Here is a 57671-nt window from a genome sequence, read left to right on the forward strand (position 1 = left end):
GGGCCAAAGTAGCGCCCGATCAGGTAATTGCACTGGTCACCCAGAATGGCCGCCACCAGCAACACAGCGATGGCTAGCGGCAAATTCATCAAGCCCGCGCCGCACAAGGTGCCGACGACAAAGAGAAGCGAATCGCCAGGCAAAAAGGGCATCACCACCAGCCCGGTCTCGACGAAGACGATCAGAAACAGCAGGGCGTACACCCACATGCCGTAGGCCTGAACAAAATCGGCAATATGCCGATCGACGTGGACGATGAAGTCAATGAGAAAGCTGATGAGTTCCATGGGCGGGCATTATGGGGGCAGGTGATTGCAAGCCGATGCTTGTGCGGCGCGTTGCGCGAACAGCGCATGAAAAAGCCCCCGCAGCGATTGGGCTGCAGGGGCTTGGCAATACAGGCGCAAGGCGCCAGCTGATTAGTTTGCCTTGCGCTTACGGGCCAAAGCCAGGCCCATCAAGGCGGCACCCACCAGGGCCAAGGAGGCGGGTTCAGGCACATTGCTGCTCTGCGCTGCATTGCCAACCAGCAAGACCTTTTCCCAGCCGTTGTCGCTATTCAAGTTGGTAAAGCTGCCAGCGCGCCATCCGCCCGAACCAGAACCGGTATGCCAGCACAAGCGATCACGTTCTTGCGTACCGGTTGTGTCACAACTATTGCGCGAAACGGTATCCGTGGCGCTCGCAAAGCCCCAGGAATAGTTGGTGCTGAAGTACCAGCCCACGCCATTGGCCTTATGGGTGGTATTGCTGGTGCCCGTGTTGAAGATCACGTCAGCGTAATTGGCCGCGGCCAGGACTTCAAAAACGTTGCTGCCGGTGCGGCGTGCGCCCATCATCAAGTAATCGCCTTTGCAGTTCGACAGCATGCCCGCGGTGCTCAGGCCATTGCTGCCGTATGTGGCGCTGAAGCACTGTGTGAAGCCCCAGGTATCGGTCACGGTAGCCGCAGCTACGTCGTTCTTAACGCCGAAGGGAACGATGGAAGCCTGAGCGGCGGAAGCGCCGAACAAAGAGCTGGCAACAAGGGAGGCGGCGATCAGGGCCTTAGCAAAAGTCATTTCTATTCTCAGTGGCAAATTGGTGACAGATTTTCATAAAGCACTATTCATGCCTGATCATGTAATCCCTTGATTTCAAGGTGATTTTCATCCATAAGAATATGGATCAAAGAACGTTTGTAAAGAATTCCGACACATTTCTCTGGAACAAGCTAGGCACCCGTTGGCTGCAAAAAACGATTTGCCGCTGTGCCCTTCTACAATCGGCCCCATGAATTCCTCCTGCGCTCCCGAAAGGGCGCCCGCCGCCGCCGCTGAGCCGCGCCGCGCCATCCGCGAACTTCCCGATGAACTGATCAGCCAAATCGCCGCCGGCGAGGTGGTGGAGCGCCCGGCTTCGGTGGTGCGCGAGTTGGTGGACAACGCGCTGGATGCCGGTGGCTCGCAGATTCAGGTCAAGCTGATGGCCGGTGGCGTGCGCAGCGTGGTGGTGGAAGACGACGGCCTGGGCATTCCTTTCGAGGAGCTGCCGCTGGCGCTCAAGCGTCATGCCACCAGCAAGATCCGCTCGCTGGACGAGTTGGAGTCGGTTGCCACCATGGGTTTCCGGGGTGAGGCCCTGGCCGCCATTTCCTCGGTGGCCGAAATGGCGGTGTCGAGCCGCTTCGAAGGTGCGCCACACGCCCACCGCCTGGATGCCCGCTCGGGCGAGTTGCAGCCGGCCGCGCGTGCCCGAGGCACCAGCGTTGAGGTGCGCGAACTCTTCTTCAGCACGCCGGCGCGACGTAAGTTTTTGAAGACGGATGCCACCGAGCTGGCGCATTGCGTGGAGTCGGTACGCCGCCACGCCCTGGCCCGGCCGGATGTCGGCTTCACGGTCTGGCATGAGGGCAAGCTGGTCGAGCAGTGGCGCGCCGGTAGCTCCGAAGCTCGCCTGCGCGATGTACTGGGCGAAGAATTCATGGCCGAGAGCCGCGCCGTGTTCGCCGAGACAGGCCCGCTGCGCATCTATGGCCGCGCCGGTCTGCCCGAAGCCGCGCGTAGCCGGGCCGACATGCAATACGTCTATGTGAACGGCCGCTATGTGCGCGACAAGCTGATCGCGCACGGCATCCGTTCCGCCTACGAAGATGTGCTGCACGGCCATCGCCAGCCCTGCTATGTGCTGTTCATCGACGTCGCGCCCGACCGGGTGGATGTCAACGTGCACCCAACCAAAATCGAAGTGCGCTTTCGCGATGGCCGCGAGATCCACCAAAGAGTGCGCTACGCGGTGCAAGACGCCCTGGCCTTGTCGCGCAGCAGTGAGCCTGTGGCAGCCACACCATCGGCCGCCGATCTGCAAGCCGCCCAACTGGCTGCCGCCACCGCGCCAGGCCAGCGCCCCAGCCCCGGCAACCCGCCTGCCTGGTTCGCGGCCAATGCCCCGCAGGTGCAGGTGCAGGAGCCGGCTGCGCCCGCCTACGGCGCGCCTGTGCAGAACCAGGCCCCGAGCGACTGGCGCGCACCGATTCACAACTCACAGCAAACCGGTTTGGCCCTGGCCGAAGCGGCCACCTTGTTTGGCGGCCGCGATTTCAGCGGCAGTTTGAACACGCAGTCGCTGAGCACCAGCACCGCGCCCGCGGCCAACGCCGCAGCAGCCGCCCTGCCCGACCATGCCTGGCCTTTGGGCCGCGCCATTGCGCAAATTCAGGGCGTTTACGTGCTGGCTGAAAACGCACAAGGCTTGGTAATCGTTGATATGCACGCCGCCCATGAGCGGGTGGTGTATGAGCGACTCAAAGCCAGCCTGGGCGTGGCGGCCATCGATTCGCAGCCCCTGCTGATTCCGGTGACTTTTGCCGCCACCGCGACCGAGATCGCCACGGCCGAAGCCCATGCGTCCACGCTGGAGCGTTTGGGCTTGGATGTGGCCCCGCTGTCGGCCAAGATGCTGGCCGTGCGCGCACGCCCGGCCGCGCTGAGCGGCGGTGATGTGGTTGACCTGGTGCGCAATGTGTTGGCCGAACTGAGCCAGTTCGATGCCAGCCATGCGATTGAGCGCGCCCAGCATGAAATTTTGGCCACCATGGCCTGCCATGGCGCCGTGCGTGCCAACCGGCAATTGAATTTGGATGAAATGAATGCCTTGCTGCGCGATATGGAGCGCACCGAGCGGGCCGACCAATGCAACCATGGTCGACCCACCTGGCGCCAACTGAGCATGCGCGAATTGGATGCCCTGTTTTTGCGCGGACGTTGAACCCTTTCATTCAGCTGTTTTGCGTATGTTGTTCTTTGTGATGATGGAAACCCCGGAGGCGTGATGGCCACTTTGAAACTCAATAAGAAAAATGCAGGCCCGCCCGGTTCCAGCAGATCCCGAAATGCCGATGGCGAGAAACGCGCGCCGATTCGCGGCAAGGGCTTGTCGCGTCCGCGCCAAAGCCTGGAGCGTGCCCAGTCCGAACGCCAGGAGCGCCAGGCGCAGTACGAGCAGCAGCGCCCCCACGGCGGCCCGCGCAGCGATGGCCCCCGTGGTTCTCACGGCCCTCACGGTCCGCTCGGATCACATGGCGGTGATCGCCCTGCCCGCCCCGGGCGTGATGAGGGCCCGCGTTTTGAAGAGCGCCGCCCCGCCCGTCGCGATGATGCTCCATCCGGCCCCTACGCCCAGCGTGGCCCCCAGGGCGGCGCCGGTGGTGGCAACTTCGGCCGCCCGAACGAGCGTGACGCACGTGGCCCGCGCGGCCCGCAGTCGCATGGCGGCCCGCGTGAGCAATACCCGCAGCGAGACGGACGTCCTTCCGGCGGTGGCTACCCCTCCCGCGATGAGGGCCCGCGCTTTGAGGATCGCCGCCCCGGCGGCTACCAAGGCCAGCGCCAGGACAGGCCTTACTCACAAGGGCCCCATGGCCCCGCGCAAGGCATGGGCCACGGCGGCCCACGCGGCCCCGGTGGCTATGGCCAGCGGGACGAGCGTCCGCGCTTTGACGAGCGCCGACCGCAAGGCCAGCAAGGTGGCTATCAAGGCCAGGGCTCGGGCAACTACGGCCGCCCACCGGCTGATCCGCGGGACAACCGTGGGCATTGGGATTCGCGCGATTCACGTGAAGCCCGTGAATCACGCGACTATCGTGACAATCGTGGCCCGGCCGATCAAGGCGGCCAACGCCGCGACGGCAATAGCTTCAACCCCGGCCCGCGCGGTGACGCGCGCCCGGCATTTGACCCCCGCCGCGACGGCAATCGCGACCAACGCCAGGACCAGCGCCGCGCCAGCGGCCCGCGCCCGGACGACAACTTCCGCCGTGACGGTGGCGGCGGTTTCAACCAAGGCGGCCAACGCTTTGAGCAACGCCCGGCCTACGGCCAGCAACGCGCCAACCCGACGCCGCGTGGCCCAAGCGCCGCTGAGCGCGCCGGCCAGAACCTGCCCGAGCATCTGCGTGAAGCAGCGGCCAAGCTGCGCCGCCAACTCGGCGACAGTGCCGATGATGACGAAGACGATGGCGACGACGAGCGCATCTTGCGCAGCGACGCCAATAGCGAAGGCCTGCGCCTGTCCAAGCAAATGGGCTTGCTGGGCATGGCCTCGCGCCGCGAAGCGGACGAGTGGATTGCGGCCGGTTGGGTGCGTGTGGATGGCAAGTTAGCCGTTTTGGGTCAGCGCGTCAGTCCCGACGCCAAGATCGAGATCGACCAACTCGCCAACAAAGAGCAAGCCAAGCGCGTCACCATCCTGATCAACAAGCCCATCGGCTATGTCTCCGGCCAGGCCGAAGACGGCTACGAGAACGCGGCGACCCTGATCAAGTCCGACAACCACTGGGCCGAAGATCCTTCGGGCATCAAGTACCACATCGGCCACAGCCGTGGCTTGGCACCCGCCGGCCGGCTGGACATCGACTCCACCGGCCTGCTGGTGCTGACGCAAGACGGCCGCATCGCCAAGCTGCTGATCGGTGAAGACTCGATCATCGAGAAAGAGTATCTGGTGCGGGTGGAATACCAGGGCCGTGACGGCCAGTCCGCGCCTGCCGCACCGGCCGAAGGTGCGCCCAAGATCGACACCAGCAGCCTGCTGCCCGCAGCCGATCTGGCCCTGCTTCAGCATGGGCTGGAGTTGGACGGCGTGAAGCTCAAGCCGGCCAAGGTCAGCTGGCAGAACGAAGACCAGCTGCGCTTTGTGCTGCGCGAAGGGCGCAAGCGCCAAATCCGCCGCATGTGTGAGCAGGTTGGTCTGAAGGTAGTTGGCCTCAAGCGCGTGCGCATCGGCCGCATCAATCTCGGCAACTTGCCGGTGGGCCAATGGCGCTTCCTGACGCCTTGGGAGAAGTTTGATTAAATGACTCTGACCCCAATTAGAGGGCCGGTGTGTCTGGCCGGGCCGACGGGTAGCGGCAAAACGGCGGCAGCGTTGGCGATTGCCGAAGTCTTGCCGGTGGAGATCATCAGCGTCGATTCGGCGCTGGTCTACCGCGGCATGGACATCGGCACCGCCAAGCCCTCCGCCGCCGAGCAGGCCTTGGTGCCGCATCATCTAATCGACATCATCGAGCCCACCGAGGCCTATTCGGCCGCGCAGTTCGTCGCTTCGGCGCGCAGCTTGGCGGACGAGATCCTGGCCCGCGGGCGCCTGCCCTTGCTGGTGGGCGGCACCATGCTTTACTTCAAAGCCTTGTTCGAGGGCTTGAGCGATATGCCGCAGGCCGATGAGGCCCTGCGTGCCGAGCTGGACGCGCGCGCCGCGCAGCAGGGCTGGCCGGCCATGCACGCCGAACTGGCAAGACTTGACCCCATCACGGCAGCACGCCTTGCGCCCGCTGATTCGCAACGCATCCAGCGCGCGCTGGAGGTCTGCATTTTGAGCGGCCGGCCCATGAGCGAGCTGCACCAAAGCCGCAGCGAAGGCGTCAACTGGCCTTTGCTATCGCTGGAGCCGCAAGACCGCGCCTGGCTGCACAAGCGCCTGGATCAGCGCTTCGCGCAAATGCTGGATGCCGGCCTGGTGGACGAAGTGAAAACGCTACGCGCCCGCGGTGATCTGACGGCTGATTTGCCCTCCATGCGCTGCGTGGGCTACCGGCAAACCTGGGAGTCTTTGGATAGCGGTGATTTCTCTACCCTTGTGGAGCGCGGCACCGCCGCCACCCGTCAACTGGCCAAGCGTCAGCTGACCTGGCTGCGCAGCATGCCGCAACGCCAGGTAATTGCCTGTGATGATGCGCATGCCCAGCTCCATGTGCTGGCGGCCTTGCAACGCTTGCTGCGCGCATGATTCTGCAGGCCCAAGGCTTGGCCAAGGCCTATGGCGACACGCCGGTTTTCAGCGGCGTGGACCTGCAAATCCGCAGCGGTGAATTGCTGGCCCTGGTGGGCGAATCGGGCAGCGGTAAATCCACGCTCCTGAATTGCCTGGCCGGCCTGGATGAACCCAGCCAGGGTCGGGTCTTGATCGAAGGCGCGGATCTGAGCGCCATGAACGAAGCGCAGCGCGCCCTGCTGCGCCGCGCCAAACTCGGTTTTGTATTCCAGGCCTTTCATGTGCTGCCGCATCTCAGCGTGGCGGACAACGTAGGCCTGCCGCTTTTGCTCTTGAAGCAGCCCGACCCGGCGCGCGTGCACGCCATGCTCGAAGCGGTGGGCTTGGGCTCGCTGGCGCAGCGCATGCCGCGCCAGCTTTCCGGCGGGCAATTGCAGCGCGTGGCCATCGCCCGCGCCCTGGTGCACCGCCCTGCCCTGATCTTGGCCGATGAGCCCACCGGTAATCTGGATGCGCGCCACGCCCGCGAGGTGCTGGACCTGCTGCTGGCCCAGGTGCGCGAGCAAGGCACAGCCTGCTTGCTGGTAACCCATTCCGAAGTGGCCGCCGCGCGCGCCGATCGCAGCTTGCGCCTGAACGAAACCGGTTTGCAGCCTTGCTGACCTGGCTACTCAAGCTCTCCTGGCCGGCCTTGCGGCATCAAGCCGGCCGCCAACTTTTGGCTTTGTTGGCCATCTGTCTGGGCGTGGCCCTGAGCTTTGCGGTTCACCTGCTCAATAGCAGCGCGCTGGACGAATTTGGCCGGGCAAGCGCCAGCTTGAATGGTCAGCCCGACCTGGTGCTGCGGGCCGCGGACGGCGGCGGCTTGCCCGAATCTCTTTTTGCCCGCGTCGCGCAAGACCCGGCCATCAGCCTGGCCGCTCCTGTCATCGAAGGGCAGGCGCAGCTGCGTGATGCCAAGGGCCAGCCCTTCAATCTGCGCCTGATCGGCTGGGATGCCTTGGCAGCTGCGGTCATGAATCCGCAGCTGCTGCCAAACTCCGGCGCCAAAACCTCGGGCGGACTCACCGCTTTGATCGACCCGCAGCAGGTCTGGCTCAATGCCGCAGCCCTACAGCGCCTGGCACCAGCCGCGCGCGAGCGAGGCCAAGCGCTGACACTGAGAGCCGCCTCGGCCGACAACGGCCAGGCCCTCAGCCTGGACTTGAATCTGGCCGGCTCCGTCTCTGCGCCCGGCTCACCCCTGGCGGTGATGGACATCGCTGCCGCGCAACTCCTGCTGAGCCGCCTGGGCCGCATCGACCGCATCGATCTGCGTCTGCATAACACCGGCATCAGCCCACAAGCTTGGTTGGCGCAGCAAAGTTGGCCGGCCGGCATCAGCGCCGCGCCGCCGCCCGACGAAGGAGCGCGCTTGAGCGAGTTGACGCGCGCCTACCGCGTCAATTTGAGTGTGCTCTCGCTGATGGCCTTGTTCACCGGCAGCTTGTTGCTGTTTTCGGTGATGTCGCTGTCGGTGGCGCAGCGCTTGCCGCAGTGGGCCTTGCTGGGCGTCTTGGGCATGACGGCGCGCGAGCGTGCGACCATGCTGCTGAGCGAGGCGCTGCTGCTCGGGCTGATCGGCTCCGCGCTGGGCTTGCTGCTGGGCTGGGGCATGGCGCAGCTGGGCTTGCAGGTCTTGGGCAGTCAGCTGGGTTTGAGTCGCAGCCATGCCACCTTGGCGTTTGAGCAACTACCGTGGGGCGCCGCCGCGGCCTTTGGTGCCTTGGGCGTGCTAGTCAGCCTGCTCAGCGCAGCCTTGCCCGCCCTGGAGCTGCGCCGCTTGCCGGTGGCGCAGGTGCTCAAAGGCCTGGGCAGCCAAAGCGCGCTCGGGCTGCCGGCGTGGCTAGGCCCCAGCCTGCTCACGCTTGGTTTGGGGCTGGCGATGTTGCCGCCCTTGCCGCGATCTTCCGGCTGGGCCGAGGTGCCGCTGGGGGCTTATGCCGCCATGCTGAGCCTCTTGCTTGGCGGCATTGCCTGCGTGCCGCAATTGCTGCGCCTGAGCATGCGTGCGCTAGCGCATTGGCCGGGCGCAAGCCGCTCCGCCTTGCTGCTCTTGGTGCGTGAACGCGCGCGTGATCAGGCCGGTGAGGCCAGCCGGGCTTTGGCCGGCGTGCTGGTGAGCCTGAGCTTGTCGGTGTCCATGCTGGTGATGGTGGGCAGCTTCCGCCTTTCGCTGGACGATTGGCTATCGCGCATGTTGCCGGCCGACCTCTATGTGCGCGCCAGCTTGGCGACAGGGCTAGACGGCCAAACCGCGCCGCTGCCGACCGAGTTCGTCGAGGCGGTGTCTGCCAGTGGGCTCAGCGAGCACCTGCAGCCGCAACGCAGCGACCGAATACAGCTGCAAGGCAACAGCGAGCGCTTTGCCCTCATGGCCCGCCGGATTGACGAAGCCCGACTGCCCTTGCAGGGCGACTTGGCCCGCCCTGAGCCGCAGGGCACGGGCAAGCTCGGCAAGATCGCAGAGCAAGACCTGACCCCCATCTACATCAGCGAAGCCTTGCGCGACACCCTGGCCCTGCGCCCGGGTCAGCGCTTGATGCTGCTGCAGCCGGGTGGGCTGAATGAGAACGCCGCAGCCAGCACGCCAGGGGCCGAACAAAAACCAGGCCTGCCCGCCTATGTGCGCGGCGTCTGGCGCGACTATGCACGCCAGTCCGGCGCGGTGCTGATGCCTTTGGACGCCTACCAGCGCTGGCGCGGCGACACCCGCATCACCGAGTTGCTGATCTGGCTGCCCGAGGGCCAAACGGCCGGGCCGGCAATTCGGCGCCTGCGCGCAATAGCGGCGCAGCCGCAAGACATCGAGATTGCCGAGAGTGCGGACCTGCGTGAGATGTCGATGAAGATCTTCGACCGCAGCTTTGCCGTCACCGTGTGGCTGCAAGCGGTCACGCTGGCGATTGGTTTGTTTGGCATCGCTGCGGCGCAGTCGGCCCAGATGTTGGCGCGCAAACGCGAATTCGGCCTCTTATTGCACCTGGGCTTTTGCCGCGCCGATGTGTTGCGCCTGCTCTTGCTGGAGGCTGGCCTGCTGTGTGCGGTCGGCGCGCTGGCGGGCCTGAGCCTGGGCCTGGGCTTATCGGCCGTGTTGGTTTGGGTGCTCAATCCGCAGAGTTTTCACTGGAGCATGGACATGCATATCCCCGTCGCCCGCTTGGCTGCGCTGGCCGGCGCCATGTGGCTGGCGGGTGTGGCGGCAGCCTGGTTGGCGGGCCGCCGCGCCGCGAGTGATGCGGCAGTCCATGCGGTGAAGGAGGATTGGTGATGCGGCGCCGGCAAGTTCTGCAGGGTTTGTCTGCCAGTTGGCTGGCGGGGCAAGCGCCGCTGTCTCTGGCTACGGCACCAAGTTCCACTGCCCTCAGCTTCCCGCGCGACTTCGGCGCTCACCCCGGCCACAGCCTCGAATGGTGGTACCTGACCGGGCTGCTGGCGCCCCAAGCGCAAGAGCGCCCTGCCTTCGGATTTCAGCTGACTTTCTTTCGCCTCAAAGGCCCAGCCCCAGCCAATCATCCGAGCGCCTTGGCCGCAAAGCAGCTGTTGATCGGGCATATCGCGCTGAGTGATCTGCGCAGCGGCAAGACCTGGCACGCGCAGCGCAGCGCCCGCGCCGGCCTTGGCATCGCCGAAGCCAGCGAAAGCGACTGCGCCGTGCATCTGCGTGATTGGCAGCTGCGGCGCCAGGACTTGAGCCCAGGGCGCAGCCGCTACCAAGCTCGTTTTGGCGGTGGAGATAGCAAGAACGAACAAGGTTTTGCCCTGGACCTGCAGCTGCAATCCACACAAGCCTTGCTGCTGCAAGGCGAGCAAGGCATCTCACGCAAGGGCCCACAAGCCGCGCAGTTCAGCCAGTACTACAGCCAGGTGCAATTGCTGACTCACGCACAGCTGCGCTTGGGCAGCCAGCGCCTGGACTTGCAAGGCCGCTCCTGGCTAGACCATGAGTGGAGCCATAGCTTTTTGGGCGAGGCGGGGGCCGACCGCGCCGTGGGCTGGGACTGGTGCGGCATCAATTTGCTGGACGGTGGCGCGCTGACCTTGTTCCGCTTGCGCCGCGCCGACGGCTCGGTGCTGTGGAGCGGCGGCAGCTGGCGCCGGCCCGATGGCAGCACGTTCAACTTCCCCAACGGCGTGCTGCAAATGCAAGCCCTGCGGCATTGGGACAGCCCGCAGGGCGGCGCCCGCTATCCGGTGGAATGGCAACTCAGCACACCGGTGGGCCAATGGCGGCTCAAGGCCATCAGCCAAGCCCAGGAAATCGATGCCCGGCTCAGCACCGGCATGCGCTACTGGGAAGGGCCGGCTGAACTGCTGCCAGCCCAGGGCGGCCCAGCGCTGGGCTATGGCTACCTGGAGATGACCGGTTATGCGGGCGGCATGAATCTGCCTTGAGGCCCCCAGGCAAGCACGCCAGCACGCCAGCACGCTCAGTGGGCGCCTCCGGCATCCACTGTTGTGGCACCAGTCAGCTTGGGCGGGCGGTTGGTCAGCCAGATGGTGGAGATCAGCAGCACAAAGATCATTGCCGAGGCCAAAAAGATGTCGTCGGCCGCGCGGGTGAAGGCTTGCTGATCGATCAGCCGATTGATCTGAGCCAGCGCCTGGGTTTCACTCAAGCCCCCTGCCATCAACTTGCCCAGCGTCTCGCCAGCAATCGGGTTGGCCAGGCTCAGTTGTTCCACCATGTGATGGTGATGCAAGGTGGCACGGCTCTCCCACAAGGTGGTGGCGATCGACGTGCCCATGGCGCCGGCGGTGATGCGCACAAAGTTAGATAGGCCGGCGGCAGCTGGCAAGCGGTCCGGCGTGATGCCGCTGAGCGTCAAGGTGGTGAGCGGGATGAAGAAGAAGGCCAGCGCCGCACCTTGCAGAATCGTCGGGATCATGATGGTCGCGAAGTCGGTCTGCGTGGTGAAGTTGGAGCGCATACCGAGCACCACCGCGAACATCACGAAGGCAAAGCTGGCCATCCAACGCGGGTCAAAGCGGGCCACGTTTTTACCTGCCACGGGCGACAGCAAAATCGCCAGCACGCCCACCGGCGCCAAGGCCATTCCTGCATCAGTCGCCGTGTAGCCCATGTACTGCTGCAACCACAGCGGCAACAGCACCACATTGCCGAAGAACAGGCCATAAGCCACCGACAGCGTGGCCGCACCGAAGACGAAATTGCGCCGGGCGAACAAGCGCAGATCCACCACCGGGTGCTTATCCGTCAACTCCCACACCACGAAGAAGGCAAAGCCCACTGCGGCGGCCACGGCCAGGATTTGAATCTCGCCGCTGGCGAACCAGTCCAGCTCCTTGCCCTTGTCGAGCATGATTTGTAGCGCGCCGACCCAGATCACCAGCAAGGCCAGGCCCACCCCGTCGATCGGCAGCTTCTTGATCGCCGTCTCACGTTCGCGGTAGATGCTCCAGGTCAGGAAAGCGGCGAACAAGCCCACCGGCACATTGATGTAGAAGATCCAGGGCCAAGAGACGTTGTCTGTGATCCAGCCACCCAGCAAAGGCCCCACCACGGGTGCGACCAGCGTGGTCATGCCCCATAAGGCCAAGGCCGTGCCGGCGCGCGCCCGCGAATAGCTGGCCAGCAGCAAGGTTTGCGAAAGCGGAATCATCGGCCCAGCCACCAGGCCTTGCAGCACCCGGCAGGCCACCAGCATTTCCAGCGAATGCGCGAAGCCGCACAGCCAGGAAGCCAGCACGAAGAGCAGCACGCTGGTGGTGAACAGGCGCACGGCGCCAAAGCGCTGGGTCAGCCAGCCGGTCAGCGGCACCGAGATCGCGTTGGCGACGCCAAAGCTGGTGATGACCCAAGTGCCCTGCACCGGGCTGACGCCCAGGTCACCAGAGATCGCCGGCAGCGAGACATTGGCGATGCTGGAATCCAGCACATTCATGAATGTGGCCAGGGACAGCGCGATGGTGCCCAGCACCAGGGCCGAGCCCTTCAGCGGCTCAGGCAATGCGTGCGGTGCGCTCATGGCTTAGGCGTGCACCTTGGCGACGGACTTGGCAGCAGGCTTAGCGGCCGGCTGGCCCAGATTGGCCTTGATGATGCGGGCCACATCGGCCTCGGCCGCGGCGTCCGCCTGGTCAAAGATGGCGGTCTGGCTAGCCGGCGCGCTGCGGGGCGCGTCCACCAGGCTCTTGCCGCTTTGGTCTTGCACATCCACCGTCACCATCATCGACAGGCCGACGCGCAGCGGGTGCTCCGCCAATTGCTTGGGGTCCAGCGCAATGCGCACCGGAACGCGCTGCACCACCTTGATCCAATTGCCGGTGGCGTTTTGCGCCGGCAGCAAAGCAAAGGCGGCGCCGGTGCCGGCCGACAGGCCGACGATCTTGCCCTGGAACTCCACCTTATTGCCGTAAACATCGGCCACCAGCTTGGCGCTTTGGCCGATGTGCAGGCGAGCCACTTGGCCTTCCTTGAAGTTGGCATCCACCCAGGCCTGCTGCAGGCCGACCACCGCCATCAGCGGCGCGCCAGCAGCGACCCGTTGGCCTAACTGCACAGAGCGACGGGCCACCCAGCCATCCACCGGCGCTTGCAAGCTGGTGCGTTGCTGGGCCAAAAAGGCCTCGCGCAGCTTGGCCGCGGCACGCTGCACATTGGGGTGCTGGGCCACGCTGGTGCCATCGGTCAGCACCTGATTGCTGCTGAGTTGTTCCTGCGCGGCTTGCTGCGCCGATTGCGCGGCGGCCAGCGTGGACTTGGCAGCGGCCACTTGGGCCAGGGCATGATCCAGTTCTTCACGGCCAATGGCGCCGCTGCTCAGCAGGGGCTGGCGGCGTTGCACATCGGCGCTGAGGCGGGCCAGCTCGCTTTGAGCGCGTTGCACATCGGCGTCGCGGGCGCGGATTTGCGCTTGCAGCGTGCCGTTATTGGCATACAGGGTGCGCACTTCACGCACGGTTTGCGCCAGTGCGCTTTGGGCTTGCTCCAGCGCCACGCGGGTGTCGGCGGGGTCCAGGCTCACCAGGGTTTGGCCGGCCTTGACGAAGTCGGTGTCGTCGACATGGACCGCACGCACCGTGCCGGCCACCAGGGGCGTGATCTGCACCACATCGGCGTTGACATAGGCGTTGTCGGTCACTTCGACCCGGCTGCCCACAAACCATTGATAGCCCATATAGGCCATCAGCCCGACCAGCACGGTCAAGCCAACGATGCTGAGGCCGCGTTTGCGGGTGGAGGACTTAGGCATAGCCGCCAAGGCCGGGGCGGAAATGGGGGAAGCCGAGTTGGCAGAGTCGCTCATGAATGTGGCTCTAGGTTGGCGTAAGTAGGTGTGGTTGGCACGCGCTGGGCCTGGCTGGCCGGCGTGCCATCTCAATGTTTGGTGTGTCTGGCTTGCGTCAGTGCGTCAGCGTTTGGGCAGGTCCTGCCAATCGCCGCCCAGGGCGCGCACGAGGCTGACCTGCGTATCCAGCTGCTGCGCATACAAGTCCAGCATCTGGCGCTGTTGCTGCAAGGCATTGCCGCGCGCGCTCAGCAGGGCCAACTTGTTGCCCAGGCCGGCTTCAAAGCGCTGGGTCTGCAATTGCCGCGAGGCCTCGGCATTGAGCAGCGCGGTTTGCTGGGCCTGCTGCTGGCTCTGCACCGACTGCAGGGCGCGAAGCTGATCGCTGGCCTCACGCACCGCTTCAATCACGGCGCCGTTGTAGGCGGCCACGGCCGCATCCAGCTCCGCGGCCGAGCCATGCAACTGGGCGCGCAAGCGACCGGTGTCAAACAGCGGCAGGCGGATCGAGGGGCCCAGGCCGTATTGCAAGCTACCCGGCTGCAAGAGCTTGTCGATGCCAATTGAGCTGAAACCCACAAAAGCATTCAGGCTGACATTGGGGTAGAACTGCGCCCGCGCCAGGCTGACCTGGCTGCTGGCCGCCTCAACCCGCCAGCGCGCGGCCACCACATCGGGGCGGCGGCCCAGCAGGTCCACGCCCAGCTGCGCCTGGGCTTCGAGGCCCAGATTCAAAGCGGCGGGCAGGCGCGGCGCCAGCTCACGCAGGGCCGCGGCCGGCTGCACGCTCAGGCTGGCCAGCTGTTGACGCAAGGCGGCCGCTTGCTCGTCCAGCAAAACGCTTTGGCGCTGCAGCTCGGGCAAAGGTGCTTCGGCATTGCGCTGATCTTGGCCGTTATCCAAGCCGGCGGCAACGCGCTGCTGCACCAGGCTGAGGGTCTCCTTGCGCTCGGCCAGCTGGCGTTGCAACAAGTCTCGCTGCGCCAAGGTCCGGGCCAAAGCCAGATAGCTGCGAGCCACTTGGGCCGACAAGCTCAGGCGCGCCGCGGCTTGGTCGGCTTGCGCTGCCCGCCCCTGGCCCAAGGCCGTGTCGAGTTCCGCCTGGTGGCGGCCGAAAAAGTCCCAGTCATAGCCAACACCCGCCTGCAGTGTCGAGGTGGTGCGCAGGCTGCCGCCGTACGGTGGCGGATAGAGGCTGTGCTCGGGGAAGCGCTGGTAAGTCATGTCCAGGCCGGCGCCGACCACCGGCTTGTCTGCTGCCTGAGCCTGCTCCACCTGAGCCGCAGCGCGGTCCATGCGGGCACGGGCCACGGCCAAGCTGGGCGAGTTGGCCAGGGCGCGTTCGATCAGGGCATCGAGCTGCGCATCCTTGAAGGCCTGCCACCAAGCTTGAGGCTGGGCCAGTTCTGGCGCAGTCGGGCTGCTGGCTGGCTGGCTTGGGCTGGACAGCCCGACCTGCTCGGCTGAGATCGCTTGTGCCGCGGGTTTGAGGGTCGGCACTGGGGCACAAGCCACCAGGCTCAGGGCCGCTGTCATCAGCAGGCTAAGGCGCATTGTCATAGGAGGTCGTCATTCGAGCTGGGGCCAGCTGCGCTGCTGTCGCGCAAGGCATCGCCGTTATCAATCATTCGTCGCAAAAAACTCAGCAGCAAGCGCCATTCCTGTTCGCTAAAGCCCTTCAGGTGAGCGTTGAACACGTCGGACAAAACGGGGGGCAGCTCCGCCGTGACGCGCTCCCCTTCAGCGCTGAGCGACACCGTGACCACGCGGCGGTCTTCTTCGCTGCGCTCACGGGTCACAAAGCCTTTGCTCTCCAGGCGGTCGAGTAAGCGGCTCAAGGCACCCGCATCCACTTCCAATTCGCGCACCAGGGTCACGGTGGAACTGGGACCGCCGAAACGCAAAGTGACCAGGGCGGCCCATTGCGTGTGCGTCAATCCCACATCTTGCAGGCGCAACTCCGCCTGACGGGTGATGGACTGCTTGAGCTTGCGCATCAACCATGCCAGGCTGTCTTCGCGGCTATAGCTTTCGGCCCGGTAGAACTGGGGGGACGCATCAGCGGTTTTCTTGGGCACGGCGACGGCATTTGTTTAGCAGGTCCCGCAATTTAATTGCCTAGACAATCATTGTCAACGCAATGATTTCAAGCCACGCATTGGAAAAGGGTTTCTGCGCCAACCCGTCAGTGCAAGGTCATAGCCCGCCCCCTAAACTGCACCCATGCCTGCATCCAACCCAGCCCTGAGCGCTAACGCCCCCCTGCCCGCAAATAAAGCCACCAGCGACGTCAAGCCGACCGGCAAGCCCCGCTCCTTGAGTGGACTGGCGCCTTTTTTGCGGCCTTACCGCTGGCGCATTGGCGCCGCGCTTGTTTTCCTCACACTCGCGGCATTGGCCACCCTGGCCTTCCCACTCGCGCTGCGTGGTCTGGTGGATCAGGGCATGGTCAGCGGCGACCCGGGCAGCCGCTTGATGGCCATGCGCGAGCATTTCCTGGCCCTGTTCGGCGTCGGCGCGGCCCTGGGCGTGTTCTCAGCCCTGCGCTTTTATATGGTGACTTGGCTGGGAGAGCGGGTCACGGCGGACCTGCGCAACGCGGTCTACAGCCATGTGATCCGCCAAAGCCCCGAGTTTTTTGAAACCACCCAGACCGGCGAGGTACTGAGCCGCATCACCACCGACACGACCGTGGTTCAAACCGTTGTGGGCTCGAGCTTTTCGATGGGCTTGCGCAGCCTGGTGATGGGCGTGGGCGCCATGGCCATGCTGGTGGCGACCAACCCCGTCGTGATGTTGCAAGTGCTGGGCATTTTGGTGCTGGTTGTGGTGCCTGCCGTCTACTTTGGCCGGCGGGTGCGCAAACTCAGCCGGGCCAGCCAGGACCGTGTGGCCGACACCAGCGCGATTGCTGCCGAGGTGCTCAATTCCGTGCCGGTGGTGCAAAGCTACACCCAGGAAATTGGCGAGGCCAGCCGTTTTGCCCAGGCCAGCGAGAACGCCTTCGAGACCGCGCGTAAACGCACCAAGATGCGCGCCGGGCTGGTGGCCTTCATCATCACCGCCACGTTTGCCGCCCTGCTGTGGGGCTTGTACATCGGGACCCAAGCGGTGATGGCTGGGCGCATCACCGCCGGGCATCTGGGCCAGTCGGTGGTCTATGCCATCTTGATGGTCAGCAGCGTGGCCGTCTTGGCCGAGGTTTACGGCGATGTGCTGCGCGCGGCGGGCGCCACCGAGCGCTTGATGGAATTGCTGGCCAGCCGCTCACCGGTGGCGGACCCCGCCCAGCCCCTGCCCTTGCCCCAGTTAGCGGGCGGGACGGCACTGCGCCTGCAGAACCTGCAGTTCAACTACCCTTCGCGGCCCCAGCAGGCAGCGCTGCAGGACTTCCATCTGGACATCGCGCCGGGTGAAACCGTGGCCCTGGTCGGACCCAGCGGCGCGGGCAAGAGCACGGTGTTCCAACTGCTCCTGCGTTTTTACGATGCTCAGCAGGGTCAGGTCTTGCTCAACGGCGTCAACACCCAGCAGTTGAGCCTGCATGATTTGCGCGCCAGCATCGGCCTGGTGCCGCAAGACAGCGTGATCTTCTCCAGCAGCGCGCTGGAAAACATCCGCTACGGCCGCCCCGACGCGACCGATGAGCAAGTAATGGCAGCCGCCAAGGCGGCCTTTGCCGATGAATTCATCCGCGCCCTGCCCGAGGGTTATCAAACCTTTTTGGGTGAGCGCGGCGTGCGCCTGTCAGGCGGCCAGCGGCAGCGCATCAGCATTGCGCGCGCGATGCTGAAGAACCCGCCCCTGCTGCTGCTGGACGAAGCCACCAGCGCGCTTGACGCCGAGAGCGAACGCATGGTGCAAGCCGCCTTAGAAGCCGCGATGCAAGACCGCACCACACTCGTGATCGCCCACCGCCTGGCCACCGTGCAGCGGGCCGACCGCATCGTGGTGCTGGAGCATGGCCGCATCGTCGAGCAAGGCACACATGCCGAGCTGACAGCAAAAGGCGGGCTCTATGCCCGCCTGGCGGCCCTGCAATTTGACGCGGGCTATTGATCGATTCTTGTTTATCGAATCGTCAGCCTCTGCGCCGCGGGCTCAGTAGCCCTGAGCAGCCGACGCCGCGGCAGCGCTGGCTGCAGCTGCGGCCGCTTGATCCGCGACCTGGCCTTCGCGAGTCTGCACCACCACGCCGGGCGAGATCGAGATGTCATTGGTGACGGTCACGCCGGTCACGTAATTGCGGGTCTCGCCAAAGCAGCTGGTGGGCAGGCCCACTTTTTGTTCGTAGTGCAGCGCCACCCGGCGACCCATGACGGCATTGAGTTCCGCGGCAACCTTGTCGTCCCGCACCGTGAAAGTGAACTTCTCCACTTGCGAGGTGCCGGGCAGCGAAACCAGCGCCACTTCGCCTTCCCAGGTCTTGCAGATCCAGCCCTTGTATGAAAGCTTCTGGATCCAGCCGGCGCGCTCCCCCGAGGAATAGCTCCAGTTCAGCACAAAGGCGAAATACGCCGCAATCAGCAGCACCAGCACAAGCAGGGGAAGAATCAGTCGTTTGAAAATCATGATGGGTGGTTGGTCGGTAGGAGCCGGATTGCGCCAATGACACATCGGCCGCAAGAAGCGCATTGGACGCGATTTTTGGCCGCTGCTGCGCCCGCCCCGGCGGCGATGACGAAAAAAAGCCAGGGTTCAAGTCAGCTGAGGACTTGAACCCTGGCTTGTGCCAGGACAGCTTTCGCTTACTTGGCTTGCACCGGCATAGGCGCCGTGGCTGCCAGCGGGAACTTGGCAAAAGCCGCTGCCACCGCGATATCGATGGCTTGCTTCAGCTGCTCAACGTCTTTTTGCGTGACGCTGTCAGTCACAACAGCCTCCCAGACCATCTGCTTGCGGGCCGCGTCGATCAGGTCCACATTGAGCGTGCCTTCCTTGTAGCTGCTGACCTGGTCTTGATACATCGGCCAGGTCGAGTACATGCCGGAGCGATAGCCGTAGTAGCTGCGGCTCATACCAACACCCATGGTCGGCATGCTGGTGACCATCAGCTTGTCATTCAAAGCCGCGTTGAAGTTGATCAAGAGCTGCGGCGCATTCGGCTCGTACTTGAGGCCACGCGCCTCCAGCTCACGCTGCGACGCCGCCTTCAGGTATTGCGACACGATGCTTTGATAGCCCCCCTTGTCGGTACCCAGCGGCGAGGCAAAGCCGAAGGTTTTGTAGCTGACGAAGTCGGTGCCTTGCGCAGCGTTCGCCTTGACCTCGGGGCCGCTGGCGCAGCCCGTCAGCAACAAACCCGTCGCCAGTAGTCCGGCGCTCAGCAGGGAGGAAATGGAAAACTTGGGCGCAGTGTTTGTCATGACAGGGCTCTCCTTCAAACGCTCATTGAATCAATAAGTGAATTACTTGACGGCGCGGCGTTCCACGCTGACGGCGGCGGCCTCGATGAACACGGCACGCACTTCCTGGCCCACTTTGATCTTGGCCAGATCGACGTTGTCAGGTGCCTTGACCGTGACGATGCGCTTGACACCGCGCAGCTTGACGGTGCGCGCTTGGCGGTCAATGCCTTCAACAACGGCCAGTACTTCGACCTTGCGGCCGGCGACAGCACCGGGCAAGCCGCCAACGCTGCTCTTACCGTCGCTCATCGACTCAATCTTCTCGCGGATGCCGGTGGTTTTGGCCAGCGGCTCCAGCTCAACAGCCACAGCGGCGGAATAGCGAATCACCAGGCCATCACCCACCCGCACTTGCTCGAAGTTAGGAATCGAGGCCGGCACGTCAACGCTCAAAAGCTTGCCCTTGCTGGTGCGCAAAACGATGCTGCGATGAACCTGATCCAGCTCCACCACTTTGGCATGCAATTCAAATTCGCCGCCCTTGGCGCGGACGTTATCGGCGGACAGGGTCGCCACGCTGCCGCTAGCCTGGGCTTGCGTCAAACCTGGCACAGCCACGCTACCCACCAGGGCCAGGGCCAGGCTCAAAGCCTTCACGCGCGAAGAAATACTTGTCATTGCAAAAACTCCCAGTAAAAAAATGCTCTTAGGGCAGCGCCTGTGGCGGCCTGCCTGGATGATTCATCAACAGCAAAAGCTTAACGCAAGTACACGGCCTCAAAACGAGCCAAGACTTGTTGCTCCGCATTCCGCAGCTCCAGCTGCTGACCTTGTAGGCGGTAGCTCGCCACTTGGGCCAGCATGGCATGCACTTGCTGCTCCAGCGCCATGGCCGCGGGCGCGCAGGCCATCATGGTGCCGGCAAGCTGGCCAAATTTGAGCTGCCCAGCTTCGCCTAAGCGGTAGCTGCCCATCAAGCGGTTGCAGCCTGAGAAGCCGGCCACGCGCTGGTCTTGCGCCAGCAAGGTGATCTGCACCTCGCGGCCTTGCTCCTCAGGGCGCGGCACGGCCTTGCCTTTGAGCTCCAGCAGCTTCCAGTAGGTATTGGTCAGGCTGGCTGATGCGGCAGTTGCCGCTGTTGCCGACGCTGTTGCCGACGCTGGTGATGCGGCCGGTGATGACGCAGCCCCGCTGGTTTGATAGTCCGGCGGCGCCTTCATGACGGCCCGAACGGCACATCGCCCCTCGGCTTCGGCACTGATGACTTGATCCACCCAAAGTTGTTCGCCAGCGCCCGATGGCCCAGTACCCAAGCCCTGCAAATGCCCATCGATCTGCAGCAGCAAAGGTGCGTCCGACTTGCCACGCAAGCGGCTGAACTCGACCCTCAAGGCTTCGAACGCGCCCGATGCCGTGGCTACCGGCCAACTCAGGCCGCTATCGCAATCGGTGAATCGGGCGGCGTCGCCGCGCCATTGCAACTCGCCCCGCCAGCGCAAAGTCTCGCTGATGGGATCAACTTGGGCCACAGCTCGCAGGACCGAGGGAGATGCGGACACGATGGCCTTGCCCTCCGGGCTCAACCAATTCAGCTCAGCGGCTTGCGCGCCGGACGGCTTGCTCAGGGCCAAGACGCGCTGCGCTAGGCCTGAGCGCAAGAGCAGCTTGCTGCCGCTATCTTGGCTGCTCCAGCGGCCATGCTCCAGAAACGGCCCGGCCGGTTTACCCAGATAGAAGCTACGCAGGCGGTAGAGGCCATCGGGCCTGAGCGTCAAGGTTTGGGCAATGCCTTGGCAATCGGCACAGGGCACGATGCCAGCGAAACTGGCCGGCAGGGCAAAGCCCAGATCAGCGCCTAATGCTGCGCCGTCGGCTTGGGGTCTGTTGGCAGGAACAGCCTGCAACAGCAAATCTTGGCGCTTGGGCGCGCCTTGTGTCAGCACCGGATAGTGGCGGGTGCTGGTGAAGCGCATCTGCCCGTCGACAAAAATAGTGGCGCGAACGCCGTAACGGCGGCGGGCATCGACTAGTTCAGGGGCAAGCGGGATCGCGAAGGCCAGCGGCACTTGCTTGCCGCCCAGCACTTGCTGATGTTCGGCCAGTACCTTGGCCGGCGCATCCATCAGCGAGACGTCTTCCACCTTGACTATCAGCACCGCACCCGGCGGCAAGGCGATGCGTTCGCGGTAGCTGGCGCTGCCTTCGACCATCAGCGCTGGGGCGGCTGCCGTCTGGCTTGGCGCGGCCTTATCGGCGGCCACAACGGCCGCAGCCTGCGTGAGCAGCGCGAACGCCAAACAAACGGAGGACAGCGACATAGCGCCGCCAAGAGTTTTGCCTCGGCCCTGCCGAGTCCCCAAAAAATCATTCCAAGCACGCGCGCTGCGTTTGCTCATTGCCTAGCTCCTGCTCCATTCATCCAATCACCTGAGCTTAGCGCCGATCTGTGTCAGCGGGCGGCTTGGGCTTAGGGGTACGAGCGCGTGCAAGGGTCGACGCGGGCGCTATTCAATATGGCTGCTGAAGCGATCGAACACCAGCCGACAAGCGACATGACTCAAGTCACGCCGGCGTGGAAAAAGCCCGCAAGCCGTTAGCCTCGCAAGCAAGGGTCGGTTCCAAGCCCTGGCCTCGCTTGGCAGGCCTGGCCCACGGCTCAAGGCTCAAGGCTCAAGGCTCAAGGCTCAAGGCTCAAGATCCGGCCCGAGCAGCTTCCACTCCCCGTTGGGCTGTTTGCAAAAGTTGAACACGCCTTCGCTGATCATCTTGCCGAACTGATTGCGCACACGCAGCTTGCGGCAGGCCTGCCCCTTGTCTTGGTAGCGCGCCAGGCCCCAGACGGCGCCCGAGGCGCGGGACTTGTCGTTCTTCCAGGCCTGCTCTTGCCCTTCGGCCTCGGCCAGCAAGGCTTTGTCGATGCTGGCTTGCAGCAAGGCTTGATCGGCAGCGTTGAAGCGGGTGAAGGGGTTGTCCCGCATGACCTTGAAATCGCCAGCAGCGTACGCGCTCAAGCTGGTGGCGGCGATCAGGATCAGAGTGGCAAATTTGGTTTTGATGATGTCACCTTTGGGCGTAAGTCTGGGCCGATGGCGGCCAATGCGGCTAAGGATAGCGGCAAACCTCACTAGAATCAGCCCCTATGAGCAGCAGCATCCCCAGCCCCCAAATTCCCGCCGGCGAGCGCCCGGTTCGTCGTCAATACGAAGATCTGATGGCCCATGTTCAAGCGCACGGGGTGCTCAAGCAAGACCGCACCGGAACCGGCACACGCTCGGTCTTTGGCCACCAAATGCGCTTCGATCTGAACGAAGGCTTTCCGCTGGTCACCACCAAGAAGGTGCACCTCAAGTCCATCATTATTGAACTGCTGTGGTTCCTGCGCGGCGACGCCAATGTGGCCTGGCTGCAAGAGCGTGGTTGCACCATCTGGGACGAATGGGCACGTGCAGATGGCAGCTTAGGCCCTGTTTACGGCGTGCAATGGCGCAGCTGGCCCAAGGCCGACGGCAGCCACATCGACCAGATCGCCGAAGTGGTCAAGCAACTCAAGCACAACCCGGATTCGCGCCGCATCATTGTCAGCGCCTGGAACGTGGCCGAGCTGGACCAAATGGCCTTGATGCCCTGCCACGCTTTTTTCCAGTTCTATGTGGCCGATGGCAAGCTGTCCTGCCAGCTCTATCAGCGCAGCGCCGACATTTTCCTCGGCGTGCCATTCAACATCGCCAGCTACGCCTTGCTGACCCAGATGCTGGCCCAGCAATGCGACCTGGCCCTGGGTGATTTCATTTGGACCGGTGGCGATTGCCACATCTACAGCAACCACGCTGAGCAGGTGCGAACACAGCTGGCCCGCCAGCCCTTTGCCTACCCGACCATGCACATCAAGCGCCGCCCGGCCTCGATCTTCGACTACGAGTTTGACGACTTCGAGTTGCAAGACTATCAACACCACCCCGCGATCAAGGCGCCGGTGGCTGTATGAGCAGCTTCGGCACTGGCCCGCAGATCAGCTTGGTCGCGGGCGTGGCGCGCCACGGCGCGATCGGGCGCGACAACGCTTTGCTCTGGCGCTTGCCCGAGGACATGGCCCGCTTCAAGGCACTGACCCTGGGCGCGCCCGTCATCATGGGCCGCAAGACCTGGGACTCACTGCCTGTCAAATTCCGCCCCCTGCCCGCGCGGCGCAATCTGGTTTTGAGCCGCAATTATGGTTTGCAACTCAGCGGCGCCGAGGTATTCAGTAGCCTAGAGGATGCCTTAGCCGCCTGCCAGTCCGAGACGCGAGTCTCCATCATCGGCGGCGCCGATATCTATGCCCAGGCCCTGCCCCTGGCGCATCGCCTGGAGCTGACTGAGATTGATGCCGACTTCGAGGCCGACAGCTTCTTCCCCGCCTGGGATCGCAGCCTGTTCATCGAAACCGCGCGAGATCAGCACAAGAGCGCGCAGGGTTGGCGCTATGACTTCGTCAGCTATCTGCGCCGCTGAGCCCCTGCGGCAGGTACGACAGGATCGTTAGCTTAGGCGCATCAAACTAGCCGAAGCGCAGCTCAAAAAGCCTTATGGCGTTTCGATTGCCACTGGCGCCTAGGCAGACTTAGCGACGGCACCGCCTTGTCACTCTGCTGCGGGCGGCGCGAGCAATTCAAATACAAATATAGAGGAAAGATCGATGTCTGGACATGGATTTCACGTGCACGGCCCGCATGACCACGAGTTGGAGCATGCCAGTCAACATGACCCCAAGGGCCTGGCCGGCCAACTGGCAGTGATCACCGCCGTCTTGGCCACAGTCGGCGCGATGTTTTCCTATATGGGCGGCGCCACACAAGCCAATGCCGGCTTGTACAAAAACGACGCGGCCATCAAAAAGACCGAGGCGGCCAATCAGTGGGCGCTCTATCAGTCCAAGAGCAATAAGCAGAACCTGGCCGAGTTGGCTGCGGCCTTGGTGGTGGACCCCAACCAAAAGGCCAAGTACCTGGGCGAGCTGGACCGTTACAAGACCGAAAAGGCCGACATCAAGCTGGCTGCTGAGAAGCTTGAAGCCGAATCCAAGAGCTTCGACGAGAAGAGCGAAGCCCAGATGCACGAGCACCACCGCTGGGCCCAGGCCACCACGGCCTTGCAGGTTTCCATCGCTCTGGCCGCCATCGCCTTGCTGACCAAGAAGCGCTGGATGGAATGGGCTACCCTGGTGATGGGCGGCATCGGCGTCACGCTGGGCGCTCTGGCCTGGTTCCATTTCTGAGCCCCTCGTCTAGATCCACGCTCAACCCAACAACCTCCACCATCAATTCGCCATGAAACTTGCCACCTGGAACGTCAACTCCTTGACCGTCCGCCTGCCCCAGATGCTGGACTGGTTGAGCGCCAACCCCGTGGATGTGCTGGTGCTGCAGGAAACCAAGCAGACCGATGACAAGTTCCCGGCGGCAGAGATTGAAGCCGCCGGCTACAGCGTGCAGTGGTTCGGCCAGAAGACCTATAACGGCGTAGCTTTGCTGAGCCGCAGCGGGGCGCTCGATGTGCAGAAAAACATTCCGGGCCTAGCCGATGAGCAAGCCCGGGTGATCGCCGGCACGGTGGATGGGGTGCGCTGCATCGGCGCCTATTTCCCCAACGGCCAGGCGCCCGATAGCGACAAGTTTGTCTACAAAATGGGCTGGCTCACGGCCCTGCGCGAATGGGTCGCGGCAGAGCTGAAGGTCCACGACAAGCTGGTGCTGATGGGCGACTTCAATATCGCCCCGGAAGACCGCGACGTTTACGACCCGGTGGCCTGGGCGGGTCAAATCCACTGCACGCCCGAGGAACGCGCCCATTTCCAGGGCTTGCTGGATCTCGGCTTGGTGGACGCCTTCCGGCTATTCGAGCAGCCGGCCAAGAGCTGGAGCTGGTGGGACTACCGCAATCTGGCCTTCCGCAAGAATCAAGGCCTGCGCATCGACCACATTCTGGTCAGCAAGGCGCTGCAAGCAGGGGTCAAGTCTTGCCTGATCGACAAAGTGCCGCGCAAGAACGAGCGGCCCAGCGACCATGCACCGGTGGTGGTGGAGTTCTGACCTAAGCCAAGGCTAGCGTTCGAGCGAAGCAGATGCCGAGCCCGAACGATTAGGCGGCTACTTTGCCGCCGTGGCCGCAGCGCCGCCCGAGGCCTGCGAAACGTAGCGCGCCAGCGCCGCCAACTCCGCCTCACTCAGATGAGGGAAGGCCGGCATATTGCCCAGGCCATTGCGCAAGGCTCGCTTGACCCGTTCGGCATCGGGCTTGATTTCATCCAGCACCGGCCCCACCGCGCCTTCGCTTTGGGCGTCACGCAAGGTGTGGCATAGCGCGCAAGCAGGCTTGGCGCTCTTGGTGAAAAGCTGCTTGCCCAAGTCCAACTCGGCCTGAGCGGCCTCGCCCGCGCCCTGGGCCGAGGCTTGCGCCCCAACAAAGCCCAAGAGCGCAATCATCAAGGCGCGGCGCAATCTCATGCCAACGTCACGCTGACGGCATGATCCGCCCAGCTATTGTTGTTGTAGCCGCCCACATTCTCCAGGCGCTGCTCGGGTTGGATGAAGCCGGCCGTGTCGATGGCGCGGCTGGCCAGCGTGTGCGTACCTGCGGGCAAGGTGGTGGCGAAAGCAAACTGGCGCCAGGCGTACTTGCCGAGATCGGGGCCGACCAGGCGAGCGCGGCTCCAGCTCTTGCCCCCGTCCACCGAGACCTCGACCCGCTTGATGCCGCGCAGGCCGCCAAAGGCCAGACCCTGAATCTGCACCCGGCCGGCCACGCCGGGCCGCTCGGGCAGCGGATTAGTGATCCAGGACTTGACGCCCATCTCCAGCACCGAAGGCTGGCTCACATCCGCCTTGCTGCCGGGTGGCGAGATGCGATAGCCGTGCGCCATGATCTTGGCGTCCGACTCCACCGAGCCGAAGGCCAGGCGCTTGATGTATTTGATCTGATTCACGCCTTGATAGCCTGGCACCACCAGACGCAGCGGGCCGCCATGGGCCAGCGAGATCGGTTGGCCGTTCATCTCCCAAGCCAGCAAGGCATCCGCCATGGCCGCCACAGGCAGCGAGCGCTCCACCATCACCGACTTAGGGTCCAGGCCTTCGGGCAGGGTTTCACCGCCGGTGCCGGTCATGAACTCAGGGCTGGACACAAGGCCGCCCAGCAGTTCCACCACCTCGCGCACCGGCACGCCGGTCCAGACCACGCAGCCGGCCGCGCCGACCTTCCACGGTGTGCCGCTGGGCTTGCTGGGGAAGAAGCCACGGCCATTGCCCGAGCATTGCAAGACCATGGCCACGGTCTCCACGCCCAAGGTCTTCAACTCGGCCACGCTCAGCGCGCGCGGCGACTTCACGCCCTCGACGCTGACCGTCCAGGCATCACGGTTTTCCAGAATGGTGGGTGCCGGTGCTGGCAGGTTGTTACGCACATAAAGCTGCTCGGCCGGCGTGATCAAGCCCATGCCCATGGCCGAACGCTTGGTTTCGATGGTGCTGCTGCTGTGCAGAATCAAGGCGTTGGCATCCTTCCAGCTGACGTAAGCCGGCAAGGGTTTGACTGCAGGAGCCACGGCTTGCGAGGCGGCTTGGGCGCGGGCAGCCTGCGTGAAGGAGCCCAGGCCAGCGGCCACCAGAGCGGTGGCACTGCCGGCCAACAATTGACGACGGCCGGGCACGGGTTGTTGGTCGAGCTTGTTCATGCAGATCTCCTTCAATTGACTCCGATGCGCGGCATCGTACAACTTGAGGATGACAGCAGCCTCGGGTAATTCCCGTGCTGTGCGATAGCCAACTCGAGATCATTCGAGCAGGCGATTAAGCAGACGCCCGCCTGTGCTCGCTACCTGCCCGACAGATACTCGACAGGCCTCCGCTGGACGCTCAGTTCACTCAGTTGGTCTCGTCAACCGGACCGGCTGATCCGGCGGCTTCGACGGCCGCAGCTGCAGCTTCGCGCAGCTTGTCCTTCTTGCTCTTGCGGCGGCCCTTGACTCCGCCCACGCCGGCCTCGGCGCTGGCAACACTGCTGGACTCAAAGCCGGCAATCTGCTCGCGCGCCACGCGCTGGCCTTGGCGCTTTTCAATCAAGCGGAAATGCGCTTCGCCATTGCCCAGCTGCCCGCTGATGAAACTCAGCGCAACGCCCGTCTGCCCCGCACGGCCGGTGCGGCCGATGCGGTGGGTGTAGTCGGTGGCTGAGCGCGGCAAGTCATAGTTCAAGACCACCGGCAGCTCAGGAATATCGAGGCCGCGCGCCGCCACATCGGTGGCCACCAGCACTTGAATCTCACCGCTCTTCAACGCATTCAGCACACCGGTGCGGCCGCCCTGGCTCAACTCGCCATGCAGGGCGGCGGCCTTGATGCCGGCCTTCCAGAGCTTGTCGGAGACATGTTCCGTCGCGTATTTGGTGGCCACAAAAACCAGCACGCGGGTCCAGCCCTCCTCGGCCAGCAAATGGCGCAGCAGAGCCGTGCGGCGGCCTTCGTCGACCACCAACGCACGCTGGGTGATGGCGGCCACGCGGGCCGGTTCCGCCGCGATCTCGATGCGGGTGGGCTCGCGCAACAAGGCCTGCGCCAGCGCCTCGACCGCCTTGGGGAAAGTGGCAGAGAAGAACAAGTTCTGGCGCCGCCCGGGCAGGCCGGCCAGCAGCCGCTGCAATTCCTCGGCAAAGCCCAAATCCAGCAGGCGGTCGGCCTCGTCCAGCACCAGGCATTCAATCGCACCCAGGCTCAAGCCGCGATGCTCCAGCAAGTCCAGCAGCCGGCCGGGCGTGGCCACGACGATGTCGGTACCGCCCCGCAGACCCATCAATTGCGGGTTGATCGAGACGCCGCCGAAGGCGATGGAAATCTTCAGTGGGCCGGGCAGAAAGTCGGCCAGCTCATGCAGGCTTTGACCCACTTGGGCCGCCAGCTCGCGCGTCGGCACCAGAATCAAGGCCAGCGGTAGGCGCTGGGTGGAGCGACCCTGTTGCTGGCGTTGCCGCAGCACCTGCTGCAGCAAGGGTAAGGCATAGGCCGCCGTCTTGCCCGAACCCGTTTGCGCCAGGCCCAAGACATCCGCACCGCTCAAAATCGCGGGTATGGCTTGGGACTGGATGGCGGTGGGGGCGTGGTAGCCCTGCTCGCGCACGGCGCGCAACAAGGCGGGCGACAGGCCCAGGGTAGCGAATGACATGAAGGGCCTAAAAGTGAAGGCGTGATTTTACGGCCAGAGCTAGAACCAGAGGGAGCGAACCCGCAGCAGCGCTGCAATTGAAGCCCTGCAGAGGCTGGCTACTCAAACAAGCCCTGCTGCTCGCTCACCACTTGCCCGCTGGCGCGAGCCTCAATGATCAGCAACTTCTGCTTGGTTTGCAGGCCGCCATGCGCCGAGAAGCCACCCTGCCCTGGCGTTGCCGCCACTACCCGGTGGCAGGGCACGATGGGTGCAAAAGGGTTGCGCCCTTCCGCACGGCCCACCGCGCGCGCCGCGCCCGGCTGGCCCAGGCGGGCTGCCACTTCGCCATAGCTGAGCGTCTGGCCAACGGGGATGTGGCGCGTCAGCGCGAGCACCCAGGCATCAAACTCGGGCAGCGCACGTTCATCCAGGCGCACGCGTAGCAACTCGCTGGCATCGCCGGTCTGCCCTGCCAACAGCGCCTGAATGGCGGCCACTGCCTGCGCAATTTCGGCAGGCAGCTGCTGATCTTGCTCAAGGTGCTGGGCCTGCGGAAAACGCACCCGCATGCGGTCGCGCGTGGCGGCGGCATTTTCTTCGGGCAGTTGCGAGCCCAGCACGCCATGGGCGTCGGTCCAGGCGATGGCGCAGCAGCCCAAGGCCGTGTCGAAGCAATAGAAGTACTGAGGGTCAGGTCTTGCCATCGCGGCTAGCACTCAGGCGCGAACTCAGGCCGCAGCCTGCTTGCGCGCCTGGTAGCCCTGCTCGTGCACATCCACTTGGGCCGCGATGCCACTGCGGGCTTGCGTGGCAAGTTCAGCCACCTCGTCCACGGACATGGCTTTGTACTGGTGGTCAGACCAAATCTGCCGCCAGCGGCGCGAGCCGGCCTGCCCGTTCCACAAGCCAAGCGCGTGGCGCATGGCCTGGCTCCAGGGCCGGCCGGTGGCGGCCACCTGCTGCTGTAGATAGACCACCCAAGCTGCTTCCACCTGCTCACGGCTGAGCGCCGGGCCGGCTTGGTCAAAGAAGCGCTGGTCCCAGGCGGCCATCTGCCAGGGCTCGTGATAGGCCTGGCGGCCCACCATCACGCCGTCCACATGCTGCAGCTGGGTGGCGATTTCATCATCGGTCTTGATGCCGCCGTTGAGCACGATGGTCAGCTGCGGGAACTCGCGCTTGAGTTGGTGCACGATCTCGTAGCGCAGCGGAGGCAGCTCGCGATTTTCTTTGGGCGAGATGCCTTGCAGCCAGGCATTGCGAGCATGGACGATGAAGACCTCACAACCCGCCGCGGCGATTTGGCCGACAAAGTCGCGCACAAACTCATAGCTCTCCAGCCGGTCGATGCCGATGCGGTGCTTGATGGTGACAGGAATACTCACCGCGTCGCGCATGGCCTTGATGCCATCGGCCACCAAGGCCGGCTCGGCCATCAGGCATGCGCCAAAGGCGCCGCGCTGCACCCGCTCGCTCGGGCAGCCGCAATTGAGATTGACCTCGTCATAGCCCCACTGCTCGGCCAACTTTGCGCAAGCCGCCAGATCGGCCGGCTCGGAGCCACCGAGCTGCAGCGCCACCGGATGCTCGACCACGTTGAAGTCCAGATGGCGCGGCTTGTCGCCATGCAGCAGCGCGCCGGTGGTCACCATCTCGGTGTAGAGGCGGGTCTGCGTCGTCAGCAGGCGATGGAAGGTCCGGCAGTGCTTGTCGGTCCAGTCGAGCATCGGGGCAACACTCAGGCGCCAGGGGCTGGGCGCTGCGGGGGTATGTGAGGAAACTGTCATTTGTCGGGCTATGGGAGGCTTCTGGCGGACCGAAGACCCCCAAGCGTTAGTAGGTGCCTAGCGAGCGACTGGCGAGCAAGATGTGTCAAGCCAGCGAATGGGATGCCCTTCTTGAGCATTCAGGGCGCGCCGAGCGCAGCGCCGATTATCCCAAAGATCGCGCGGAGGCGCCCCCGCTCGCCTCCGATAGCTAAGACGGCATCGCCGCCAAGCGAGATCAGGGGCAGGCTTTGCCCAATTGCAGGCCGCGCAAGAAGGAGCGCCTGGATTGCCCGGCCACCAAGGAGGCAGTGACGGCCACGGAATGCTTCTCAGCCCCGCTGAGCTTGCGCACCCAGCCGCGGAAGGGAATCAGGTTCTCGCTGGCGCTGCGCAAGGCGCCCACGGCAGCGTCGCTGGCCGCCTCACCCCCCATTTGCATCAAATCTCTTTGCAGCTTCTGGCGCTCGGGCGAATCCAGGTCCGGGCCCAGTGCCTGGTCCAGCGCTGCCTTTTCCTGCGCCAAACCTGCGCAAGTTTCATCGGCCGGCAGTTTGAACGGGGCTTCCTGGGCGGCGAGCAAGACCGGGGGAATCTTGGCCTGAATCAGGTTCAAATCCTGCAGCGGCGCGGTCACTGCCCCGGCCACCTGTTCATCAGTGCCGGGCTTGCCTGGCTTTGAGGACGTGCTGGCGCAAGCCGTCAAACCCACGAGGCAGATAGCCGAGGCCAATTGCAGGCCGGCGCGGGCGAAATTGAAAACAGGTTTGGGCATGGTTCTGAAGCTAGGCAAGCCAAGGTGAATGATGCGCTGAGTTTGCCAGAGCCCAAGCCTGTGTAATTTGCCCGTTATCACAAGCTGCCTATTTGTGCCGAAACTGAACAAAGGCGGGCCAGCAGTCGCAGTAGCCACAACTGCCCTGGACCCGACCCTGACCAACAAGCAACTTCAGAACAAGCCGCTGATGCGCCCGGCTGCGTCCACGCCGATATGCTCGGCCGCCGGCACCTTGGGCAGGCCAGGCATGGTCATGATGTCGCCGCAGATGGCCACGATGAACTCAGCACCCGCATTCAGGCGCAGCTCGCGAACCCGCAGGGTGTGGCCAGTGGCGGCGCCACGCAGCGTAGGGTCGCTGCTGAAGGAATATGGCGTCTTGGCGATGCACACCGGCAGATGGCCCCAGCCGGCGTCCTGCCACTCCTGCAATTGCGCCAGCGTGCGCCCCTCAAACTGCACCTCCTCGGCGCGGTAGATCTTGGCGGCGACGGCTCGGATCTTGTCGGCCAAGGGATCCTCATCGCGATACATCTGCGCGGCGGGTTCAGCAGCGCGGCTGGCATTCGCCTCGCACAGTGCCACCACCTGACGCGCCAGTTCAGCGGCACCGGCGCCCCCCTCGGCCCAATGTGTAGCCAGCACGCAGGCCACGCCGAGCGCTTGGCAGGCGGCCTGGATCAGCGCGATTTCCTCGGGCGTGTCAGCGTCGAAGCGGTTGATGGAGACCACCAACGGCAGCTCGTAGTGCTGGCGAATGTTCTCGATATGGCGACGCAGATTCGCCAAGCCACGCTCCAGGGCCGCCAGATCATCGCCATGGCCGTGGAACTTCAGCGCACGTACGGTGGCTACCAGCACGGCGCAACTGGGGTTCAAGCCGGCCTTGCGACATTTGATGGACATGAATTTCTCGGCGCCAAGATCCGCGCCAAAGCCAGCCTCGGTGACCACATAGTCGGCCAGCTTCAGGGCCGTTTGCGTGGCGATCACCGAATTGCAGCCATGCGCAATATTGGCAAAGGGGCCGCCATGCACAAAGGCCAGATTGCCTTCCAGGGTCTGAACCAGATTGGGCGCTAACGCATCCTTGAGCAAGGCCGTCATGGCGCCGTCGGCCTTGAGTTCGCGGGCGGTGACCGGCTTCTTGTCTGCCGTGGTACCCACCACGATATTGCCCAAGCGGCGCTGCAGATCAGCCAGCGAGGTGGCCAGGCAGAGGATGGCCATCACCTCGGAGGCCACCACGATATCAAAGCCGTCCTGGCGGGGGTAGCCGTTGCCGGGGCCGCCCAGGGCCACAGTGATGTCGCGCAAGGCGCGGTCGTTCATATCCACCACGCGGCGCCAGCTGATGCGGCGCACGTCCAACTTCAGCGCATTGCCGTGGTGGATGTGGTTGTCGATCAGAGCCGCCAGCAAGTTGTTGGCCAGGGCGATGGCGTGAAAGTCACCGGTGAAGTGAAGATTGATGTCCTCCATCGGCAGCACCTGCGCGCGCCCGCCGCCGGCCGCCCCACCCTTCATGCCAAAGCAAGGCCCCAGCGACGGTTCGCGCAGGCAAATCATGGCCTTCTTGCCGATCAGATTGAGGCCATCGCCTAAGCCCACCGTGGTGGTGGTTTTGCCCTCGCCGGGCGGCGTCGGTGAGATGGCGGTGACCAGCACCAGATGACCGTTAGGCTCCGAGCCCAGGCTTTGCACCTGGCCTAGGCTTAGCTTGGCTTTGTAATGGCCGTAGGGGCTGAGCGAATCTTCGGGCAGACCCAGCTTGGCATGGGCCAAGGGCAGAATTTTTTGCAGGCTGGCGGCTTGGGCGATGTCGATGTCGGTGGGCATCTGTCGGTCCTGGTTGAAGTCCGAGTGGGACAAGAAAAAAGCGAGGTCCGGGTAGGAGCTCGCTTTTCATTATCTGCGCCGCGGCGGCTCGGCCGCAGCGTGTGAATGCCGATCAGGCCAGGTGGCGCAAAGGATGTTGATCGGCCGCCCAGGGCGACACGAAGAAGGCCTGCACCTCGGCCGCGTTGACCTCGTCCAGCGTGGCGGGCTGCCAGCGCGGTGCGTGGTCTTTGTCCACCGCCAAGGCGCGAATGCCTTCCACGGTTTCGCTTTGCGCCACAGGGCGCAGGTGGAAGCAGTGGTGCACCATATCGCGCTCCATGCGCAGATCCTCGGCCAAGCTCATGCTGCGCGCACGGCGCAGCTGCTCGAAGGTTACCGCCATCATCAGGGGGGAGCGCTTGGACAAGGTGGCCAAGGTGTTGCGGGCCCACTCGTCATCCAGCGCTGCCAGGGCAGCGAGGATGGCCGGCACATCGTCTTGACCGAAGCATTGGTCGATGCGCTGACGCAGGCTTATGTGGTCGGCCGCGGGGGCCAAGTCGACTCGCTCCATCACGGTGGCCACCACATGCTCGGCGCTGCTTTGCGCGCCGAACTTGAAGGCCTCGATGATGGCGGGCAAGGCCGAACTCTGCACAAACACATCGCCCAAGCCCAGCTCGATCGCATCGCCTGCGCTCAAGGCCTGGCCGGTCAGCGCCAACCAACGGCCGGTTTGGCCGGGGCATTGGCTCAGGAAGTGGCCGCCACCCACATCGGGGAAGAGGCCGATATTGGTTTCTGGCATGGCCAGGCGGCTGTGCTCGGTCAGCACGCGCAGCTTGCAGCCCTGGCTGATGCCCATGCCACCGCCCATCACGATGCCGTCCATCAAGGCGATGGTGGGCTTGGGGAATTGGTGGATCAGGTGATTGAGCGCGTACTCGGCGGTGAAGAACTCAGCGAGTGCAGCGTCCCCAGCAAGGGCCGCACGGTGGAAGAAGCGAATGTCCCCGCCGGCGCAGAAGGCGGCGGGCTTGCCCGGGCGGCCAGCCGCCAGCAAGAGCACGGCCTCGATGGCGGGCGCGGCGGCCCAAGCCTTGAACAGAGCCGTCAGGTCATGAATCATTGCCAGCGACAAGGCATTCAAAGCCTCGGGGCGATTCAGGGTGATGATGCCGAGGCAGCCATTCACCTCGGCCAAGATTTGACCGTCGGACTGCAGGGCAGGAATCAGCGGGGAATTCAAAGTAGCGCTCATACCTCTCTCCGGGATGGTTGTTGTGCTTGTTCTTGCGGGGGCTTTCCAAGACCTTGGTGCCAGGCCAGCAGCTCATTGACGATCAGGGCGGATAGCACCATCGCGCCGCCCCACAGGGCAGCCGTAGATGGTACTTCAGCTGCCCACAGCCACGCCCACAGCACGCCAAAGATCACTTCAAGCTGGCCCAGCAGGGATATCTCTGGCCCGGCCAGCACGCGGCTCAGACGCACCACCAGCAAGCAGGGCAAGGCGAGTTGAAACACGCCTAAGCCTGCCAGAAGGACCAGGTCATGTGGCGAAGCCTGCAAAGGCCAAGCCAGCGGCAAAACCGTGAGGGTAGAGATCAGCGCGCCGATCAGAACGGCCGGCAACATATCGGGCGCCTGCGCCGCATCACCGTGGCCCACATGCTGCAGCACCGACCAGTTCACCGCGGCGGCGATGGGCACGCCCAAGGCCACGGCAATGCCCAAACCGCTGGCAGCGGACGCGCCCTGCCCGGCCATCTCATGCCCGAACATCCAGGCAATGCCGATGCTGGCCACCAGAATCGCCAGCCAAGTGCGCAGCGGGAGGTGATGCCGCAAGACCACCCGGGACAGCAAGGCGGTGAGCAAGGGGCCCAAAGCCATGGTGACTAAGACATTGGCCACCGAGGTCAGGCTCAGCGCCACCATGAAGGCGGTGAACATCACGGCCCAGCACACGCCTGACAGCCACACCAGCCGCGGCGCCTGACGCAGTTGCGCCCACAGTTGCGGCCCGCGCATCCAGCGCAGGGCGAGCGCCAAGGCCAGCGCATTGAAGCCGCTGCGCCAGAAGGTCAACTCAAAGCCTCGCGCCGCCTCCAGCTGACGCGCGACCACCCCAGCCGTGCTCCACAGCAAGGTGACCAACAACATCAGGGCAACAGCGCGTCGATGAGTCATACCGATGAATTGAGAGCGCCCCTGAAACGGGGCGCGGTCGTCTATCTGATTGCTGCCTCGCATCGCGCGAGGCCATGCCCGGGCCGAGTCAATCTAGGGGACTGATTCAGCCGGCGGCGGCCCGGGACAGAAGCCCAGGCTGGAAGATGCCAAAGTGTCGCACCTGAGCGCGACACGCAGGGCTTAGCCGCGCGAGTTGCGCTTACGCTCGTTTTCCGTCAGGAAACGCTTGCGCAGGCGGATGCTCTTGGGCGTGATTTCGACCAACTCGTCGTCCTCGATGAACTCAACGCCGTATTCCAGCGTGCAGTCGATCGGAGGCGTGATCTTGGTGGCATCTTCCTTGCCGCTGACGCGGAAGTTGGTCAGCTGCTTGGTACGCGTCGCGTTGACGACCAGGTCGTTTTCACGGCTGTGGATACCGACGATCATGCCTTCGTACACCGGGTCATTCGGCTTGACGAACATACGGCCGCGGTCATCCAGCTTGCCCAGGGCGTAGGTGAAGATTTCACCGGCGTCCATGGAGATCAGCACGCCGTTCTTGCGGCCAGCGATCTCACCCTTGTGCGGCTCGTAGCCGTCAAAGATATTGCTGATCAGGCCCGAACCACGGGTCAAGTTCAGGAATTCGTTGGTGAAGCCGATCAGGCCACGCGCAGGAATGCGGTACTCCAGGCGCACGCGGCCACGGCCGTCCGGCTCCATATTGACCAGCTCGCCCTTGCGCTCGCCCAGGGCTTGCATGACGCCGCCTTGATGGATTTCTTCCACGTCGGCAGTCACCAACTCGATAGGCTCATGCTTCTCGCCATCGATGGTCTGAAACACCACGCGCGGCTTGGAAACAGCCAGCTCGTAGCCTTCACGGCGCATGTTTTCCAGCAAGATGGTCAGGTGCAATTCGCCACGGCCCATCACTTCGAAAATGCCGTCTTCGTCAGTTTCCTTGACGCGCAGGGCCACATTGCTTTGCAGTTCTTTTTGCAGGCGGTCCCAGATCTGACGGCTGGTGACGAACTTGCCTTCGCGGCCAGCCAGCGGGCTGGTGTTGACGCAGAAGTTCATGGTCAGTGTGGGCTCGTCCACCTTGAGCATGGGCAGCGGGGCCGGGGTGGCCACGCTGGTGACGGTCACTCCGATACCGATCTCGTCGATACCGTTGATCAGCACGATGTCGCCAGGGCCGGCTTCGGCCGACTGCACGCGGTCCAGACCTTGGAAGGTGAGCACTTGGTTGATACGACCCTTGGTGCTCTTGCCGTCCGGGCCTTCCATGACCAGCACGTCCATGCTGGGCTTGATGGTGCCTTGGGTGATACGGCCAACGCCGATGCGGCCGACAAAGGTGGAATAGTCCAGCGCCGAGATTTGCAGCTGCAGCGGAGCGGCCGGGTCACCCTTTTGCGAAGGCACATGCTTCAGCACGGTGTTGAACAGGGCCGACATATCGGGGCCCCATTGCGCGCCAGGCTCGCCCTCTTCCAGCGAAGTCCAGCCGTTGATGCCGGAGGCGTAAACGACGGGGAAGTCCAGCTGCTCGTCAGTGGCGCCCAGCTTGTCGAACAGGTCGAAAGCGGCGTTGACGACGGCGTCGGGCTTGGCACCGGGCTTGTCCACCTTGTTGACCACGACGATGGGCTTCAAGCCCAGGGCCAAGGCCTTCTTGGTCACGAAGCGGGTCTGGGGCATCGGGCCTTCTTGGGCGTCGATCAGCAGCACCACACCGTCCACCATGGACAGGGCGCGCTCGACTTCACCACCGAAGTCCGCGTGACCGGGGGTGTCCACGATATTGATGTGCGTACCTTCCCAAGCCACGGCGCAGTTCTTGGCCAAGATGGTGATGCCACGCTCGCGTTCGATGGCATTGCTGTCCATCACGGTGTCGACCACTTTTTCGTGCTCGGCGAAGGTGCCGCTTTGGCGCAGCAATTGGTCAACCATGGTGGTTTTGCCATGGTCAACGTGGGCGATGATGGCGATGTTGCGAATCTGCTTACTCATACGACGCTTTCAAAAAATTCGGAATTTCTTCTTACACACCCAGGAGGCTGGACACCTCTTGAGGGCTTAACAAACGGTCCGGGATCAACTCACCCGCCTTGATATGGGCCCCGCCCAAAAATGCCTGGGGTTCGGGTCCGTAGACCCGCACATGGGGCTGGTCGGGGGCGTTCAGGCGGCGCCGTAGACCGGTTAAAAAGCGGGCGGCTTCGTCGGCGCCTAAGCGCACTTCGGGCCAGTCCGCCAGCAAGCTGTCGGGTGGGCGCAGCAAGGCCTCGCGCTCGGCCTCGGTCAGCTCAGCCAGGGCGTCCAGGCTGATGGCGTCTTCTACCCGTACCGGGCCGGAGGCCGTCCGCCGCAAAGCGGTCAGATGCGCGCCGCAACCAAGCATTGCTCCCAGGTCTTCGGCCAGGGTGCGAACATAAGTGCCCTTGCTGCAGCGCACTGCCACGGTCAGCTGGCTCAGCTCATCTTGCCAATCGATGATGTCGAGCGCATGAATCGTCACACGGCGCGAGGGGCGTTCGATCTGGATGCCAGCGCGTGCGTATTCATACAAAGGCCGGCCTTCAAATTTGAGGGCCGAGTACATCGGCGGCACTTGATCAATCTCACCGCGCAGCGAAGCGCAAGCGGCCTCGATCTGTTCGCGGTTCACCGACACCGGGCGCTCTTCCAGCACTTCACCTTCGAGGTCGCCGGTGGTGGTGGTGGCGCCGAGTTGCAGGGTGGCTTGATAAGCCTTGTCGGCATCCAGGCTAACTTGGCTGAACTTGGTGCCTGCGCCGAAGCACAGGGGTAACAAGCCAGTGGCCAGGGGATCCAAGGTGCCTGTGTGACCCGCTTTTTCAGCGCGCAGCAGCCATTTCGCCTTTTGCAAAGCGTCGTTGCTGGTCCAGCCCAAGGGCTTGTCCAGCAAAAGCACGCCGTGAATTGGACGGCGTACGGTTTTGATGCGCGGAGGGCGGGCGGCAGACATCTTGTTTCTTACTCTTGCTCGTCGGCCTTTTTGACGGCGCTGCCTGCTGCCTCGGCATCCGAGTCAGCGGCAGGCTCATCGTCCAGGGCGCGATTGGCATTGGCCGTGCGGATCAGCGCGCTCATTTCGGCCGCGCGCTCGATCGTGCGGTCGAAGTGGAAGTGCAGGCTGGGCACGGTATGAATCTGCAGGCGCTTGAACAAGCCATTGCGCAAGTAGCCGGCAGCCTCGTTCAAGGCTTCGCCGGTCTCGGTCGGGTCGCCGACCAACACCGAGAAAAACACCTTGGCATGGGCGTAGTCGGGCGTGACCTCGACGGCATTGACCGTGGCCATGCCGATGCGGGGGTCCTTCAGCTCACGGATCAACTCAGCCAGATCGCGCTGGATCTGGTCGGCCACGCGGAAGCTGCGGTTGGGGATGACTCGTTTATGTCGCATATCTTGATCTCCTCAGTGGATGCCCACGTAAAGACAAACCCCGCCACTCTTTGGAGGGCGGGGTTGGCTGCTTGGGGGCAACTCCGCCTTACAGCGTTCGAGCCACTTCCTTGACCTCGAAGAATTCCAGCTGATCGCCCTCGGCGATGTCGCTGTAGTTCTTCAGCTTGATACCGCACTCGAAGCCTTCGCGGACTTCGCGCACATCGTCCTTCATGCGCTTCAAGGTGTCGATCTCGCCGGTGTAGATCACCACGTTCTCGCGCAGCAAGCGGAAGCGTGCCGAACGGTTGACGGTACCCGAAGTAACCATACAGCCGGCAATGGTGCCGATCTTGGTCGCCACGAACACGGTGCGGATTTCGGCCATACCGATGACTTCTTCGCGCTGCTCGGGAGCCAGCATGCCGGTCATCGCTGCCTTCACTTCATCCACGGCGTCGTAAATGATGTTGTAGTAGCGCAGATCAACCGCATTGCCTTCGGCCAGCTTGCGTGCGCCGGCGTCAGCCCGCACATTGAAGCCGATGATGACGGCCTTCGAAGCGATCGCCAAGTTGACGTCCGACTCGCTGATGCCACCCACAGCCGCATGCACGATCTGCACCTTGACTTCGGGCGTCGACAGTTTGAGCAGCGAAGAAGACAGCGCTTCTTGCGAACCTTGCACGTCGGACTTGATGATGATGCCCAGGGTCTGCACATCGCCGGCAGCCATGTCGGAGAACATATTCTCCAGCTTGGCAGCTTGTTGACGCGACAGCTTCACATCACGGTACTTGCCCGAACGGAAGGTAGCCACTTCACGGGCACGGCGCTCATCGGCCAGGACCATGAATTCGTCACCGGCTTGCGGCACTTCGGTCAGACCTTGGATTTCCACCGGAATGGAAGGACCAGCTTCGGAGCAAGCCTTGCCGTCTTCGTCCAACATGGCGCGAACACGACCGTAGGTCGAACCTGCCAGCACGACGTCGCCGCGCTTCAAGGTGCCCGACTGAACCAGGATGGTTGCGACCGGGCCGCGGCCCTTGTCCAGCTTGGCTTCGATCACCAGGCCCTTGGCCATGGAGGCGACAGGCGCCTTCAGTTCCAGCACTTCGGCTTGCAGCAGCACTTGCTCCAGCAATGCGTCCATGCCTTCGCCGGTCTTGGCCGACACGGGCACGAAAGGTGTATCGCCGCCGAAGTCTTCAGGCACAACGCCCTCAGCCACCAGCTCGCCCTTCAGGCGTTCGATATTGGCACCTTGCTTGTCGATCTTGTTCATCGCCACAACGATGGGCACGCCCGCCGCCTTGGCATGGTGGATCGCTTCCTTGGTCTGGGGCATCACGCCATCGTCCGCCGCCACCACCAGGATGACGATGTCGGTAGCCGTGGCGCCGCGAGCACGCATGGCGGTAAACGCCGCGTGACCCGGAGTGTCCAGGAAGGTGATCATGCCGCGCGGGGTTTCCACGTGGTAGGCACCAATGTGCTGCGTGATGCCGCCGGCTTCGCCAGCAGCCACACGGGCACGGCGAACATAGTCCAACAGCGAGGTCTTGCCGTGGTCAACGTGACCCATGACGGTGACCACCGGTGCGCGGGGCAGGCTTTCCGCCTGCTCGGCGCCAGCGCCCTCTTCCTCGAGGAAGGCGTCCGGATCATCCAGCTTGGCGGCAAACGCCTTGTGGCCCATTTCCTCGACCAAAATCATGGCCGTTTCTTGGTCCAGCTGCTGGTTGATGGTGCACATCTGGCCCAGCTTCATCAAATGCTTGATGACTTCGGAAGCCTTGATGGACATCTTGTGGGCCAGGTCCGCCACCGAGATGGTCTCGGGGATGTGAACCTCTTGCACCACTTGCTCGACCGGTGCCACGAAGTTGGACTGGCTCTGGCCGCGGTCATTGCGGTCATTGCCACGACGGCCACCCGCACCACCGCGGCTAGGCGCACGCCAGCCACCGGCGGAAGGACGTGCACCACCCGGTGCTGGCGTCGAACCCGGCTTGACGCCGCGCTTCTTGTCATCAGCCCAGCTGGACGACAACTTCTCGGACTTAACCGACTTCTTGTCACCCGGCTTGGCAGCCGTGGTCGTGCCAGGAGCCGCAGGGGCGCCGGGAGTACCTGGCTTCTTGTGGATCGTGCCCTTGATGCCTTCTTTCGGGGCTTCAACGGGCTTGGGCTCTTCCTTCTTGGCGATCATGACCTTTTTAGGGGCATTCATCATCGCGCGGATGGCAGCAGCCTCGGCCTCAGCGGCCTTGCGGCGGCGCTCGAGGTCGACTTGTTTTTGCTTCTCTTCCACGCCCACGTCCACCGCCTTGACCACGCGCAGCGCGGGCTTGGCAGGTTCAGCGACAGGCGCAGCGGCCACAGGGGCGGCAGCAGCAGCGACGGGCGCAGCGGGTGCAGCAGCAGCTTCAGCAACCGGGGCTTGAGCCACGGCGGCAGGAGCAGGCGCAGCCACCACGGGTGCAGGTGCCGGGGCACGTGCAGCGGCAGCCGCCTTGTTGATGGCAGCGGCTTCGCGAGCAGCAGCCTCAGCCGTCTGGCGTGGCGGCTTCTTCGCAGCCTTGGCGGCAGCGGCTTGTTCGGCAGCCAGGTTCGCAGCAGCTTGCGCAGCCACGGCTTCAGCAGCCAAGCGCTCTTGGCGACGTGCTTCTTCAGCGGCGCGGGCGGCCTTTTCGGCCTCTTCACGCTCACGCACACGCTCAGCCAGCTCAGCTTCCTGGCGACGCAGGGCTTCAGCCTGGGCTTGCGCCTCGACTTCGCGGCGTTGCAGGTCGGCTTCCTCGGCGGCAGCGGCGGCGGCCACTGCGGCGTCGTCGGTCGCGCCAGACTCGTCCATCTTCACGAAGGTGCGCTTCTTGCGCACTTCCACGCTGATAGTGCGGGCTTTGCCGCTGGCATCGGCCTGCTTGATTTCGCTGGTCGACTTACGGGTCAGCGTGATCTTCTTACGATCAGCGCCGGCCGTGCCATGCGAAGTACGCAGGTAGTTCAGCAGACGCTCTTTGTCGGCTTCGTTGAGGGCGTCTTCGGTAGACGCCGTTTTGACGCCTGCAGCTTGAAGCTGCTCAAGCAGCGTGCTCGCAGGCTTTTGTAGCTCTGCGGCAAACTGGGCGACGGTGGTCACAGCCATTGTTGGATCCTTAACTTATGCGTACTTTGCTGGGCGATTCTTGGTGTTGACTCTTTGCTGCGAAAGCGCAGCGTCAAGCCGTGAACCAATGTTCGCGAGCCTTCATGATCATGGTTCGGGCGGCGCCCTCATCCATGCCAGACAGTTCAACGAGTTCGTCGACGGCCAGATCGGCCAGGTCGTCGCGGGTATGGATATCGCCATCGGAGAGTTTGGCAACCAGTTCGGGCGTCATGCCCTCGAGGTCACGCAGGTCTTGGGACACTTCCTCAACCTTTTCTTCCCGGGCGATTTCCATGGTCAACAGCGCATCCTTGGCTCGGGTACGCAATTCATTGACCGTGTCTTCGTCGAAGGCCTCAACTTCCAGCATTTCTTGCATAGGCACGTAGGCCACTTCTTCCAAGCTGGTGAACCCTTCAGCGATCAGGATGTCGGCGACTTCAGCATCCACATCGAGTTTCTCGATGAAGAGCTTGCGCACCGATTCCGATTCCTGCTCATGTTTAACAGCCGATTCCTCGGCCGACATGATGTTGATACGCCAGCCGGTCAGCTCGGAAGCGAGCCTCACGTTCTGGCCGCCGCGACCGATGGCGATGGCGAGGTTTTCCTCATCCACCACAACATCCATCGCATGACGTTCTTCGTCCACAACAATGGACTGCACATTGGCCGGAGCCAATGCGCCGATGACGAACTGTGCGGGGTCTTCCGACCACAGCACGATGTCCACACGCTCACCGGCCAATTCATTCGTGACACCGTTGACACGGCTGCCACGCACGCCGACGCAGGTGCCGATCGGGTCGACACGCTTGTCGTGCGACAGCACGGCCAGCTTGGCGCGCGAACCGGCATCACGAGCGCAGCTCTTGATCTCCAGCAGACCTTGCTCGATCTCAGGCACTTCCTGAGCGAACAGCTCAGTCATGAACTGAGGCGCGCTGCGCGACAGCATGATTTGCGGGCCGCGCTGCGTCGGGTCAACACCCAGGATCACTGCACGCACGCGGTCGCCGGTACGCAGGTTTTCCTTGGGGATCATTTCCGAGCGCTTCAGGCGGCCTTCGATGCGACCCGACTCGGCAATGATGTCACCCTTGTCCAGGCGCTTGACCGTGCCGACGAAGATCTGCTCGCCGCGCGCCATGAAGTCGTTGAGCAGCTGCTCACGCTCGGCATCACGGATTTTTTGCAGAATGACCTGCTTGGCCGCTTGCGCACCAATGCGACCGATAGGCACCGACTCGATGGGCTCTTCGATATGGTCTTCGACCTCGATGTCGGGGATTTGCTCCTGCGCTTCAAACAGCAGGATTTCGGCATCGGGGTTTTGCAGGCCAGCCTCGTTGGGCACAACGTGCCAACGGCGGAAAGTCTCGTAGGCACCGGAATCCCGATCCACGGACACGCGAATGTCAGCCTCGCCTCCACACAGCTTCTTGGTCGCCGAAGCGAGTGCCGCCTCGACAGCACCGAACACCACATCGAGCTCGACGCTCTTCTCGCGAGAAATCGCGTCCACCAGCATCAACAGTTCGCGGTTCATTGATCAGGACCTCCGTCAATCTTGTCATCTGTTTTCGCAGCCTTCACCTTGGCCGGCGTCTTCTTACCGGTTGCTGGCTTGCCGCCACGACCCTTGAAGCTGAACACGGGCACCAAACGTGCCTCGCGAACTTCTTCAAGAGAAAAATCCAGGGCCTGCTCGGCCTTGCCATCACTAAAAACTACGCGCCAGGCAGCCGCTGCCGGCGCATCTTCGGCCGGAGCCGCTACGTCTGCGCCTGCCGTCTCAGCAGGCAGCGCCGACAGCACGCCGGAATATTTCTTGCGCCCCTGGAAGGGCATGCGCAGCGTGATCTCGATCTCTTCGCCGACGAAACGCTGGTAGTCGCTGGACTTCTTCAGCGGCCGATCCAGGCCGGGGGAGGAAACCTCCAGACGCTCGTAAGCGCAGCCTTCAACTTCCAGCAGGTATTGCAACTGGCGCGTCACGCGCTCGCAGTCTTCCACATTGATCAGCTCGCCGGCCAAAGCCTGCTCAGGCAGCTTATCGAGATACACGCGCAGCAAGCCAGCGGGACTGCGTTCACAGTCCACAAGGTCGTAACCCAGTCCGGTTACGGTTTTTTCTACAGCTTCCTGCCAATTCATGCGTCGTGCAGCTCCAACTTTTCAAGAACTCATGCGTCTTGCGACCCGAGCCAAATCAATGTGAATCAAATTTTATGCAAAGAGCGATCGAGCAAAAAAAATGGGCTGGATGAATCCGCCCAACTTTCAAACCCTGGCCAAGCCGGGGCTTCGAAACAAGCGCTCAAAGTAATTAAGAGCTTGTGATTACGCTCGCCTCATCTCTTCAGCGAAGCCGGGATTGTACTATGCAAGCTCAGTGCCGACAAGCAGATGCCCCGGTTTCGCTCTAAGCCATGCGAAAATCTGCGGCTGATTCAATACAAAGGAGCAACCATGGGATTTCTCGCAGGCAAGCGATTGCTGATCACGGGCGTCTTGTCCAACCGATCCATCGCTTACGGCATTGCAAAAGCCTGCCACCGCGAAGGTGCGGAATTGGCCTTCAGCTACCAAGGCGAACGCTTCAAGGACCGCATCACCGAGTTTGCAGCCGAGTTTGACTCCAAGCTGGTGTTTGACTGCGACGTGTCTGACGACGCGCAAATGGAAGCCCTGTTCGCTAATTTGGGCGAGGCATGGCCCGAGTTTGACGGTTTTGTGCATTCCATTGGTTTCGCTCCCCGCGAAGCCATTGCCGGCGACTTCCTGGACGGCCTGACGCGCGAGAACTTCCGCATCGCCCATGACATCTCGGCCTATAGCTTCCCCGCCATGGCCAAGCTGGCAGCACCGCGCCTGCGCCCCGGCGCCGCCTTGCTGACCCTGTCCTACCTGGGTGCGGCGCGCTATGTGCCGAATTACAACACCATGGGTCTGGCCAAAGCCTCGCTGGAAGCCAGCGTGCGCTACCTGGCGCAATCGATGGGCGCTCGCGGCGTGCGAGTCAACGGCATCTCCGCCGGCCCGATCAAGACCCTGGCAGCCTCCGGCATCAAGGACTTTGGCAAGTTGCTGAGCCAGTTCGCCGCGTCCGCGCCGATTCGCCGCAATGTAACCATTGAAGACGTCGGCAATGTGGCTGCCTTCTTGCTGTCCGACTTGGCCGGCGGCGTCAGCGCCGAGATCACCTATGTAGACGGCGGCTTCAGCCACGTTGCCATGGCTGGCGAAGCCTGATCAAAGTAGCACTGCAATGAGAAAAGGGCCTGCAATTGCAGGCCCTTTTTTATTCCAGCAAGGCAAGCCAGCCCGAAAGCCGGCCAGACCTGTCGCTTACTCAGCGTCCACGCAATCGACGAAGTAACGCGATTTGCCGTCCTCGCCCTTCTCTTCGACCAAGCCATGCACATCGGTGGCAAAGCCGGGGAACTTGGCATTGAAGTCGCGGGTGAACTTCAGATAGTCCACAATCTTCTTGTTGAAGCGCTCACCGGGAATCAGCAAGGGGATGCCTGGCGGATAAGGCGTCAGCAACACAGTCGTGACTCGGCCCAGCAAATCATCGATCGGCACCCGCTCGGTGCGGCGATGGGCGATGTAGGCATAAGCATCGCTGGGCTTCATGGCCGGCTGCAGGTCGGACAAATAAACGTCCGTCGTCAGGCGCGCGATATCACCCTTGGCATACATGCCGTGGATGCTCTGGCACAGATCCTTCAGTCCCATGCGCTCGTAACGCGGATTGGCCGCGCAGAACTCCGGCAGGATGCGCCACAGCGGCGCATTGCGGTCGTAGTCGTCCTTGAACTGCTGCAGCGCCGTCAGCAAGGTGTTCCAGCGCCCCTTGGTGATGCCAATGGTGAAGAGGATGAAGAAGGAATACAGACCCGTCTTCTCCACCACCACGCCATGCTCGGCCAAGAACTTGGTGACGATGCTGGCCGGAATGCCGGTCTCGGCAAACTTGCCGCTCATGTCCAAGCCAGGGGTGATGATGGTCGACTTGATCGGGTCCAGCATATTGAAGCCGGGAGCGATCTTGCCAAAGCCATGCCACTTTTCGTTGGCCTTGAGCATCCAGTCGGCCGGCTCGCCAAAACCGTCTTCGGTCAGCTTGTCCGGACCCCAGACCTTGAACCACCAGTCCTGGTCGTACTCGGCCTCCACCTTGCGCATGGCGCGGCGGAAGTCCAGCGCTTCGGAGATGCTCTCCTCCACCAAGGCCGTGCCACCGGGTGGCTCCATCATGGCCGCCGCCACATCGCAGCTGGCGATGATGGAGTATTGCGGGCTGGTGGAGGTGTGCATCAGGTACGCTTCGTTGAACAAATGCTTGTCCAGCTTGACGTTCTGCGAGTCCTGCACCAGCACTTGCGAAGCCTGGCTCAGGCCAGCCAGCAGCTTGTGGGTGGACTGGGTCGCGTAGACCATGGCCGTCTTGGGCCGCGGGCGGTTCTTGCCCATGGCGTGATAGCTGCCGTAGAAGCTGTGGAATGCCGCGTGCGGCAACCAGGCCTCGTCGAAATGCAGGGTATCGATCCAGCCGTCCAGCTTCTTCTTGATGGTTTCGGTGTTGTAGAGCACGCCGTCGTAGGTGCTTTGCGTCAGGGTCATGATGCGCGGCTTGACGGTCTTGACATCCACCCCCTTGAGCAGCGGGTTGGCGGCAATCTTCTTGCGGATGGCGGCCGGCGAGAACTCGCTCTCGGGAATCGGGCCGATGATGCCGTAGTGGTTGCGCGTGGGCGTCATGAAAACCGGCACGGCGCCGGTCATGATGATGCTGTGCAAGATGCTCTTGTGGCAGTTGCGATCCACCACCACCACATCACCCGGCGCCACCGTGTGGTGCCAGACCATCTTGTTCGAGGTGCTGGTGCCGTTGGTGACGAAGAAGCAATGGTCGGCATTGAAGATGCGCGCGGCATTCTTCTCGGACTCAGCCACCGGGCCGGTGTGGTCCAGCAACTGACCGAGCTCTTCCACCGCATTGCAAACGTCGGCGCGCAGCATGTTTTCACCAAAGAACTGGTGGAACATCTGGCCGACCGGGCTCTTCAGGAAGGCCACGCCGCCGGAATGGCCGGGGCAGTGCCAGGAATAGGAGCCGTCTTGCGCATAGTCCATCAGCGCCTTGAAGAACGGTGGCGCCAGGCCATCTAGATAGCTCTTGGCCTCGCGGATGATGTGGCGAGCCACAAACTCCGGCGTGTCCTCGAACATATGAATGAAGCCATGCAGCTCACGCAAGATGTCGTTGGGCAGATGCTGGGAGGTGCGCGTCTCGCCGTAGATGTAGATCGGAATGTCGGCGTTCTTGAAGCGAATTTCTTCAATGAACTTGCGCAGGCTCAGCACGGCCGGGTCCAGCTCGGGGCCGGGCGTGAATTCCTCATCGTCGATCGACAAAATGAAGGCACTGGCGCGGCTTTGCTGCTGAGCAAACTGGCTCAGGTCGCCGTAACTGGTGGCGCCCAGCACTTCGAAGCCCTCTTTCTGGATCGCGTCGGCCAAGGCACGGATACCCAAACCCGAGGTATTCTCGGAGCGATAGTCCTCGTCGATGATGACGATGGGAAAGCGGAAACGAAGCATCTTTGAGCCTCCAGCGGGCGGGGTCAGAAAAACAAGAGGCGCGAAGTGTAGGGCCAAGCTTAGGCTTGTGACGGGCCAAGTGCAAAAACGGCACAACACTTTGGTCTCAAAGCCAAGCCGTAGATGCCCTCAGCACCGCCCCTAGAACTCCAAAGCCATCTCCGGTCATTCTGCAGGGCGCGGCTTACACTGCTTTTCATGATGACTGTGGAGGCATGACATGGAGATGACTTTGTCCACCGCCTGGTGGATTGCCGCTGGCCTTTTGGTGGCCATCGAGCTGGGCACCGGCAGCTTTTACCTGCTGATGCTGGCGATTGGCTGTGCGGCTGGCGCCATTGCCGCCCACCTCGGCCTGGGCGGCAGTGCGCAGATGGTGGCCGCAGCTGGCGTGGGCGGCGCCGCCGTCGCGCTGTGGCATCGCAAGCGCAGCCTGGGCACGCGCGCCTTGCCTGCCAACGCCAATCCGGATGTGCTGATGGACATTGGCCAGAGCGTGCAAGTCAAACATTGGCACGCAGACGGCAGCACCCAGGTGCAGTACCGCGGCGCCGAATGGCAAGCACGCTTTGCCGGCACCGGCGCGCCGACGGCAGGCCGCTACACCATTCGCGCCATCGAAGGCAGCCGCCTGCTGCTCGATCACTGATCAACGACCATCACACAACAACACAGAGGGAATCGGAAAAATCATGGAAATCGCATTCATTCTGCTGATCATCGCCATCGTCTTCATCGTGCAATCGATCAAGGTGGTGCCGCAGCAAAACGCCTGGGTGGTGGAGCGCCTGGGTAAATACCACGCCACCCTCACCCCGGGCCTGAACTTTTTGCTGCCCTTCATTGACCGGCTGGCTTACAAGCATTCGCTCAAAGAAATCCCGCTGGATGTGCCCAGCCAGGTTTGCATCACCAAGGACAACACCCAGCTCACGGTTGACGGCATCCTGTACTTCCAAGTCACCGACGCCATGCGCGCCAGCTACGGCGCCAGCAACTACATCGTCGCCATCACCCAGTTGGCGCAAACCACGTTGCGCTCGGTGATCGGCCGCATGGAGTTGGACCGCACTTTTGAAGAGCGCGCCATCATCAACACTACCGTGGTTGAAGCCCTGGACGAAGCTGCCCTGAACTGGGGCGTCAAGGTGCTGCGCTATGAAATCAAGGATCTGACCCCGCCGCCAGCCATCTTGCACTCCATGCAAGCGCAGATCACGGCTGAACGAGAAAAGCGCGCCCTGATCGCCGCCTCGGAAGGCCGCCGCCAAGAGCAAATCAATATCGCCACCGGCGAGCGCGAAGCCGCCATTGCCCGTTCCGAAGGCGAGAAGCAGGCCGAAATCAACAAGGCCGCCGGCAATGCCGCCGCCATCACCGCCGTGGCCGACGCCACCGCCGGCGCCATCGAGAAGCTGGCCGCTGCGATTCAACTGCCGGGGGGCGACCAAGCCGTGCAACTCAAGGTGGCCGAGAAGGCCGTGGACGCCTACGCCCAACTGGCCCAGAAGAACAACACCATGATCGTGCCGGGCAATATGTCCGAGGTCTCCGGCCTGATCGGCACCGCCATGGCATTGATGCGCGGTAAGCAAGCCAAGTAAGCTCCTCCGCCAGCCAGACCGCCCGGCCCACTATTTTCAGGAAACTTCGCCAAGTTTCCTTTCGAGCCTAAAAACTGAGCTATCATAGCGGGCTTCGGAGAGGTGGATGAGCGGTTTAAGTCGCACGCCTGGAAAGCGTGTGTGGGTTTATCCCCACCGCGGGTTCGAATCCCGCCCTCTCCGCCAGTGGATTAGAAGCCCTGAAATGCAGTCAAGTTGTTGACTTCGCGTTTCAGGGCTTTTTCTATTCCCAGGCGCAAAGACCCCAAGCAGTTAGCCACGCATTTCACTTCTTTTCCAGGCCGGCAAAATCAAACAGCACATGGGCCGCAAGCTTGCCCGGCCGGCCGGCCTGGAAACGTCGTTTGCCCAGCCGGGCAAGCCGCCAACTTCAGAGATGCTCGCTGCGGTACTCGCTCGGTGATTTCTGCGTGCGGCGGCGAAAGGCGCGGCTGAAGTTGGCGGTATCACAATAGCCCAGGCGCTCAGCAACTTCTGCCACCGACACGCGGCCATTGCTCAGCAGCGCGCAGGCGCGGTCCAGCCACAGGCCGTCATGCAACTCACTGAACAGCACGCCCTCTTGCTTGAGTCGCCGGTCAATGGTGCGTTCTGACACACCCAGTTGCGCAGCAACGCCCTTCAAGCTAACGGGCCACACCTCCGCCTGGTTCATGATTTTGCTGACCACGCTGATCCAGGACTCCTCGGGCTCAGCACCAGAGATCTGGTCATTCAGTTGCTGCTCCACGCTGGCGACGATATCGCGCGAGGGCATGGGCAAAGGTAGCGCGAGGAAGGCGGCGTCCATGCAGACCACCACCCCCGGCGGCGCATCCGCATTGAAATGAAAGCGCGTCGGCTGCAAAGCCAGATAGCGATCCAGATGCTTGGGCTCCGGCATCGAGAGTCGGATATCACAAGGCAACATGCGCTCCCCGAGCAGCAGTTTCAAAGTGGTGTGGGTAGCCACAGCCAGCACTTCTTGGTAGAAAGCGACCCGGTCTTGGCTCATAGGCCCGACCGGTGAAAACTCGGTGCGACCCAGTTTTTCGCTGCGGCGGTAGCTGATGCTGAAGGCCGCGGTCAGGTGAAACTGCTGGCGTATCGCCAGGCTCCACACCGCGTTGATGTCCGGGCAGCCAATCAAGCCGTAGCCCAGCAAACCGTGGGACGTCGGCGTCAGCATTTGACCGAATTCAAAGCCCAGATCACCGCGGCCGCTCAGCTCCGCCGCGGACACATAGATGCGCTCGGTTTCTTCCAGCGTGATGCGCAGATTGCCTTGCTTGTGCTTGAACTCGGCCGGGTCCATGCCGGCGCGGGCCAGCACGCGCTCCCTGGGGATGCCCCAGGACTCCAGCAGATTCAGCATCAGCCCGGCGTAGCGGGATGGTGCGGTTGGCTTGCGATTGTTCATTCTTCTTTTTTGGTTTCTAGGCTTCGCTATGCAAGGCATCTCTCCAGCGCGCTGCATGCCTAAGTGTTTAACCTTAATTGTCGCCAATTGACTGCGGCATGGCAGATTGTGACAAAGCGCGAACAGCCAGCACGCCAAATAATCCAGCCAGCTCGTACTCCTCAAAACAAGACAAGTTCAGCGGTCCACGCTGTTCGCGAATCAAGTCGGTCATTGTCAATTGACCGTCACGCACCCAAAGAAGGAATGATCTGATGAAAAACCCTCGCTCGCCTTGGCTGGTGGCCGCGTTTTCCTTGGGACTCGCGGCTTGTGGAGGAGGCAGCTCCACCCTCACCCCTGCTCCCGCCCCAGTCACGCCGACAGCCCCGGCTCCGGCGCCACCGGCGGCCGTGGCTGGCATCGTGGTCACCCCGGCACAGATGAACTCCGAGGATCTCAACACGATCTTCTTCCGTGCCCGCGAAGGCGACACCATCACCTTGCCGGCGGGCAAGTACGTGTTCAAGCGAACGCTCAAACTGAGCGTCAACAACGTCACCGTGCTGGGCGCAGGCAATGGCTCAGACCCCGCCAGCAACACCATCTTGTCCTTCAAGGACGCGGCAGAGACCAACGGGCTGGAGGCGCGCTTCGTCAAGACCGTGACCTTGCGCAAATTTGCGGTGGAAGACGCGGTGGGCGATGCCATCATGATTTCCAACTCCACCGACGTGCTGATGGACACGGTGCGCGCCGAATGGACCACCGACCCGGTGAAGACCTCGCGCATGGCCTACGGCCTCTACCCGGTCGCTTGCGACAACGTGACCATCATCAACAGCAAGGCCATCGGCACCCGGGATGCCGGGGTCTATGTGGGCCAGTCGAAGAATATTCGCGTGGTTGGCAATGACGTCTATTACAACGTCGCCGGCATCGAGATCGAGAACTCACGCAATGCCATCGTCGAGCAGAACTATGTGCACGACAACACCGGCGGCATCCTGGTGTTCGCTCTGCCAGGCACCTATCGCTTCGCCACCAACGACGGCACCATCGTTCGCAACAACAGAATCATTGACAACAACCTGCCCACGGCCGCCAATGCCACCGGCTTTGTCACCGCCGTGCCGCCCGGCACCGGCGTGATGGTGCTGGCCTCGCAAAACACCGAGGTGCACGACAACATCATCACCAAGCACAAAACAGCCGCCGTGCTGGCCATCAGCTTCCAGGCCACTCAGTTTGCCTACGACCCCAAGGTCTACGACCCACATCTGCGCGGCTTCTATGCCCACAACAACAAGATCGACGATTTCGGCAGCGCACCGACTGCCGCTTTCGCCGACCCGGCAAGTCTTGGCCCGGTGGTAGACGGCCTGTTCGCCTACCTGAAGAGCAATAACTTGCCGCAGCGCTTGCCCGCCGTGGTCTGGGACGGCATTGTGGATGTGGCCACCGGCAGCACGGGCAGCCAGGGCCAAGGCGGCAAGTACACCGGCAATCTGCAGGTGTGCTCGAAAAATAACGTCATCGACACGCTGACCGTGCCGGGCCAGATTTCTTACGAGAACATCGACCTGGATCTGGTTGCCCTGATGCAGGGCTTGTCCAGCGCGCCCCTCTTCCCCTTCCCGGAACGCATGAACTGCAGCATCAGCATGCCGGCGGTAACCGGCCTGCCCTGAATCAGTGGCCCCGGCTAACAACCCGCACTGAGCGACCTTCACTGCAACGCGCGGCCCCGTTTCGGCATCGCCCACATGAGCACAAAGCAGCTAATGCCGTCGGCATGTGGGCGTGAGCGCTAAGCCAAACGCCGCCGCCCCATCAGGAGACAACAAGATGAGAGTCAACACCATGAAGCCCAAGCAACTCGCCTGGATCGCCGCGACCACCCTGAGCATGGGCCTGCTCGTCAGCTGCGGTGGCAGCGACAACACGGCCAACGAAACGCCCACGCCGCCCGTGACGCCCACCGCACCGAGCGAGCCTGCGGTCAAGATCTTCGAGCAAAGCACCGCGCCGGACAAACTCTCGGATTGGCACTTTGTCATCAGCGATGGCAAAAAGCTGAGCTTGAACAAGAACGTCGTCCCCTACGACCTCAACACTCCCCTGTTCTCCGACTATTCCTTCAAGCTGCGCGCGCTCTATGTGCCGCCGGGCAAGCAAATCACTTACAAGGCCGATGGCTCGATCGAATTCCCGATCGGCTCGGCCATGATGAAGACCTTCTACTACCCCAAGGCCACCGGCACCGACGCTGCCTACGCCGCGGTGGCGCGGCAAAGCCAGACCGTACAAGGGGATTCGATTGATCTGGCCAACAACCTGCTGGTTGAGACGCGGGTGCTGGTTTTGCAGCCCAACGGCACTTGGTCCGGCCTGCCCTATCTGTGGGATGCCGACCAAAAAGACGCCAAGCTCAAGATCGGCGGAGCCGATGTCAAGCTCGAACTGGTGGGTGCCGCTGGCGCCAATGAGAAGTTCGTCTACGGTGTGCCAAACGCGCAGAGCTGCCAGCAATGCCACGCCACCCAGTCGGCCGGCGGGCAGGGCATCCTGCCCATCGGCCCCAAGCCACGCAATTTGAACAAGACCTACGCCTACAGCGCCACCGTCACCAAGAATCAGTTGGTGCACTGGGATGAGTTGAAGCTGCTGTCGGGCTTCCCTGGCATCGCCAGCGCTCCGGTCAATGCCGACTGGCGCGACACCACGCAAACCGTGGAAGCCCGCGCCAAGGCCTATCTGGACGTCAATTGCGCGCACTGCCACAGCTCACGCGGTGCAGCCTTCCAGACCGGCCTGATGCTGGACATCGACTCGGTCGGCACCACCAGCCCCTCCACCTCGCAGTGGGGTGTTTGCAAGAAGCCCCTGGCCTATGGCGGCCCCGGCGCGCCCTACCGCTACGGCATTGAGCCCGGCCAGGCTGACGTGTCCTTGCTGCTCTATCGCATGAGCCACACCACGACCGGTGACGTCATGCCGGTGATCGGACGCCAAGTCAATCACACCGAGGGCAATGCCTTGGTGAAAGACTGGATCAACCAGTTGAGCTTGCCGCCCTGCCGCTGAAGTACGCTTATTGCCAAATCAGAGCCAATTCAAAGCCGCAAGTTTTTCCGTCAAGCGCAAGCCGCCCTCGCGTTCTTTTTTGAACCCAAGCGGCTTGACACTCACTCGCAGGAGACCACCCCATGGCCAGACCCATTCAGGCTCACGCCCTCCCCCGCCAACATGTTTTGGCCGCCTTGATCGCCAGCGGCCTGGCGTTTTTCATGCCTCTGGACCAAGCCCAGGCAGCCGGCTACCGCTTCGGCACGCAAAGTGCCTCAGGCGAAGGCACGGCCAACGCCAACGGCGCTGAGGGCGAGGACGCCAGCGCGCTGTTTGCTAACCCCGCGGCCATCACGCGCCTGTCAGGCCTGCGCTTTTCGGGCGTGATTGACTATGTCAAGGCTGACATCAAGTTTGTCGATCAGGGCTCCTTCATTTCCTTACCCGGTTCAGGCTTCCAGCCTGTGGCGATCTCGCGCGCCGGCGACACCCAAGCCATCACCAGCACGGCGGTGGTGCCCCATCTTTACGCCAGCTACCAGTACTCCGACACATTGAGCTTCGGCGCCGGCATGTTCGTGCCTTTTGGCGCCAAGCTGGAATACGCGCCGTCCTGGGGCGGCCGCTACAACCTCAATGCGGTGGACCTGAAGTCCATCGCCTTCAACCCCAATGTGGCGTGGAAGCCGAGCAAGGCCGTGTCTGTGGCCTTCGGCCTCACGGCCCAGCGCATGGAGGGTGATCTAACCCGCGCCGTGCCCTATGGCTCCGTCTACGCCAGCGGTTTGTTGGCCGCTGCACAGCAGGCCGCACTGGGTGGCGCACCAGGCCTCGCCTTGCAGTTACGCCAACAGGCCGCACAGGTCTTCGGTGACGCATCGTTTGATGGCTCCATTCGCGTGAAGGGCGATAGCTGGGCCTTTGGCCCCAACCTCGCCCTGATGTGGGAGCTGAGCGAGCAAACCCGGCTGGGCCTGGCCTGGCGCGGCAGCATCGCGCATACGCTCAAGGGCAATGCCGACTGGACGCAGCCCAGCACCCTGCCGCCCACCGTGCTGGCCGCCATCACCGGCAAGCCGGGCGATGGCCACAGCAAGCTTGACCACAATGACTCGGGTGCCTCGCTGTCGGTCAAAACGCCTGACTCGCTGTCCATTCACGCCTTCCACCAGATCGACAGCCGCTTCGCCGTGATGGCGGATGCCACCTGGTACCGCTATTCGCTGCTGCAAACCCTGCGCATTGACTTTGACAGCACGGCAGCACCGTCGGTGACCGCCGAACATTGGAAGGATTCCTGGCGCCTGTCCGCCGGTGCCAATTGGCGCGTCAACCCGGCGCTGATGCTGCGCGCGGGCGTGTCTTACGACAAGTCCCCGGTGGACGCGGTGTATCGCAGCCCCGCGCTGCCTGACTCCGACCGCACCTGGTATGCCTTGGGCGCCAACGTCGCCATCAACAAGCAAGCCAGCGTGGATCTGTCCTTCGGCTACGTGAAGCTCAAGGAGGCCCCGATGAGCGCCACCGACGACGGCGCCGGCATCCAGCCCTGCAGCTGCGCTTACTCCACCGTGCGCGGCAATTACGAAAGCACCGCCAAGACCTTCGGCGTGCAGCTGAACTATCAATTCTGACCCCCACGAGGCCATCATGGACAGACGCAGTTTTCTTCGCAAATCGGTCGCGCAAGCTGGCGCCCTCATCACCGCCTCGTCAGTACTCACAGGCTTGAGCGGCTGCGGCGGCGGCTCGGACGGCGAGGCCATCGTGCCCCTGCCGCCCACCTTCCCCGGCACCGACCAGCCCGTGCCCGCCACCCCGGCCGCCACTGGCGCCTACAAGTTCCCGCAAAGCGTGGCCTCGGGCGACCCCAAGAGCGACGGCGCCCTGCTGTGGGCACGCGTGGTGCCGGCCGCGGCTGATGACATCCTGAGCGCCGGCACGCCCGCCAACTTCAGCGTGCGCCTGCGCATCAGCAGCGCAGACAACGCGGCCGCCCTGGGCAGCGACACGGCGCTGAGCGGCACCCTCACCAGCGATGTCGAAGTGCCGGTTTACGCCCTCTACGACAACACCTTGCGCCACCGCATCCGCGGCCTGCAATCGGGCACCACCTACTACTACCAGTTCACCGCCGGCGACTCGCGCTCCAAGGTGGGCCGCTTCAAGACCGCGCCCGCGGCTGACGCCGACGTCAGCAACCTGAAGTTCGCCTATATGGCCTGCCAGGACTGGAGCGTCAACCACTGGGCCGGCTTGAGCAGCCTGGTGAAGGAAGACATCGACTTCGTCGTCCACCTGGGCGACTACATCTACGAAGCCGTTGGCGCCGACTACCAAGCCGGGGGCGTAGAAGCCGCCCACAGCGCCCTAGTCTTGCCCAATGGCGTGAGCCTGCCCAGTGGCGGCAAATATGCCAGCAGCCTCGCCGACTACCGCTATCTATACAAGCGCTATCGCAGCGACCCCCGCCTGCAAGCCCTGCACGAGCGCTTCGCCTTCGTCGCCATCTGGGACGATCACGAGTTCTCAGACGACTGCTGGCAAGACCGCTCCACCTACGACAACGGCAGCTTCAACGCTGGCACGGGCGCGGCGGACAACACCGTTCAGACCTCGCGCCGCCTCTCGGCCAGCCAGGCCTGGTTCGAGTTCATGCCGGCCGACATCAGCTTCACGCTGGACGCCGGCTACGGCATCAGCAATATCCGCATCTACCGCGACCTCAAGTTCGGCAAGCTGATGCATCTGGTGATGACGGACCAGCGCCTCTACCGTGCTGACCACCTGATCCCTGAAGCGGCGCCCAGCCCCCTGGATGGCAAGCCACTGGGCCAGATTGGCGCACGCTATATGGTGCCCGAGGCCACCCTGGCCGGCATCGAAGCGCAGAAGATCGACGCCGCCAAAAAGCTTGGCCTGCCCGACGAGATGACCCTGGTCAGCGTTCTGGGCACAGCGCAGCGCCAGTGGTGGATGGAGACAATGAAGAGCTCCACCGCCCTGTGGAAGATCTGGGGCAATGAGACCTCGCTGCTGAAGATGATTGTGGATGGCGCCAAGCTGCCCACCGCACCGGCCGCGCTGAAGACCCGCTTTGTGCTGAATGCCGACCAATGGGACGGCTATAACGGCGAGCGCAAGCAGCTGATGGCCCACCTGGCTACGAACAAGATCAGCAATGTGGTGGCCGTCACGGGCGACATCCATGCCTTCTTTGCCGGCACGGTGATGGACGACTTCAATGCCGCCAGCCCCAAGCCGGTGATGGTGGATCTGGTGACCGCAGGCATCTCCAGCAACTCGCTCTTCAGCTACTTTGTGGGCGCCGCCAACTCACCCGCTTTTGCGGCCGTGAAGCCCCTGGTGGTGGTCAATGAAGTGGCTTGCGAGGACATCGCCATTCAGATGCTCTCGGCCGCCATCGCCATGGCCTCGGGCGTGACCGACTTGAGCAATACCGCGGCCATTCAGGCGGCGGTGATGGGTGCCATCGGTGCTGGTTTGATTCCGCTGGCAGCCGTGCAGCCCACACCGGGCCTCAGCACTGCGCCCATCAACACCTTCGACGAAACCTTGAATGGCCATATGGGTGACACCATTGCCGCCACCAATGCGCGTCTGTCGGGTGAAAGCAAGTCGACGGCTTGCTCGACGCTGTATCTCCTGATCGCCGACAGCTTGTCCAAGGCCCTGGGCATCCCGATTGGCTTTGTGCCCGCCCCAGAGGTGGTCAAACGGATGAACCCCTTTGCTAACGCCACCACCGGTGAACCGCCGAGCGCCAACAACCCATGGCTGAGCTATGCCGATTCCAATGCGCAAGGCTATGCCCTGGTGAACCTGAGCAAAACCGAATTGGTGTGCGACTTCAAGAAGATGGCGCCCTTGAGTGGCGGCGCGGCACCCACGACGCCTGTCGCCTCGGTCAAGCGGGTGCGCGTGCCGGTGGGCAAGGTGCAGGTGGTGTTGGATTGAACGACAACTGCATGATGGTCCAAGCCCGACTGCAGGGCCTGGCATGAGCACTGTCCGCCACCTGCCCGCCCCGCCACCCAGCGTGGTGGCCGAAGGCGCCCCTGCCAGCGGCCGCTTCGCTGGGCGCATCACCCACATCGACTGGCGAGAGCTAAGCGGCTCTTTCAGGCGCTCAGCAGTTTGGCGACGTTTTCATCACAAGCGCTGGCAATACGTGGGCCTCGGCAATGAGGCGGTGTTCATCGGCCTGGCCATCGTCGATGTGGGCTGGACCTGCACCGCGTTTGCCTACGTCTTTGACCGCAAAAACAAGCGCTTGCTGGCCGACTGGAGTCAGGACGGCTTGCCCGGACTGCAATGCCAGTTGAGCGATGCGCCGGTCACGGGTGCCTGGGCTTGGTTCCGAGGGCTTGGTGCTCATCTGAGTTTTGAGCATCAAGCCCCAGATTGCATGCATGTCAAGGTCAAAACCTCCGGCTTGAACCTGGAGCTAGAAATAGACCTGTCTGCCACAGCCCCGTGGCTGCTCGCCGTGGGCGCCATTGGCACGGGTGGAGTGGCGCATGCGACCCAGAAAAGCTCCGCCCTGCCGGTGCGCGGCCAGGTGCAAGTTCAAGGTCAAACCTTCGCCCTGGACGATGCCTGCGCCAGCATTGACAGTTCCAACGGCCTCTTGGCGCGCAACACCGAATGGCGCTGGGCCTGCGCGCACAGTCCCGAGATCGGCTTCAATCTGCAAAACGGCTACTTCGGCGGCAATGAAAATGTCCTGTGGTTAAACGGGCAACTCATTCCCCTGGGCGCAGCTCGTTTCGAGTTTGAT

Annotated in this window: 47 protein-coding genes and 1 tRNA gene (2 of these 48 running past the window's edge); 20 read left to right on the forward strand and 28 right to left on the reverse strand. The window is 63.2% G+C overall.

Going from position 1 to position 57671, the window contains the following annotated elements:
• Positions 1-287, reverse strand: partial view of a DedA family protein gene (locus tag AABB87_RS06095; RefSeq protein WP_058719718.1) — the beginning only. It extends 364 nt beyond the left edge of the window; the window shows 287 of its 651 coding nt (coding positions 1-287); it begins with the start codon at positions 285-287; its stop codon lies off the left edge, out of view.
• A gap of 132 nt (positions 288-419) precedes the next feature.
• Positions 420-1061: a PEP-CTERM sorting domain-containing protein gene (locus AABB87_RS06100; protein WP_058719719.1), complete on the reverse strand. Its 642-nt coding sequence runs from the start codon at positions 1059-1061 to the stop codon at positions 420-422.
• 211 nt (positions 1062-1272) lie between these two features.
• On the opposite strand from AABB87_RS06100, the gene mutL reads away from it, so the two are divergent.
• The 6 genes from mutL (at position 1273) to AABB87_RS06130 (ending at position 10683) form a co-directional block, all read left to right on the forward strand.
• Positions 1273-3246 (forward strand): DNA mismatch repair endonuclease MutL, encoded by a 1974-nt coding sequence (mutL, locus tag AABB87_RS06105; RefSeq protein WP_341970435.1) that lies wholly within the window; start codon positions 1273-1275, stop codon positions 3244-3246.
• 63 nt (positions 3247-3309) lie between these two features.
• The gene (locus AABB87_RS06110) at positions 3310-5331 is read left to right on the forward strand and encodes a pseudouridine synthase (protein WP_341970436.1); all 2022 of its coding nucleotides are present in this window, start codon (positions 3310-3312) and stop codon (positions 5329-5331) included.
• Positions 5332-6264, forward strand: a complete 933-nt coding sequence (gene miaA / locus AABB87_RS06115) for a tRNA (adenosine(37)-N6)-dimethylallyltransferase MiaA (protein WP_341970437.1) — start codon at positions 5332-5334, stop codon at positions 6262-6264.
• Positions 6261-6911 (forward strand): ABC transporter ATP-binding protein, encoded by a 651-nt coding sequence (locus AABB87_RS06120; protein ID WP_341970438.1) that lies wholly within the window; start codon positions 6261-6263, stop codon positions 6909-6911. The genes miaA and AABB87_RS06120 overlap by 4 nt, the downstream gene beginning before the upstream one ends.
• A complete protein-coding gene (locus AABB87_RS06125; protein WP_341970439.1) occupies positions 6905-9559 on the forward strand; it encodes an ABC transporter permease in 2655 nt (884 codons plus the stop codon). Before AABB87_RS06120 ends, AABB87_RS06125 begins: the two co-directional genes overlap by 7 nt.
• Positions 9559-10683 (forward strand): lipocalin-like domain-containing protein, encoded by a 1125-nt coding sequence (locus AABB87_RS06130; RefSeq protein WP_341970440.1) that lies wholly within the window; start codon positions 9559-9561, stop codon positions 10681-10683. Before AABB87_RS06125 ends, AABB87_RS06130 begins: the two co-directional genes overlap by 1 nt.
• A gap of 35 nt (positions 10684-10718) precedes the next feature.
• Here AABB87_RS06130 and AABB87_RS06135 read toward each other — a convergent pair whose 3' ends face one another.
• The 4 genes from AABB87_RS06135 to AABB87_RS06150 form a co-directional block, all read right to left on the reverse strand.
• A complete protein-coding gene (locus tag AABB87_RS06135; protein WP_341970441.1) occupies positions 10719-12278 on the reverse strand; it encodes a DHA2 family efflux MFS transporter permease subunit in 1560 nt (519 codons plus the stop codon).
• A 3-nt stretch (positions 12279-12281) separates the two neighbouring features.
• Positions 12282-13559: an HlyD family secretion protein gene (locus AABB87_RS06140; RefSeq protein ID WP_341970442.1), complete on the reverse strand. Its 1278-nt coding sequence runs from the start codon at positions 13557-13559 to the stop codon at positions 12282-12284.
• A 105-nt stretch (positions 13560-13664) separates the two neighbouring features.
• The gene (locus AABB87_RS06145) at positions 13665-15101 is read right to left on the reverse strand and encodes an efflux transporter outer membrane subunit (RefSeq protein ID WP_341970443.1); all 1437 of its coding nucleotides are present in this window, start codon (positions 15099-15101) and stop codon (positions 13665-13667) included.
• Positions 15098-15619 carry a MarR family winged helix-turn-helix transcriptional regulator gene (locus AABB87_RS06150; protein WP_341970444.1) on the reverse strand — a complete coding sequence of 174 codons (522 nt, stop codon included), beginning with the start codon at positions 15617-15619 and terminating at the stop codon, positions 15098-15100. Before AABB87_RS06150 ends, AABB87_RS06145 begins: the two co-directional genes overlap by 4 nt.
• Positions 15620-15764: 145 nt before the next feature.
• Here AABB87_RS06150 and AABB87_RS06155 point away from each other — a divergent pair, with 145 nt between their 5' ends.
• Positions 15765-17600 (forward strand): ABC transporter transmembrane domain-containing protein, encoded by a 1836-nt coding sequence (locus AABB87_RS06155; RefSeq protein ID WP_341970445.1) that lies wholly within the window; start codon positions 15765-15767, stop codon positions 17598-17600.
• A gap of 42 nt (positions 17601-17642) precedes the next feature.
• On the opposite strand, the gene AABB87_RS06160 is transcribed toward AABB87_RS06155, so the two are convergent.
• From AABB87_RS06160 to AABB87_RS06185, 5 genes are all read right to left on the reverse strand, one after another.
• Positions 17643-18113 carry a hypothetical protein gene (locus tag AABB87_RS06160; protein WP_341970446.1) on the reverse strand — a complete coding sequence of 157 codons (471 nt, stop codon included), beginning with the start codon at positions 18111-18113 and terminating at the stop codon, positions 17643-17645.
• Between the two features lie 176 nt (positions 18114-18289).
• Positions 18290-18907: a DUF4136 domain-containing protein gene (locus AABB87_RS06165; protein WP_341970447.1), complete on the reverse strand. Its 618-nt coding sequence runs from the start codon at positions 18905-18907 to the stop codon at positions 18290-18292.
• A 42-nt stretch (positions 18908-18949) separates the two neighbouring features.
• A complete protein-coding gene (locus AABB87_RS06170; RefSeq protein WP_341970448.1) occupies positions 18950-19567 on the reverse strand; it encodes a hypothetical protein in 618 nt (205 codons plus the stop codon).
• A gap of 80 nt (positions 19568-19647) precedes the next feature.
• Positions 19648-21207, reverse strand: coding sequence for a YbaY family lipoprotein (locus tag AABB87_RS23050; protein WP_445944837.1), 1560 nt, complete (start codon positions 21205-21207; stop codon positions 19648-19650).
• Positions 21208-21573: 366 nt separating this feature from the next.
• Entirely contained in the window at positions 21574-21900 is a 327-nt protein-coding gene (locus AABB87_RS06185; protein ID WP_341970449.1) for an RT0821/Lpp0805 family surface protein, read from the reverse strand.
• Positions 21901-22028: 128 nt separating this feature from the next.
• Between AABB87_RS06185 and AABB87_RS06190 the strand changes: the two genes are divergently transcribed.
• The 4 genes from AABB87_RS06190 (at position 22029) to xth (ending at position 24957) form a co-directional block, all read left to right on the forward strand.
• Positions 22029-22874, forward strand: coding sequence for a thymidylate synthase (locus tag AABB87_RS06190; RefSeq protein WP_341970450.1), 846 nt, complete (start codon positions 22029-22031; stop codon positions 22872-22874).
• Positions 22871-23380, forward strand: a complete 510-nt coding sequence (locus tag AABB87_RS06195) for a dihydrofolate reductase (protein WP_341970451.1) — start codon at positions 22871-22873, stop codon at positions 23378-23380. Before AABB87_RS06190 ends, AABB87_RS06195 begins: the two co-directional genes overlap by 4 nt.
• 184 nt (positions 23381-23564) lie before the next feature.
• Positions 23565-24143 (forward strand): DUF4337 domain-containing protein, encoded by a 579-nt coding sequence (locus AABB87_RS06200; protein WP_341970452.1) that lies wholly within the window; start codon positions 23565-23567, stop codon positions 24141-24143.
• A 52-nt stretch (positions 24144-24195) separates the two neighbouring features.
• Positions 24196-24957 carry an exodeoxyribonuclease III gene (gene xth / locus AABB87_RS06205; RefSeq protein ID WP_341970453.1) on the forward strand — a complete coding sequence of 254 codons (762 nt, stop codon included), beginning with the start codon at positions 24196-24198 and terminating at the stop codon, positions 24955-24957.
• Positions 24958-25014: 57 nt separating this feature from the next.
• On the opposite strand, the gene sorU is transcribed toward xth, so the two are convergent.
• The 15 genes from sorU to rimP all read right to left on the reverse strand — a co-directional run bounded on the left by sorU (position 25015) and on the right by rimP (position 43342).
• Positions 25015-25371, reverse strand: a complete 357-nt coding sequence (gene sorU / locus AABB87_RS06210; RefSeq protein WP_341970454.1) for a SorU family sulfite dehydrogenase c-type cytochrome subunit — start codon at positions 25369-25371, stop codon at positions 25015-25017.
• Positions 25368-26597, reverse strand: a complete 1230-nt coding sequence (gene sorT / locus AABB87_RS06215; protein ID WP_341970455.1) for a SorT family sulfite dehydrogenase catalytic subunit — start codon at positions 26595-26597, stop codon at positions 25368-25370. The genes sorU and sorT overlap by 4 nt, the downstream gene beginning before the upstream one ends.
• A 190-nt stretch (positions 26598-26787) precedes the next feature.
• Entirely contained in the window at positions 26788-28080 is a 1293-nt protein-coding gene (locus AABB87_RS06220; RefSeq protein ID WP_341970456.1) for a DEAD/DEAH box helicase, read from the reverse strand.
• A 98-nt stretch (positions 28081-28178) separates the two neighbouring features.
• Positions 28179-28766, reverse strand: a complete 588-nt coding sequence (locus AABB87_RS06225; protein ID WP_341970457.1) for a methylated-DNA--[protein]-cysteine S-methyltransferase — start codon at positions 28764-28766, stop codon at positions 28179-28181.
• A 24-nt stretch (positions 28767-28790) separates the two neighbouring features.
• Positions 28791-29849: a tRNA dihydrouridine(20/20a) synthase DusA gene (gene dusA / locus AABB87_RS06230; protein ID WP_341970458.1), complete on the reverse strand. Its 1059-nt coding sequence runs from the start codon at positions 29847-29849 to the stop codon at positions 28791-28793.
• A 217-nt stretch (positions 29850-30066) separates the two neighbouring features.
• The gene (locus AABB87_RS06235) at positions 30067-30603 is read right to left on the reverse strand and encodes a hypothetical protein (protein WP_341970459.1); all 537 of its coding nucleotides are present in this window, start codon (positions 30601-30603) and stop codon (positions 30067-30069) included.
• A 174-nt stretch (positions 30604-30777) separates the two neighbouring features.
• On the reverse strand, positions 30778-32445 hold the full coding sequence (locus tag AABB87_RS06240; protein WP_341970460.1) for a formate--tetrahydrofolate ligase: 1668 nt from the start codon (positions 32443-32445) through the stop codon (positions 30778-30780).
• 112 nt (positions 32446-32557) lie between these two features.
• A complete protein-coding gene (locus AABB87_RS06245) occupies positions 32558-33688 on the reverse strand; it encodes a 3-hydroxyisobutyryl-CoA hydrolase (protein WP_341970461.1) in 1131 nt (376 codons plus the stop codon).
• Positions 33685-34620 carry a DMT family transporter gene (locus AABB87_RS06250; RefSeq protein WP_341970462.1) on the reverse strand — a complete coding sequence of 312 codons (936 nt, stop codon included), beginning with the start codon at positions 34618-34620 and terminating at the stop codon, positions 33685-33687. Before AABB87_RS06250 ends, AABB87_RS06245 begins: the two co-directional genes overlap by 4 nt.
• Positions 34621-34803: 183 nt before the next feature.
• Positions 34804-36627 (reverse strand): translational GTPase TypA, encoded by a 1824-nt coding sequence (gene typA / locus AABB87_RS06255; RefSeq protein WP_058719746.1) that lies wholly within the window; start codon positions 36625-36627, stop codon positions 34804-34806.
• A 31-nt stretch (positions 36628-36658) separates the two neighbouring features.
• The gene (gene truB / locus AABB87_RS06260; protein ID WP_341970463.1) at positions 36659-37606 is read right to left on the reverse strand and encodes a tRNA pseudouridine(55) synthase TruB; all 948 of its coding nucleotides are present in this window, start codon (positions 37604-37606) and stop codon (positions 36659-36661) included.
• Positions 37607-37614: 8 nt separating this feature from the next.
• Positions 37615-38046, reverse strand: a complete 432-nt coding sequence (gene rbfA / locus AABB87_RS06265; protein WP_341970464.1) for a 30S ribosome-binding factor RbfA — start codon at positions 38044-38046, stop codon at positions 37615-37617.
• An 88-nt stretch (positions 38047-38134) separates the two neighbouring features.
• On the reverse strand, positions 38135-41182 hold the full coding sequence (gene infB / locus AABB87_RS06270; RefSeq protein ID WP_058719749.1) for a translation initiation factor IF-2: 3048 nt from the start codon (positions 41180-41182) through the stop codon (positions 38135-38137).
• A 73-nt stretch (positions 41183-41255) separates the two neighbouring features.
• Positions 41256-42734 carry a transcription termination factor NusA gene (gene nusA, locus AABB87_RS06275; RefSeq protein ID WP_058719750.1) on the reverse strand — a complete coding sequence of 493 codons (1479 nt, stop codon included), beginning with the start codon at positions 42732-42734 and terminating at the stop codon, positions 41256-41258.
• Positions 42731-43342 carry a ribosome maturation factor RimP gene (gene rimP, locus AABB87_RS06280; protein WP_341970465.1) on the reverse strand — a complete coding sequence of 204 codons (612 nt, stop codon included), beginning with the start codon at positions 43340-43342 and terminating at the stop codon, positions 42731-42733. Before rimP ends, nusA begins: the two co-directional genes overlap by 4 nt.
• Before the next feature lie 315 nt (positions 43343-43657).
• Here rimP and fabI point away from each other — a divergent pair, with 315 nt between their 5' ends.
• Complete coding sequence (fabI, locus tag AABB87_RS06285; protein ID WP_058719752.1) at positions 43658-44440, forward strand: enoyl-ACP reductase FabI; 783 nt, start codon at positions 43658-43660, stop codon at positions 44438-44440.
• A 96-nt stretch (positions 44441-44536) separates the two neighbouring features.
• Here fabI and AABB87_RS06290 read toward each other — a convergent pair whose 3' ends face one another.
• Complete coding sequence (locus tag AABB87_RS06290) at positions 44537-46798, reverse strand: arginine/lysine/ornithine decarboxylase (RefSeq protein WP_058719753.1); 2262 nt, start codon at positions 46796-46798, stop codon at positions 44537-44539.
• 220 nt (positions 46799-47018) lie between these two features.
• Here AABB87_RS06290 and AABB87_RS06295 point away from each other — a divergent pair, with 220 nt between their 5' ends.
• From AABB87_RS06295 to AABB87_RS06305, 3 genes are all read left to right on the forward strand, one after another.
• Positions 47019-47447: an NfeD family protein gene (locus tag AABB87_RS06295; protein WP_341970466.1), complete on the forward strand. Its 429-nt coding sequence runs from the start codon at positions 47019-47021 to the stop codon at positions 47445-47447.
• 43 nt (positions 47448-47490) lie between these two features.
• Positions 47491-48402 carry an SPFH domain-containing protein gene (locus tag AABB87_RS06300; RefSeq protein ID WP_058719754.1) on the forward strand — a complete coding sequence of 304 codons (912 nt, stop codon included), beginning with the start codon at positions 47491-47493 and terminating at the stop codon, positions 48400-48402.
• A 96-nt stretch (positions 48403-48498) separates the two neighbouring features.
• Positions 48499-48588, forward strand: a tRNA-Ser gene (locus AABB87_RS06305).
• A gap of 205 nt (positions 48589-48793) precedes the next feature.
• Here the strand turns inward: AABB87_RS06305 and AABB87_RS06310 are convergent.
• A complete protein-coding gene (locus tag AABB87_RS06310) occupies positions 48794-49822 on the reverse strand; it encodes an AraC family transcriptional regulator (RefSeq protein WP_341970467.1) in 1029 nt (342 codons plus the stop codon).
• Positions 49823-50076: 254 nt separating this feature from the next.
• Here AABB87_RS06310 and AABB87_RS06315 point away from each other — a divergent pair, with 254 nt between their 5' ends.
• The 5 genes from AABB87_RS06315 to AABB87_RS06335 form a co-directional block, all read left to right on the forward strand.
• Positions 50077-51492 (forward strand): parallel beta-helix domain-containing protein, encoded by a 1416-nt coding sequence (locus AABB87_RS06315; protein WP_341970468.1) that lies wholly within the window; start codon positions 50077-50079, stop codon positions 51490-51492.
• 157 nt (positions 51493-51649) lie between these two features.
• Positions 51650-52888 carry an SO2930 family diheme c-type cytochrome gene (locus AABB87_RS06320; protein WP_341970469.1) on the forward strand — a complete coding sequence of 413 codons (1239 nt, stop codon included), beginning with the start codon at positions 51650-51652 and terminating at the stop codon, positions 52886-52888.
• A 122-nt stretch (positions 52889-53010) separates the two neighbouring features.
• Positions 53011-54504 carry an OmpP1/FadL family transporter gene (locus AABB87_RS06325; RefSeq protein ID WP_341970470.1) on the forward strand — a complete coding sequence of 498 codons (1494 nt, stop codon included), beginning with the start codon at positions 53011-53013 and terminating at the stop codon, positions 54502-54504.
• A gap of 16 nt (positions 54505-54520) precedes the next feature.
• Positions 54521-56848: an alkaline phosphatase D family protein gene (locus tag AABB87_RS06330; RefSeq protein ID WP_341970471.1), complete on the forward strand. Its 2328-nt coding sequence runs from the start codon at positions 54521-54523 to the stop codon at positions 56846-56848.
• 43 nt (positions 56849-56891) lie between these two features.
• Positions 56892-57671, forward strand: the 5' portion of a protein-coding gene (locus tag AABB87_RS06335; RefSeq protein WP_341970472.1) for a DUF2804 domain-containing protein. 231 nt of this gene lie beyond the right edge of the window; only the first 780 of its 1011 coding nucleotides appear in the window; it begins with the start codon at positions 56892-56894; its stop codon lies beyond the right edge, outside the window.

The sequence above is a fragment of the Roseateles sp. PN1 genome, assembly GCF_038419725.1.
Classification (GTDB): domain Bacteria; phylum Pseudomonadota; class Gammaproteobacteria; order Burkholderiales; family Burkholderiaceae_C; genus Paucibacter_A.

Excerpts from the sequence above, each read along its gene's own strand:
- xth (WP_341970453.1), top strand. The coding sequence starts at position 24,196 with ATGAAACTTGCCACCTGGAACGTCAACTCCTTGACCGTCCGCCTGCCC.
- AABB87_RS06170 (WP_341970448.1), bottom strand. The coding sequence starts at position 19,567 with ATGACAAGTATTTCTTCGCGCGTGAAGGCTTTGAGCCTGGCCCTGGCC.
- AABB87_RS06245 (WP_341970461.1), bottom strand. The coding sequence starts at position 33,688 with ATGAGCGCTACTTTGAATTCCCCGCTGATTCCTGCCCTGCAGTCCGAC.
- AABB87_RS06325 (WP_341970470.1), top strand. The coding sequence starts at position 53,011 with ATGGCCAGACCCATTCAGGCTCACGCCCTCCCCCGCCAACATGTTTTG.
- truB (WP_341970463.1), bottom strand. The coding sequence starts at position 37,606 with ATGTCTGCCGCCCGCCCTCCGCGCATCAAAACCGTACGCCGTCCAATT.
- AABB87_RS06310 (WP_341970467.1), bottom strand. The coding sequence starts at position 49,822 with ATGAACAATCGCAAGCCAACCGCACCATCCCGCTACGCCGGGCTGATG.
- AABB87_RS06120 (WP_341970438.1), top strand. The coding sequence starts at position 6,261 with ATGATTCTGCAGGCCCAAGGCTTGGCCAAGGCCTATGGCGACACGCCG.
- AABB87_RS06290 (WP_058719753.1), bottom strand. The coding sequence starts at position 46,798 with ATGCTTCGTTTCCGCTTTCCCATCGTCATCATCGACGAGGACTATCGC.
- AABB87_RS06235 (WP_341970459.1), bottom strand. The coding sequence starts at position 30,603 with ATGCCCAAACCTGTTTTCAATTTCGCCCGCGCCGGCCTGCAATTGGCC.
- AABB87_RS06140 (WP_341970442.1), bottom strand. The coding sequence starts at position 13,559 with ATGAGCGACTCTGCCAACTCGGCTTCCCCCATTTCCGCCCCGGCCTTG.
- dusA (WP_341970458.1), bottom strand. The coding sequence starts at position 29,849 with ATGACAGTTTCCTCACATACCCCCGCAGCGCCCAGCCCCTGGCGCCTG.
- AABB87_RS23050 (WP_445944837.1), bottom strand. The coding sequence starts at position 21,207 with ATGTCGCTGTCCTCCGTTTGTTTGGCGTTCGCGCTGCTCACGCAGGCT.
- AABB87_RS06240 (WP_341970460.1), bottom strand. The coding sequence starts at position 32,445 with ATGCCCACCGACATCGACATCGCCCAAGCCGCCAGCCTGCAAAAAATT.
- AABB87_RS06330 (WP_341970471.1), top strand. The coding sequence starts at position 54,521 with ATGGACAGACGCAGTTTTCTTCGCAAATCGGTCGCGCAAGCTGGCGCC.
- AABB87_RS06110 (WP_341970436.1), top strand. The coding sequence starts at position 3,310 with ATGGCCACTTTGAAACTCAATAAGAAAAATGCAGGCCCGCCCGGTTCC.
- rbfA (WP_341970464.1), bottom strand. The coding sequence starts at position 38,046 with ATGCGACATAAACGAGTCATCCCCAACCGCAGCTTCCGCGTGGCCGAC.
- AABB87_RS06225 (WP_341970457.1), bottom strand. The coding sequence starts at position 28,766 with ATGGCAAGACCTGACCCTCAGTACTTCTATTGCTTCGACACGGCCTTG.
- typA (WP_058719746.1), bottom strand. The coding sequence starts at position 36,627 with ATGAGTAAGCAGATTCGCAACATCGCCATCATCGCCCACGTTGACCAT.
- miaA (WP_341970437.1), top strand. The coding sequence starts at position 5,332 with ATGACTCTGACCCCAATTAGAGGGCCGGTGTGTCTGGCCGGGCCGACG.
- AABB87_RS06220 (WP_341970456.1), bottom strand. The coding sequence starts at position 28,080 with ATGTCATTCGCTACCCTGGGCCTGTCGCCCGCCTTGTTGCGCGCCGTG.
- mutL (WP_341970435.1), top strand. The coding sequence starts at position 1,273 with ATGAATTCCTCCTGCGCTCCCGAAAGGGCGCCCGCCGCCGCCGCTGAG.
- AABB87_RS06130 (WP_341970440.1), top strand. The coding sequence starts at position 9,559 with ATGCGGCGCCGGCAAGTTCTGCAGGGTTTGTCTGCCAGTTGGCTGGCG.
- rimP (WP_341970465.1), bottom strand. The coding sequence starts at position 43,342 with ATGAATTGGCAGGAAGCTGTAGAAAAAACCGTAACCGGACTGGGTTAC.
- AABB87_RS06320 (WP_341970469.1), top strand. The coding sequence starts at position 51,650 with ATGAGAGTCAACACCATGAAGCCCAAGCAACTCGCCTGGATCGCCGCG.
- AABB87_RS06155 (WP_341970445.1), top strand. The coding sequence starts at position 15,765 with ATGCCTGCATCCAACCCAGCCCTGAGCGCTAACGCCCCCCTGCCCGCA.
- AABB87_RS06200 (WP_341970452.1), top strand. The coding sequence starts at position 23,565 with ATGTCTGGACATGGATTTCACGTGCACGGCCCGCATGACCACGAGTTG.
- infB (WP_058719749.1), bottom strand. The coding sequence starts at position 41,182 with ATGGCTGTGACCACCGTCGCCCAGTTTGCCGCAGAGCTACAAAAGCCT.
- fabI (WP_058719752.1), top strand. The coding sequence starts at position 43,658 with ATGGGATTTCTCGCAGGCAAGCGATTGCTGATCACGGGCGTCTTGTCC.
- AABB87_RS06145 (WP_341970443.1), bottom strand. The coding sequence starts at position 15,101 with ATGACAATGCGCCTTAGCCTGCTGATGACAGCGGCCCTGAGCCTGGTG.
- sorT (WP_341970455.1), bottom strand. The coding sequence starts at position 26,597 with ATGAACAAGCTCGACCAACAACCCGTGCCCGGCCGTCGTCAATTGTTG.
- AABB87_RS06100 (WP_058719719.1), bottom strand. The coding sequence starts at position 1,061 with ATGACTTTTGCTAAGGCCCTGATCGCCGCCTCCCTTGTTGCCAGCTCT.
- AABB87_RS06190 (WP_341970450.1), top strand. The coding sequence starts at position 22,029 with ATGAGCAGCAGCATCCCCAGCCCCCAAATTCCCGCCGGCGAGCGCCCG.
- AABB87_RS06135 (WP_341970441.1), bottom strand. The coding sequence starts at position 12,278 with ATGAGCGCACCGCACGCATTGCCTGAGCCGCTGAAGGGCTCGGCCCTG.
- AABB87_RS06160 (WP_341970446.1), bottom strand. The coding sequence starts at position 18,113 with ATGATTTTCAAACGACTGATTCTTCCCCTGCTTGTGCTGGTGCTGCTG.
- AABB87_RS06250 (WP_341970462.1), bottom strand. The coding sequence starts at position 34,620 with ATGACTCATCGACGCGCTGTTGCCCTGATGTTGTTGGTCACCTTGCTG.
- AABB87_RS06165 (WP_341970447.1), bottom strand. The coding sequence starts at position 18,907 with ATGACAAACACTGCGCCCAAGTTTTCCATTTCCTCCCTGCTGAGCGCC.
- AABB87_RS06195 (WP_341970451.1), top strand. The coding sequence starts at position 22,871 with ATGAGCAGCTTCGGCACTGGCCCGCAGATCAGCTTGGTCGCGGGCGTG.
- sorU (WP_341970454.1), bottom strand. The coding sequence starts at position 25,371 with ATGAGATTGCGCCGCGCCTTGATGATTGCGCTCTTGGGCTTTGTTGGG.
- AABB87_RS06300 (WP_058719754.1), top strand. The coding sequence starts at position 47,491 with ATGGAAATCGCATTCATTCTGCTGATCATCGCCATCGTCTTCATCGTG.
- AABB87_RS06315 (WP_341970468.1), top strand. The coding sequence starts at position 50,077 with ATGAAAAACCCTCGCTCGCCTTGGCTGGTGGCCGCGTTTTCCTTGGGA.
- nusA (WP_058719750.1), bottom strand. The coding sequence starts at position 42,734 with ATGAACCGCGAACTGTTGATGCTGGTGGACGCGATTTCTCGCGAGAAG.
- AABB87_RS06295 (WP_341970466.1), top strand. The coding sequence starts at position 47,019 with ATGGAGATGACTTTGTCCACCGCCTGGTGGATTGCCGCTGGCCTTTTG.